The sequence below is a fragment of the Pseudomonas sp. G11 genome, from assembly GCF_029457515.1.
In the GTDB taxonomy this organism is placed as follows: domain Bacteria; phylum Pseudomonadota; class Gammaproteobacteria; order Pseudomonadales; family Pseudomonadaceae; genus Aquipseudomonas; species Aquipseudomonas gorinensis.
Map to the genome: position 1 here is coordinate 4,742,516 of NZ_CP120377.1, position 56,554 is coordinate 4,799,069.

Below are 56,554 nucleotides of genomic sequence, written 5' to 3' on the forward strand. Positions count from 1 at the left end.
AGAAGGCCATCGCCGGGCTGCCGGTGGCGGCCATCGAGGTGCCGAAGGATTTGGGAATGAAGAACGCACCGAAGGCGCCCATGGCCGAACTGAAGCCGAGTACGGCGGCGGATTCCTTGCCGGCATCTTTGAGCGCTTGCTCGCGTTCGGCGGCGGATTTACCGGCGCTGGCCTTTTCGTGCTGGGTGCGGAAGATCACCGGGATCATGCGGAAGGTGGAGCCATTGCCCACGCCGGTGGTGATGAACAGCAGCATGAACATGCCGAGGAAGCCATAGAAGCTGCCGCCCTGGCCGTTTTCGGGCAGGAAGTGCAACACACCGAACACCATCACGATCATCAGCACGAAGTTCCACAAGGTCACCCGTGCACCGCCCAACTTGTCCGCCAGCCAGCCGCCCAATGGGCGTACCAGTGCGCCGACCAGAGGCCCGAGGAAGGCGAATTTCAGCGCTACCACATCGGGGAACGAAGTCTTGATCAGCAGGGGGAACGCCGCCGAAAAGCCGATGAACGAACCGAAGGTGGCCAGGTACAACCAGCACATCAGCCAGTTGTGCTTGCGCTTGAAGATCACCGCCTGCTCGCTGAACGAGGCACGGGCGCTGGACAGGTCATTCATGCCGAACCAGGCCGCCACGGTGACGGTGAGGATAAACGGCACCCAGATAAAACCGGCGTTCTGCAGCCAGAGTTGACTGCCATCCGGCAAGGTTTGCGGTTGCCCGCCGACCAGGCCGAACACGCCGAAAGTGATCACCAGCGGCACGCAGAACTGCATCACCGACACCCCAAGGTTGCCGAGGCCGGCGTTCAGGCCCAGGGCCGTGCCCTGCTGCGACTTGGGGTAGAAGAAGCTGATGTTGGACATGCTCGAGGCGAAGTTGCCGCCGCCGAAACCGCACAGCAACGCGATCAGTACAAACACGCTGTAGGGGGTGTTGGGGTCTTGCACCGCAAAGCCCATCCAAAGCGATGGCAGCAGCAGCGATGCGGTGCTCAGGGCGGTCCAGCGGCGGCCGCCAAAGATCGGCACCATGAACGAGTAGAACACCCGCAAGGTCGCGCCGGACAGGCCCGGCAACGCCGCCAGCCAGAACAGCTGGTCAGTGGTGAACGTAAAGCCGATGGCGTTCAGGCGCACGATCACCGTGCTCCACACCATCCACACGGCGAAGGCCAGCAACAGCGCAGGGATCGAGATCCACAGGTTGCGGGTGGCGGTCTTCTTGCCGCTGGCGCCCCAGAACGCGGGGTCCTCAGGGCGCCAGTCGTGGATCACCGGCCCCGAGCCGGGCTTTTGCGCGATGGACATGTTCATTCTCCTTGGAGACGTTGGGCGGTTTTGCCCAAAAGCGGTTGCTTGCGCATTTCGCTGAAGTACATCCAGGTCAGGGACACCCAGACCACGCCGTACATCAACATGAAGCAGGACGAGCGCACGCCGGTGAGGTCCACCAGGGCGCCAAACAGAATCGGCAGTACAAAGCCCCCCAGCCCACCGGCCAGGCCGACGATGCCGGACACCGCGCCCATGTTCTGCGGGTAGTCATTGGCGATGTACTTGAATACGGAGGCCTTGCCGAACGCGAAGGCGATGCCCATCACGAACAGCAGCACGGTGAACAGGGTGGCGTTGAGGCCGATATGGAAATCCAGGGGGCCGTTGACGGTCTGCACCTGCAATTGGGTCTGCGGGTAGCTGAGCAGGAACAGGCAGATCCAGCTCACCCACAACACCCACCAGGTCACGCTTTGCGCGCCCCAGCGATCCGACATCCAACCGCCCACCGCACGCAGCACGCCACCCGGCAGCGAGAAACACGCGGCCAGCAGTGCGGCGCTTTGCAGGCTGAAACCGTATTCCTGCACGTAGTACTTGGTCATCCATAGCGCCAGGGCCACGTAGCCGCCGAACACAATCGAGTAGTACTGGCAGTAGCGCCACACGGCCGGGTCTTTCAGGCACAGCAACTGCTGGCGCAGGGTCGCGCCGCCGGCACTGCGGTGCGCCTTGTTTTCGCTGGTGAGAAACCAGAACAGCAGCGCGGTGATAAACAGGATTGCGCCGAACACCTTGGGCACCAGGTGCCAGGTGCCGAGGGCGATCAGCGCCGGGGCCAGAAACTTGGTGACAGCGGCGCCCGCGTTGCCGGCGCCAAACACCCCCATGGCGAAGCCCTGGTTGTCCTTGTCGAACCATTTGGCAACGTAGGCGATGCCCACCGAGAACGAGCCACCGGCCAGGCCGACGAACAGGCCCAGGACCAGGAACTGCCAATAGGCGGTGGCGTAAGTGATCAGGTACAGCGGCAACACACACGCGAGCATCAGCAGGAAGAACACGATGCGCCCGCCGAAACGGTCAGTCAGCAGGCCCAGCGGCAGGCGCACCAGGGAACCGGTCAACACCGGCGTGGCGGCCAACAGGCCGAACTGGGTTTCGTTGAGTTGCAACAGCTCTTTGATGGGGACGCCCAACACGGCGAACATCATCCACACCATAAAGCAGACGGTGAAAGCCAGTGTGCTCATGCCCAGCACCAGGCCTTGTCTTATACGGGGTTGAGTCACGGTACGCGCTCCAGAAAGTGATTCCATGAGCGCAGGTTAGGGGCGACCCCCCCTTGGAACTTGACGCAGATCAACGTCCGCCTGGGGGGTATCGGGCTATGCTGGCCCCACCTACCTCTAAGGAGGTAGTTCGAACAACAAGAGAAAGTCTTTATTTATCAATGGATTGGTCTCTTGTGCCGGTGTTTTCCCGTGGGAGGGTTTGCCGGCAATTCTTTAGAGGTAGTGCGCCAGGGATTGCGGTGTTCCAGCCCTTTTTGCCCTTTTTGGTGCCGCCATGCAGACGCCCCCCCTCCTTCGATTACGCCGCCGTGTTTAGCTGGCTGCGCAGTTCCCTGCCCGCCCGCGCCGGCCTGGCCGTGATCCTGATCGCGATCCTCGCGCTCGCCAGTTCCTTGAGTGCCGGCTTGATCGCCTGGTTCAGCCAGGGCGACGCCGCCGCGATCAATACCGCAGGCTCGGTGCGCATGGAGACCTACCACCTGAGCTGGAAGCTCGCCGCCGGCGCACCGGCCGACGAGATCGACAGCATCACCCAAAGCCTGCAAGGGCGTCTCGATAGCCAGTCGCTCAAGGCCGTGCTCGAAGACGGCCCGCGCAGTGCGTTGTTGCAAAGCTACCAACAGATCCAGCAACGCTGGCACGACGACCTGCGCCCGGCCCTGGCACGGGGTGACGCCGCCCTGTTCCAGGCCAGCGCACCGGGGTTCGTCGAGCAATTGAATCAATTCGTCAGCCTGTTGCAGCAACAGAGCGAACACAAACAAGGCTGGCAACAAGGCATCCAGGGCCTGGCGCTGTTCAGCACCCTGATCATCCTGTTGATCGGCCTGTATGAACTGCAATACGGCGTGGTCAACCCCTTGCAGGAGCTGGTGCAGGCCACCCGGCGCTTTCGCGACGGCGACTTCAAGACCCGGGTCAACCACCGTTCCGAGGATGAACTGGGGCAACTGGCCCTGAGCTTCAACACCATGGCCGAAACCATCGAAGCCTCCCACCGCACCCTGGAAAGCCAGGTGCGCCTCAAGACCCTCAACCTGCAACAGGCCAACGCCGCCCTCGAGTTGCTCTACCAGAGCAGCCGCAGCCTGGCCACGCGCCTGGCGAATGCCGAGGGCCTGGATGAACTGATCCGACGCTTCCAGAAGCGCCTGCCAGGGCTGCGCCTGTCGCTGTGCCTGCAAGGCCACTTCCTCGCACCGGCCCAGCAGATGCTCGCCCTGCATGGCGGCGACAGCCGCAACGTCTGCGCCATCGGCGACTGCGCGACCTGCCAGAAACACAAGGTCGCGCCGCCCCAGGTGTTCAGCATCAGCAACCAGGGCTCGGAACTGGGCGAACTCAAGGCCCACTTCATCGACGGCCATGCGCCCCAGGACTGGGAGAAACAACTGATCCAGGCCCTGGCCAACCTGATCGGCACCTCACTGTCCCTCAAGCGCCAGCGCGAGCAGGACCACCGCTTGCTGCTGCTCGACGAACGCACCATCATCGCCCGCGAACTGCACGACTCCCTGGCCCAGGCGCTGTCGTACATGAAGCTGCAAGTCAGCCGCATGCAAACCCTGATCCGCCGCGGCGAACCGGTGGAGACCCTGGCCACCGTCACCGCCGAGCTGCGCGACGGCCTGAACAATGCCTACCGGCAACTGCGTGAGTTGCTCACCACCTTTCGCCTGCAAATCCACGATGCCGGGCTGGTGCAGGAACTGCAGGACACCGCTGAAGAGTTTTCCCGGCGCGGCGAATTCCAGGTCCACCTGCACGTCGACGCCCTGGCCTTCCAGCTATCGGCCAGTGAGCAGATCCACTTGCTGCAAATCACCCGCGAAGCCCTGTCCAATTGCCTGCGCCACGCCCATGCGCAAAACGCCTGGCTGCAACTGCGCCAGGAGGGCGAGACCGTCAGCCTGTGCATCGAAGACGACGGCCGTGGCTTTTGCGGCGACGTCGATCAACGTGAACACCACGGCCTGACCATCATGGACGAGCGCGCACGCAGCCTGCACGGCCAACTCGACATCGGCCCACGCGAGCCCCAGGGCACGCGCGTGCAATTGCGTTTTCACCCGGAATTCCTCGGGCAACCTCTACAAGGCACCCACGCATGAACACACCCACTCGCCACCGCATCCTGCTAGTCGACGACCACCCGATGATGCGCCACGGCATGCGCCAGATGCTGGAACTGGAAGACGACTTGCAGGTAGTCGGCGAGGCCGGTAATGGCCAGGAAGCCCTGGACCAGATCGACACGCTGCAACCGGACCTGGTGCTGCTGGACAACAACATGCCGCAAATGAACGGCCTGGAAACCCTGCGCCGCCTGCGGGCCATGAACTATGCGGGCAAGGTGTTGCTGTTTACGGTGTCCGACGCTGAAGACGATATTCGCGATGCCCTGCGCCTGGATGCCAACGGGTACCTGCTCAAGGACATGGAGCCGGAGTTGGTCGTCCAGTTCATCCGCGATGCCTTGCAGGGTGCCTTGGTGATCAGCCCTGGGTTGACGCGGGTCCTGGCCCAGGCCCTGCGCTCGCCGCAACCCCATGCGGCGGTGGAGTTGACCGAACGGGAGCGGCAGGTGTTGAAGACGATTGCCAGTGGGCATAGCAACAAGGTGATCGGGCATAAGTTGGGGATTACCGAGGGGACGGTGAAGGTGCATGTGAAGAATTTGCTGCATAAGTTGGGGTTGCGGTCGCGGGTGGAGGCGGCGGTTTGGGCGATGGAGCATTTGCGGCAGGCGGGGTGAGGTTTTTTTTCGGGGGGGTTGAGTACATATCCGTTGCTGCGGTAACGGCGGCTGGCGGTTCCGCCCTTACGGCGGGTCACTTTGGAAAAGAGCCCTGTATGGACCGGACACATGGTGGACACATGTGCGGGGACATGGTTGACACATTATGGACCATAGTCAGGTTTGCTCACGTCGATCGTTCGTAGGAAGTGATGGCAGAAAAACACGTCAAACAGTCCATCACCTTCAGTGTTGGGCCGTATTGCGATGTGATGCCCAGCCAAACCTTTGGCGATGCTGAAGTAGCGTTTCTGAAAACGAAAACGGCTGTGATAAGCCTTGGCTAATACGTCGTCCGGTCCGTACTCAAAGGTTGGTAACTGTTGCGGATAAGCCCATGGGCTGGCTCTATACCGGTCCATAGGCACCTTGTAGTCCAGTGCCTGATGGGGCCGTTGCAGGTTATAAACATCACGCCACCGATCAAATGCTGCTTGAGCTTCCTTGAGCGTGGAAAACTGACGCCCTTCAAGTACTTCGGCCTTGAGTGAGCGATGGAAACGCTCAATCTTTCCATTGGTTTGTGGGTGGTAAGGGCGGCTGAAACTGATCCGAATACCCAGACGAATCAACCAGATACTCAGCTCTGTGATTTCACCAGGGTTACGTGGAGAGCCCCAAGGCGGTCCGTTATCAACGTTGATGCGAGCCGGTAATCCGAAGCGCTGGAATACCTCGGTCAACCTTTCTTTCACCGTGGCTCCACGCTCGTTATCACAAGCTTGAATAGCCAAACTGAAACGTGAATGGTCGTCCAGTAAAGTCAGGGGATGGCATCTGCCTTCTTGCGTCGGGAAATGCCCTTTGAAATCCATCTGCCAAAGATTGTTGGGCGCCTCGTGTTCAAACCTCAGCTTTGCCTCTTGCTCCTTCGTAGTCGGCTGAATCAGCCCGTGCCGGTGCAGGACATTGGTAACGGTGCTGGGAGCAATCTGCTTTTTCAAGAGGCTGCTGATCGTGCGCCCACCCCATGCTGGATGGTCTTGTCTGAGCGCTATGACCTGCGCTTCCAGGGCCGGCGTGGTCAGCTTGGGGCTGGTAGCCGGTTTTCGGGATTTATCTTGCAGCCCTGAATGGCCGAGCGTCGCGTAGCGGTTAAGCCACTTGTAAGCCGTCTGCGGACTGATACCGAACCGTCGGCATAGTTCTCGTTTGTTGCTGCCGGGTTGCCCTGCTAAGGCAACAAACTCTTCTTTCAGGCTCATGGCATCTCTCGTGTCCCAGGGCATGATGGCTTTCCGGCGAAATTGGCTCGCCGAAAAGTGTCCACCATGTCCCCGCACACCCGTCAACCATGTGTCCGGTCCATACAAAAAGAGCCCCAAAAGTAACCAAAAGGGCTCTTGCCCCACCACTCGGTGCCTCGCCTAGGCTCGGCATGCCCGAACGAAGGCTTGAATCCGTGGGCCGCCGTCATGGGCCATCCCTGGCCCAGGACGGCTAACCCGGCGTCCTGCCGGGTTACCCACGGATTCAAGCCTGCGTTCGGCCAGCGTGGTTTAACGGGGCGCCTAAGATCAAGATCAAAAGCCAGAGCAAAGCCAGAGCAAAGCCAGAGCAAAGCCAGAGCAAAGCCAGAGCAAAAGCAGAATGAGGTCTACCTGACCTATGGAGATCTCTGACCTGTGGAGAACCAAATGTGGGAGGGGGCTTGCCCCCGATAGCGCCGGGTCAGTTAACAAATAAGTGGCTGACACGCCCTCATCGGGGGCAAGCCCCCTCCCACATTTTTTACCGAGTACACCAGGCACAACACCGGTCGGGTCTAAGGCAGCAAAAGACAGCGCAAAACCAGGCCGAGGTCTACCTGACCTATGGAGATCTCTGACCTGTGGAGAACCAAATGTGGGAGGGGGCTTGCCCCCGATAGCGCCGGGTCAGCTAACAAATAAGTGGCTGACACTCCCTCATCGGGGGCAAGCCCCCTCCCACATTCCCAACCGAGTACACCAGCCACAACTCCGGTCGGCTCTAAGGCCGCCGCGCTTTGGCTTTTGATCTTCGGCGCCCCGTTAAACCACGCTGGCCGAACGCAGGCTTTGGAGCGTGGGTAACCCGGCAGGACGCCGGGTTAGCCGTCCTGGGCCAGGGATGGCCCATGACGGCGGCCCACGCTCCAAAGCCGGAGTGAGGGCACACCGAGCCTAAGCGAGGTGCCGAGTGGTGGGGCACAGACCTTTTGGTTACTTTTGGGGCGTTTGCCAAAAGTGACCCGCTGTAAGAGCGGAACCATAGGTGGCCGTTACCGCAGCAACGGATATGTACCCGGTCTAATCCAAAAAAATGGTCGGCCCAAAGGCCGCCATCGGGGGCAAGCCCCCTCCCACACTTAACCGAGTACACCAGCCACAACTCCGGTCGGTTCCAGGACCGCAAAAGCCAGAACAAAACCAAACCGAAATTTACCTGATGGATGCAGATCCAAATGTGGGAGGGGGCTTGCCCCGATACAGTGGGTCAGCCACAGATGCATCAACTGACACGCCCACATAGGCTCACAACCCCCGCAAGAGGTACCCCCACAGAGGCATATCAACCCCGCGCCAAGCCCCCTACGCTACCCCATTGCGGAGGCCCAAACATGCTCACCCATCCCCACATTGTCCTCACCCTGCGTCGCCATCACCTGTTCAGCCAGCTCCCGGAAAAAACCTTCCAGGACGTCTGTACCCTGGCCAGCCTGAAGCGCCTGCCCAACCACACGCCACTCATGCACCAGGGCGATGCCGCAGACCGTTTTTTCCTGCTGGTCAGCGGTCAAATCAAGCTGCACCGTGTCACGGGTGAAGGCCAGGAACACCTGGTGGAAGTCATCCAGCCCGGCCAGACCTTTGCCGAAGCCCTGCTGTTCACCCAGGCCAAGGCCTATCCGGTGAGCGCCACCGCGCTCAAGGACAGCGTGCTGGTCAGCATCGAAGGCCAGCATTACCGCCGCGCCCTGGAGGACCAGCCAAAAATCTGCCTGGCGATCCTGGCGAGCATGAGCATCCACCTGCACCAACGCCTCAAGGACATCGACACCCTGACCCTGGCCAATGCCAGTCGCCGGGTGATCAATTTCCTGTTCCAGGAGCGCGATGCCGTCAGCGGCGAGGTGGTCTTGCAAGTGCCTAAGCGCTTGGTGGCGTCGAAGCTGGGTATCCAGCCGGAGACCTTTTCAAGGATCCTGCACCGGCTGGTGGAAGGCGGGATGATCGAGGTGCAGCGGCGTACCATTCGGATCGTGTGTGAAGAGCAACTGATGAGCTACCAGGCCGGCTGACTCAATGGCCGCTGTGGGCCATGCCCGCTGGCTGTTGCAATAGTGCCAGGTCGATCTCGGCAAAGCGCAACACGTGCCCGCCGGTGTCCGTCGCGACCTTCTGCGCCTTGGCCTCATCGGCAAACGAGGCCAGCACCACGCCCATTGCCCCCTTGAGACCGGTGCCGATCACGTAAAAGGCGCTGCGGGCGTCGATCAGGTGCATATCATTGGGCGAGTCCCACGGGCTGCGGCCCATGTCGTGCACATACAGCTTGGCGTCGTCATGGTGGTTCTCCGGTTGCAGCCACCAGCCGAGCATTTCGGCGGTGGAGCAGAATTTCTTCACCGCGCCCTGCTCCACCACCTGCCCCTTGGGCCCGGGGAATTCGTTGATAACCATGCCGCACACGTGGCACTCATCGTTGGGATGAAATGCCACCGGCGCGTCACTGAAACTCGACGCCTGTTCCTTATCGCACGCCGTCAGCAGCAAACCGACCAGCAAGGCCGTCAGTACCCGTGTCTTGAAACCCATATCACTTACTCCAGCCGTCAAAAAAATCGTCAAGCGCCGCGGCGCAGAAACATCCCATAGGCCAGCGCCAACGGCCCGGCCACCCAGGCCAACAAACACGCCCACAGGGCCTGCGGCGGTACGTCGAGGTCCGTGCCCAGGGCCATGACCCCGATGGACTGTGTGCCCGTGCCGAAGCCGGACAGGTTGATCAGCCGATACACGTCGGTAGGGTTGAGCAGCAACAGCCAGGGCAACCCCTGCGGGTTGAACTGGCCCTTGCCGACCACCAGCAGGGCCAGCAGCGCCAGGTCGAACACCAGCACAAAGAAAAACCACACGCCCAGGGCCAGGCCGGCAGCCGTGGATTTTTCCGCGCAACGGCTGCTCAGGGCATAGGCCAGGCCGAGAAACACCCAGCCCAATAACGTCGAGGTCAGCATGAAACGGCCAAACGCCCAGAGCAGCACGCCGAGTTCGACGTCATCCACCAGCAGCGCGATGGCAAGCATCGCGCAGCCAAACCCGAGCACCGTGGCCAATGCCAGGATCAGGCCGTGGCCGACAAACTTGCCCAGCAGGATTTGCCCGCGTCCCAGGGGATAGGTGAGCAACAGCAACAAGGTGCCGCTTTCGTCCTCGCCGACGATGGCGTCATAAGCCAGCAACAACGCAATCAGCGGCATCAAGAAGGTCGCCAGGCTGGCCAGGCTCGCGATGGTCGCGGCAATCGAGGTGAAGCCCAGTTGCCCGGCGGCGGCGGCCCCCAGCCACGCAATACCGATGGCCAGCACCGCGAACAACAGGCTGATCGCCAACAGCCAACGGTTGCGCAGGCCGTCGCAGAACTCTTTGCGCGCCATGTTCCAGACCGGGCTCATAACGCCGCCTCCTGTGCCGTGATCTGGTGGCTGTTCATGTAATGGCGGTAAAGGTCTTCGAGGGAAGGCGCGAGGATTTCCACATCGCTGGGGCTGTCCTCGGCCAGCAACTGGCGCAGCAGTTCCACCTTGCTGCCGTTGCACGCCGCCACTTGCAGCCCTTCGTCGCCCCAGGGCCGGGTCACATGGCCGGCGGCGCTCCAGCGTTGTTGCAGCACCTCGACACGCTGCAAACCGCTGCCGCGGATCAACGTCGGCAAGCCGGCCTCGGCACGCAGTTGTGCCAGGCTGCCCAGCGCCAGCAGGCGGCCCTGGGTGAGGATCGCGGCGCGGTTGATATGCGCTTCGACCCCCGGCAGCACGTGGGAACACAGAATGATGCTGGTCCCCGCGGCGCGCAGGCGGTCGAGCAGGCGATACAGGTCTTGGGTCGCGAACGGATCGAGACCCACGGTAGGCTCGTCGAGCAGCAACAGGCGCGGCTCGCCGAGCAGGGCCTGGGCCAACCCCAGGCGCTGGCGCATGCCTTTGGAATAGGTCTTGACCCGTCGCGTGGCGGCCGCTGTCAGGCCGACGTCCTCCAGCAGGCTGTCGACCTGATGCATCGGCGCGCCCTTGAGCCGGGCAAAGTGGCGCAGGGTCTCCACGCCACTGAGCTGCGGGTAGAACGTGACGTTTTCCGGCAGGTAACCGAGCCAGCGGCGCACGTGGGGATCACTCGGTGCACGGCCGAACACCCGCACCTGGCCGGCACTGGCGCGCAGCAGGCCGAGGACCAGTTTCATCGCAGTGGTCTTGCCCGCGCCGTTATGCCCGAACAGCCCCAGCACTTCGCCGGGGGCCAGGTTCAGGTTCAGGCCGTGCAGCACCGTGGCACGTCCATAGCGTTGGCTGACGCCGTCGATCTCGACCACGTTCATCAGACAGGTTCCTTATGTGAGGGGGCTTGCATCAGGGGGTGGCTGTCCATCACCCCCGGCGACTTCATCACCGGGAACGCGCGTTGCACCCAACGCAGCAACTCGATGCCGGGGCTGTTGAGCAACAGGCGCACCTGGGGGTAGAGCCACAGCAGGCGGTCGACGTTGTCGTTGGGCTCGTAGGCCACGTCACCCAGGCCATCGCCGTTGCGGTCCCAGCCCAGGTAGTCGCTCCAGTAGTTGCCCCGCCCGTCCGCCGACCATTCCTGCAAGCGGCTGGCGACGTACTTGACCTGACGCTGGTTGTCGACAAACGCGTTGCCGGCAATGCGGTTGTCTTCTGAGCCGGCGGTGAGGTGAATGCCCACTGCGCTGCGCGCGAAGCGGTTGCCTTCGATGCGGTTGAACAGCGAGTTATAGATAAACAGCGCCTTGCCTTCGCCGCCGGCAATCATGGTGTCGCCGGTGGAGCCGTCGCGCACATCGGTAACGACGTTGTCCTGCAAGGTGGAATAAGTGATGTAGTTCATCAGGATGCCGTAGTTCTGGTCCTGTTCGGAGCGGTTGCCGGTCACCGTCAGTTGGCGGCTTTGCATCAAGGCATAGCCGGTGCGTGTGCGGCGGGTGGTGTTGCCCAGTACCCGGTTGTCGTTGGAGAACATGTAGTGGATGCCGTAGCGCAGGTCTTGCAAGGTGTTGCCTTGCAGCAGGTTGCCGTTGGAGGTGTCGATGTAGATGCCATCGCGGGTCTCGCGCACCTGGTTATCAATGACCCGAGCGCCGTGCACGGCATACAGGTGGATGCCGTTGCCACGGTCCTGGGAGCGGATCGAGGGGTCACCCTGGATGCGGTTGTCGAGCAGGCTGACGTCCGCGGTGCCGTCGACCCAGATGCCAAAGCCCGGGCCCTGCAGGCGGTTGCCGCGCACCTTGGCGCGTTGGGCGTCGGCCTGGATGAAGATGCCGGCGTTCATGGCGGTGAGGTCACGGCCCCAGTCGAGGAAGGTGCAGCCCTCGACGCTGACATCCGGCGCGCCGATGAGCAGGCCGTTGCCCTGCCCTTCAGCCTGGAACACGGCGCCGGGCGCGCAGGTCAATTGCAGCGGTTGGTCGATGCGGAACGCGCCCCGGTATTCGCCGGCAGGCAGGCGCCAGCGGTCGGGGCCGTCGGCTTGCAGGGGCAAGTCGGTGATGGGACGTACGGCAGCGTTCACCCCGAACGAGAGCAGTGCGAGCCCTATCAAGGTGATGAGTGATCGAGCCACAGTGATGTCCTTAAACTGAATGCAGTCCAATGTGGGAGGGGCGGTGCGACGATTCGACTTGCTCCCGATGGCGGTGAATCAGCCACGGATGCATCAACGGATACACCCCCATCGGAGCAAGCCCACCTCCCACCTTTGTCCTGCGGTGTGCCTTGGTCAGGCGTGCTCGACCTTCATCCGCCCCACCATCTCCATATGCAGGGCATGGCAGAACCAACTGCAGTAGTACCAATGCAGCCCCGGCTTATCGGCGATGAAGGTGATGGAGGAAGTCTGCTGTGGGCTGATCTCCATGCTCACGCCGTGGTTGACCATGACAAAGCCATGGGTCACGTCCTCGATCATGTCGATATTGGTGATGGTCACGGTGACTTCATTGCCCTGCTTAACGGTGAATTCCCCCAGGCCGTAGGCCGGGGCCATCGAGGTCATGTACACGCGCACCTTGTTGCCGTCGCGAATCACCTTGTTATCGGTTTCCAGCTTGATCCCGTCCTTGGCGGCGATGGCCACGGTTTCGGCGAAGAATGGATCGTTGCGGTCCCAGATGGTCCTGGTCTTGATCTGGTCGCGGCGCGCCATCACGCAGTCATGGGGTTCGGCAAAGGCCGGGCCATCGTGGACCAGTTTCATCTCGTCGCCGGAGATGTCGATCAACTGGTCGTTCTCCGGGTGCAACGGGCCGGTGGGCAGGAAGCGGTCCTTGGAGAACTTGCTCAGCACCACCAGCCACTGGCCGTCGGCGTCGCGGGTTTCGGTCAGCGACGCATGGTTGTGGCCCGGCTGGTACTGCACATCGAGCTTCTGCTTGATGTAGTTGACCTTCTCGCCGCCGTAGGCGCGGATGGCTTCGGCGATGTTCCACTTGACCACCTGGCTGTCGATAAACAGCGTGGTGTAGGCAAAGCCGCGCCCATCGTAGGTGGTGTGCAGCGGGCCCAGGCCCAGTTCCGGCTCACCGACCACCACGCCGCGCGGGTCGGCGATCTTGCCGCTGAACAGGTCGTCGAGCTTGTCGATGGCAATGATGGTGCAGGTGGGCGATAGCTTGCCGTTGGCGATGAAGTACTTGCCATCCGGCGAGGTGTTGCAGCCGTGGGGGTTCTTTGGCACCGGGATGTAACGGGTGAACTCGCTGTCCTTGCCGTCCTCGGATTTGCGCCCGTCCACCACCGGCACCTTGGCGCCGTCCACACTGATGAACTTGCCGGCCTTGATCGCCGCTTCGATGCGCGGAATGTTGAACACCACCACCCAGTCGCGCTCGTTGCGCATCATGCCGGCGAGGTCGGTGGCCTTTTCCGAGTTGTAGCAGGTGGCGGCTGCGTACTTGCCGGTGTAGTCCATATCGGCATTATCGAGGTTGCCGTCGACGATCACCTGGAAGGCCATTTCCATTTTCTCGGCGTCGATGGCGTTGAACATGGTGAAGGCGTTGCGGTCTTTCAGGTCGAAATTCTTGCCGTCATTGGGGTGCGGAATGATGAACTCGGCGTTGCAGAACACGTACTTGGTGTAGGGCACTTTTTGCAGGCGCAGGCCGTGGATGGCCTGGGCATTCGGTACGGTGAGGATCTTGTCGCACTTCATGATGTCCAGGCGGATACGCGCCACCCGGGTGTTGGCCTTGTCGTTGATGAACAGGTACTTGCCGTCGTACTTGCCGTCGGTGGTGGACAGGTGCGGGTGGTGGCAATCGCCGTTGGCGTACCTGGCGCCCTCCCCCAGGATGCGCTTGCTCTCGTTGGTCAGGCCCCAACCGGTGGCCGAGTCGATATTGAACACCGGGATACGCATCAGCTCGCGCATCGATGGAATGCCCAACACCCGCACTTCGCCCTGGTGGCCGCCACTCCAGAAGCCGTAGTAGTCGTCCAACTGACCGGGCTCCACATGGATTTTCGACTTGGCATCCTTGGCCGCCGCGGCAAAGGATTCACGCGTGAACACCGCGCTGCCAAGGGCCGAAGCCCCGGCCAATACTGCCCCGGTCACCGCCCCCGTACCGAGGAAACTGCGCCGGGTCAGGCCGTCATGGTTGTCGTCTGTATCGTTCATGGGTCGCTCCTTCAAGGGTTGGGATTTATCTGCACTACGGGAATCTGTACGGGGGCCGCCTTGTTGCGCTTCTTGCGCTTGTTGATCAGCGGCGGGCACTTGTTTTCGTTGTGCCAGGTCATCTGGCAGTCGAGGCAGTAGTGGCATTCATTGGCGTTGATATGGCCGTCCGGGTGGATGGCCTGGATCTCACATTCCTTGGCGCACAGCTGGCAGGGGTTGCCGCATTCCTGGCGGCGCTTGAGCCAGTCGAACAGGCGGAATTTGCTCGGGATCGCCAGGGCGGCGCCGAGGGGGCACAGGTAACGGCAGTAGACTTTGCGCGTGAACAGGTTGATCACCAGCAATGCCACGGCGTAGAGCACGAACCACCACTGGCGGTCGAACTTGAGGGTGATGGCGGTCTTGAACGGCTCCACTTCGGCAAAACGTTCGGCGGTGGCCATGGACTCCAGCGACAGGCCGAACAGCACCAGCAGGATCAGGTACTTGATCGCCCATAGCCGCTCATGCACCGCGAAGGGCAATTCGAACTGGCGGATCTTCAGGCGGCGGGCGGCTTCGTTGAGCAGTTCTTGCAAGGCGCCGAATGGGCACAACCAGCCACAGAACACGCCGCGTCCCCACAGCAGGATACTGGCGGCGGTGAACACCCAGAGCATGAAGATCAGCGGGTCGGTGAGGAACAGTTCCCAGCGAAAGTCCTGGGCCAGTGCATGCACGAAGGTCAGCACATTGACCACCGACAGCTGCCCCAACGCGTACCAACCGATAAACCCCACGGTAAATACCAGGTAGCCGCGACGCAGCCAGTGCAATAGACGCGGGCGACGCGCCAGGCTGTCTTGCAGGAACAGGATCACTGTGAGCAGCACCAACGCAATACCGAGCACCAGCACCTGGGTTTGTTTCTGGTACCAGATGCTCAGCCACAACGGGCGGTTGGCTTCATCGATCGCCGCTTGTTCCTCGGCGGTGGGCGGTAGCCGTTCCAGGTACTGTTCCGGCAGCTGGTAAGGCAATTCGAAGCTGCTGAAAGTGCCACTGACCGGCCCGGTCTGGCGCCGCACCAGCAACTCCAGGGTCCAGGGCGAACCGGGGTCGAACGCCGCCTGTGCCCGCACAATAAACACCGACATCTCGGTGAAGTCCGGCATGCCCGCGGCGTAGGCATCGTCGATGCGCCGGTGGTCGAGGTCGCGAAAGCTGATCACATTGCCGAACTGGCGCAACTGCACCCGATCGAAAATGCCGCCACGCACATAACCCGAGCCCTTGAACGAAAACAGCCCACGGCCCAGCACGGCGATGGCCTGTTCACCCGGCTTGAGCGCCTGCATCAACGTGGCGTAGTGCGCATCCCCCAACAGGTTGCGGCCGATACTCGGCGGGTTGATGTCGGCCACATAGAGATCGATGAAAGTCTCATCGCCAGCCTCCCCCGCTTCGGCGGCGGTGTCCTTGAAGGCGGCGTCAACCTGGCCACGGGTCAAGAGCAGGCGGCGAATCGCGCCATTGCCGGTCAACTGCTCCCAGGTGGCGGGGGCAAATTGATCGGTGCGGATCAGCGCGGCTTTCTGTGGGGTCGCGGCCTTGCCGTCGATCAACTTGAGCGAGACCGCCACTTCATGGGCCGCGCGCATGACCACTTCGTTGACCACCATCGCGGTGACCGTGGCGCCGGCAATCGCATCCACCGTCACGGCCTTGGGGTCACTGGAGCGCCCCACCACGACGCGTTGGCGCACGTCGACGCCGGCATAGTGGCCGGTGAAGTCGTGGAGTTTGACCTCGGGGATGCCGATCAACAGGATGGGTTCGTGGTGTTCCAGTACGTAGGCGTCACGGATGATGCCGGCGGTGTCGAGGATCACCTGGGTATTGATGGGTTTGCCTGAGTAGGCGGGGATCGCCATCACGTCCAGGCTCTGGAATACGTAGCCGATGGGGGTGTTGGCTTGGGTGATGGTGCGGACGTTGAACTTGCCTTCGGGGGCGGAGACGGCGTCGTGCTGGGGGAAGGTTTTGTCGATGCGTTGCTGTTCGATCGCGCCGTAGGGTTGGGCGTGGGCGCTGGTGAAGAGGATGAGCAGCACCGACATGACCAGCCAGTGGAGTGTCAGGTGCGAGGAGCGGGCCATGGGATCCCTTTGTTGACGACGCTGAAGATGGGACCGATGGTAGGTGCGGTGATGGCGGGTAGCCCTTGATTGAAATCAAGTTGGTCAGAGGGGGGTGATTGGGGGTTCCGTGTACATATCCGTTTCTGCGGTAACGGCCACTGGCGGGTTGGGGTACATATCCGTTGCTGCGGGAATGGCCACTGGCGGGTTGGGGTACATATCCGTTGCTGCGGGAATGGGCCACTGGCGGTTCCGCTCTTACAGCGGGTCACTTTTGGAAAAGAGCCCCAAAAGTAACCAAAAGGGCTCTTGCCCCACCACTCGGCACCTCGCTTAGGCTCGGTGTGCCCGAACGCAGGCTTGAATCCGTGGGCCGCCGTCATGGGCCATCCCTGGCCCAGGACGGCTAACCCGGCGTCCTGCCGGGTTACCCACGGATTCAAGCCTGCGTTCGGCCAGCGTGGTTTAACGGGGCGCCTAAGATCAAAAGCCAGAGCAAAAGCAGAGCAAAAGCAGAGCAAAAGCAGAATGAGGTCTACCTGACTTATGGAGATATCTGACCTGTGGAGATCCAAATGTGGGAGGGGGCTTGCCCCCGATGGCGCTGGGTCAGTTAACAAATAAGTGACTGACACTCCCTCATCGGGGGCAAGCCCCCTCCCACATTTCCAACCGAGTACACCAGCCACAACACCGGTCGGCTCTAAGGCCGCCGCGCTTTGGCTTTTGATCTTCGGCGCCCCGTTAAACCACGCTGGCCGAACGCAGGCTTTGGAGCGTGGGTAACCCGGCAGGACGCCGGGTTAGCCGTCCTGGGCCAGGGATGGCCCATGACGGCGGCCCACGCTCCAAAGCCGGAGTGAGGGCACACCGAGCCTAAGCGAGGTGCCGAGTGGTGGGGCAGGAGCCCTTTTGGTTACTTTTGGGGCTCTTTTCCAAAAGTGACCCGCCGTAAGGGCGGAACCGCCAGTGGCCGTTACCGCAGCAACGGATATGTCCCCAAACCCCACCCCCCTCAAACCACAACCCCCCGCCCCGCCCGCTCAAGATTCCGCCACAACCAAGGCGGCAACACATCCGGATCCAGGCTGTCGATCAAATTCTTCAACCCCAACCCCAACTCCGTATCCCCCTCAATCACCAACCTGCGCCGAAAAAACAACGTATCCGGATCTTCCTGCCGGCTGGCGAGCAACAAGAACTCGCGCCAGTTACCGCTGATGCTCACCTGCGCCTCGGCCTTTTGCGCAATACGCAATCCATCGCGCCCCAAGGTCAGGTACCAGCACAACCCCAGGTCAGGAATACGCAGACACATCCAGCGTCCGCGCAGCAGGTCAAACCCACCGTCGCGCAAAGGCTCGGCCAGGCAGCGGTTAAGGGCTTGCTGCAAGACCAGGCGCTGCACGCCAAACGGTACGCGACGGATCAATGGAAACAATTGGTCGGCGCCTTTGAGCAGCCATTGTTTACGACTCAGCACAGCCCCACCTCCTCAACCCGCAACATTCCCGCCTGGCCGTGCCAGTAGCCGTTGCAACCATCGACATACAGCGGCGGCGTAGCGCCCTGGCGCACCTGGTCGAAGGCTCGCACCACCTCGACCATGCCCTCGGCTCGCGGGCTCAGGCGCAACAGATCGGCACCACTGGTCACCAGGCCGGGGTAATCGGCCAGCAGGTTGGTCACGTCGGCCGACATGGTCTGGATACCGTTCAAGGTGAACAGCGCCTGCCCTTCCTGGCTGGTCAGCGCCATGCCGTCGGGGTAGTTGATGCAGCAGAATTGGCAGTCATCCTTGGGCCGGTTTTCGGCACGGGCGGTGAAGCAGCGCGCCGAATACGCCAGGGGCAAGTGGCCGTAGGCGAAGATTTCCACTTCGGGCAACGGCCGGCCCAATTCGCGTACCTGCTCCAGCACATCGGCGATCAAGCCCTGGGAGCATTCCACCGGCGGCACCCAGCGTTGCATGCCCGCATCGAGCAGTTGCACCAGGGCGTGGCCGTTGTAGAGGTTGAGCGCCGGGCCGCCGACAAAGGGCAATTTGCGCTCGATCAACATCTGCACCGCCCCCATGTCGTTGGCTTCCACCAACAGTTCGCCGTTGTCGCACAGGCGGCGCAGGCTCGACAGTTCGGAGGCGGCTTCGATCAAGGTCAGGCTCGATAATACGATCTGCGCCGAGCTGTACGTTTGCAGTTCCCGGCCCAGGCCCAACCAATGATCCAGGGTGAACGCGCGGCGTTTGGCGCACACGGTTTCGCCCAGGTAAATCACGTCCAGGGGCAAGCCGGCCATGTCTGAATAGAAGCGCCCCAGGTGTTCCTTATCCCAATAAAACAGCACCGGTCCCAGGCTGAGTTTCATCTGTGTCTCCTCACTGCCACGCACGATGGTAGGCGCCGAGCGTGGTCTGGCTGCCTTCGGATAACCCGGCCAGCACCTGGCGCCACTGGTCCTTGACCACAAAACTGGCAGGCGCATTGCGGTGGGCGTCCAGCGCGGCGCGCCAGACCCGGGTGACTTGTTCCACATAGGCCGGGCTGCGTTGCCGGCCTTCGATCTTGACCGCTTCGACGCCGATGGCGGTGAGCTCCGGTACCAGGTCTAGGGTGTCGAGGCTGGTGGGTTCTTCGAGGGCATGGAAGCGCTTGCCGCCCACCAGGAAGCGGCCCTTGCACAGGGTCGGGTAGCCGGCGGGTTCGTCCCGGGTGTAGCGGTCGATCAGCACTTCGCTCAGGCGCGCGCTCAAGCCGTCGGCGTCCTCGCTCCAGCGCACGGCCTTGGCCGGCGAACACACGCCGCAGAGGTTGGGCGACTCGCCGGTGATGTAGGACGACAGGTGGCAACGCCCCTCGGCCATGATGCACAGGCTGCCGAAACCGAACACTTCGATCGGCACCGGGCTGCTCGCCGCCACTTGCTTGACCTGGGCCAGGGACAGCACGCGGGGCAACACCGCGCGACGAATGCCGTAGCGTTCGGCATAGAATTTCAGCGCCGCCGCATGGGTGGCCGAGCCCTGTACCGACAGGTGCAAGGCCATCTGCGGATGGTGCCGGCTGGCGTAGTCGAGTACCCCGGGGTCGGCGGCGATCAGCGCATCCACGCCGTGGTCTGCCGCGCGGTCGACAGCGCGCTGCCAACGCGCCCAGATCTTCGGTTGTGGGTACGTATTGACCGCCACGTACAGCTTGCGCTGGTGCTGGCGAATAAAGGCGACGGCACCGTCGAATTGTTTGTCGTCCATGTTCAGCCCGGCGAAGTGCCGGGCATTGGTGTCATCGCGAAAACCGACATACACCGCATCGGCGCCTTGGCGCACCGCGGCTTTGAGCGCAGGCAGGTTGCCTGCGGGGCAGACCAGTTGCATGGGGGTTCCTCACAAAAATTCAGCGAAAGACAGAAATGGCACCGGTGCATCCCTGGGCACCTGATGCTCGCGCTCGATGATCACCAGGCCATCGGCCCAACAGGCGGCGGTGAGCATCGCCGAGCTTTGCTGGGGGTGCAGCACCGCGCGCAATTGCCCATCCTCGCCGGGGCTCAGGCGCGCGCGCAGGTATTGGCGGCGCTTGTTGGGCTGGAGCCATTCAAAATCGGCCGGCACCTGGATCGGTACCGGCAGCACCCGCGCCACACCTTGGGCGCGCAACAGGAACGGACGCACCACCACCAACGCGGTGATCAACGCCGCCGACGGGTTGCCGGGCAAACCCAGCCATGGCTTGCCCGCCACCTCGCCAAACGCCAGGGGCTTGCCGGGCTGGATCGCCAGGCGCCAGAAGTCCACGCGGCCGAGTTCTTCGATGGCCTGCTTGAGGTGGTCCTCCTCCCCTACCGATACACCGGCTGACGTCAACAGCACGTCGCATTCGGAGGACGCCAGGGCCAGTGCATCGCGGCTGGCGGCCAGTTCGTCGGCCATCACGCCGTAGTCGAGCACGTCCACGCCCCAGCCGCGCAGCAGCGCGGCCAGGGCATATCGGTTGCTGTTGTAGATCTGCCCAGGCACCAGTGCCTCACCCGGCTCGCGCAGTTCATTGCCGCTACTGAGCAGGCACACCCGCAGCGGGCGGTAGACTTTCAGGCGCGGGATGCCGGCCGATGCGAGCAAGCCGATGTCCTGGGCACGCAGGCGCTTGCCCACGGCGACCAGGGTCTGGCCGCGTCGCAACTCTTCGCCCTGCTTGCGCACATGCTCACCCAGGCGCACCGGTGGGCACCAGATACGCTGGCCGTAAAGGCGGCAGCGTTCCTGGGGCACCACCGTGTCGGCACCGGCCGGTACCGGCGCACCGGTAAAGATGCGCACCGCCTGCCCGGCCAGCACCTTCGCCGTGCTGTGCTGGCCAGCGGCAATGCGCCCGGCGAGCATCAGGTAGCCCCCCTCTGCCGGTACGTCCTCGGCGCGCACGGCGTAGCCATCCATGGCGCTGTTGTCGAACCCCGGCAGGTCCAGGGGCGAGAACAGTTCCTCGGCGACCACCCGCCCCAGGGCGTGCTCCAGGTCGATTACCTGAGTGCCCGGCGGCGGCGGTGCCTGGGCCAGCAGCGTGGCGATAGCCTCGTCCACCGGCATCAGGTGGCCGCTGTCGCACACCGAGACGCTCACGAACGCGACTCGCAGGCTTGCAGGATCTGCTCGGGCTGGGGCTTGAGGTGCGGCACGAAGTTGCACGGGCCGGTACGGCTGTCCAACTGGCCCGCGAGGATCTGATCCCAGGCGGTACGGCACGCGCCCGGCGAACCCGGCATGCAGCACACCAGCACGCCGTTGCTGATGCCGGCCAACGCACGGGATTGCAAGGTGGAGGTGCCGATTTCGACCAGGGACACCTGGCGGAACAACTCGCCGAAGCCCTCCACGTGTTTGTCCAGCAGCGGCAGCACCGCTTGGGGCGTGTTGTCACGGGCGGTGAAGCCGGTGCCGCCGGTCATCAGCACCACTTGCACATCAGGGTCGGCGATCCACAGGGAGACCTGCGCACGAATCTGATAGATATCGTCGATCACCAGGCCACGGTCGACCAGCACATGCCCGGCACCTTGCAGGCGGTCCACCAGGGTCTGCCCGGAGGTGTCGGTGTCGAGGGTGCGGGTGTCGCTGATGGTCAGCACGGCGATGTTCAGGGGGATGAAATGACGTTGTTTCAAATGGGCCATGATCAAGGCTCCAGGCGTAAAGAAAGTGGCTGTCAGCCTGCGCCGCAATGGGCGCAGGGCCTATTCCTCCAAGGAGGTATCTCGTTCAGGGGGCCAGGCGCGTGCGCTGCCACGTCCCGGCGTGCAAGCGGTAATCGAGGCGGTCGTGCAGGCGGTCAGGGCGGCCTTGCCAGAACTCGATGCGCTGCGGTTGCAGGCGGTAGCCGCCCCAATGCTCAGGGCGCGGCGGTTGCTGCCCGGCGAAACGCTCGGTGACGTCACGCAAGCGGCTTTCCAGCTCGCTGCGATGGCTAAGGGGCTGGCTTTGCGGCGAAGCCCAGGCCCCCAACTGACTGGCGGCCGGACGCGCGTCAAAATAATCGTCCGACAGCTGCGCATCCGCCCGCACCACCGGGCCTTCGATACGCACCTGCCGCTCCAGCCCCGGCCAGAAAAACGTCATGGCCGCATGGGGATTACTCGCCAACTCCTCCCCCTTGGCACTCTGGTAATGGCCGAAAAAGAAAAAACCCTCAGCGCTGAAACCCTTGAGCAACAGAATGCGGCAATGGGCATGGCCCTGACTGTCCACGGTGGCCAACGCCATACTATTGGCCTCGACCGGAGGCACTTCGGTTTTACGCGCCTGATCCAACCACTGGCCAAACAGCACCAAGGGATCGTCCTGCGCCAAGTCATCACGCAAGCCATAAAGGGTGTAGTTGCGGCGCAATTGCGCAAGAGACAAAGGCATGGCGCAGTCCTCCAGAAAGTTCGCCACAGTGTGAGAACTACCGCGCATTTATCCCTTGATCACGATCAACATTCACCCGTGGCATGACGCCGCATGCGGTTACTTGGGCATGGGGTTCTACAACTGATCGTATTGTTGCGGTTACTCTGGCTCTGCCTTTCCTTTACTTTGCTTTTGCTCTGGCTTTGCTCTGGCTTTTGATCTTGATCTTAGACGCCCCGTTAAACCACGCTGGCCGAACGCAGGCTTGAATCCGTGGGTAACCCGGCAGGACGCCGGGTTAGCCGTCCTGGGCCAGGGATGGCCCATGACGGCGGCCCACGGATTCAAGCCTGGGTTCGGGCACACCGAGCCTAGGCGAGGTGCCGAGTGGTGGGGCAAGAGCCCTTTTGGTTACTTTTGGGGCTCTTTTCCAAAAGTGACCCGCTGTAAGAGCGGAACCCTAAGTGGCCGTTACCGCAGCAATGGATATGTACCCATTCCAACCCAACATCCTGGTCGGCCCAGAGGCCGCCATCGGGGGCAAGTCGAATCGTCGCACCGCCCCTCCCACATTTGATCTCCATACATGAGGTAGATATCAGTCTGCTCTGGCTCTGGTTCTTGATCTCAGGCACCGCCCCTCCCCCATACCCCCAAACTACTTGAGCCCCAACCGCCGCGCCAACTTATGCAAATTACTCGAATCCACCCCCAACAAACGCGCCGCACTCGCCCAATTACCACCGCAATGCTCCAGAGCCTGACGAATCTTATGACGCTGACACTCATCCACCGCCACCGCCAACGGCTGGAACACCTCACCGCCCAACACCGGCGATTCAAGCACCGGCATGGCATCGCCCAGCCCCAGCCACTGCGGCTCCAGGCTCATGAACGGACGACTGCCGCCCCGACACAACAGCTTTAACGCCGCACGGCTGATCACATGTTCCAACTCACGCACATTGCCCGGCCAGGCATAGCCCAGCAGGGCCTGGCGCGCCGCCGGGGGCAGGCACAAACCGCGCAGCCCCAGGCGCGCACGGTTGAGCTCAACGAAGTGCTCGGCCAGCAACAGAATGTCATCGCCACGTTCGCGCAGCGGTGGGATCGCCACCGGATACACCGAAAGCCGGTGATACAGATCGGCGCGAAACAGGCCGTCGCGCACGCGGTCCGGCAGATGGCGGTTGGTGGCGGCGATGATCCGCACATCCACATGCAAAGGCCGGTCGGCCCCCAGGCGCTGGATCTCGCCGTTTTGCAGGGTACGCAGCAACTTGGCCTGAATGTTCAAGGGCAACTCGCCCACCTCGTCGAGAAACAGCGTGCCGCCATTGGCGACATCGAAACGCCCGGCGCGGTCGTGGCTGGCGCCGGAGAACGCGCCCTTGACGTGACCGAACAACTCACTCTCGGCCAACGCCTCCGGCAGCGCCGCGCAGTTGACCTGCACCAGCGGCCGGTGGCAGCGCCGCGATTGGTGATGCAGGCGCTGGGCAAACAGCTCCTTGCCGACGCCCGTCTCACCGAGCAACAGCACCGGCAACTCGGTCTGCGCCAGTACCGCCAACTCATCGAGCAATTGCCGCAGCACCTGACTGTGCCCAAGGATGGCGTCGGGCGGCAGGGTCGCATCGACCCTGATGGGGTTCGCATTACCCTGGCATAGGGTGGTCATGATCACCTCACCTCACAATAAAGCCTTATTTATCAATGGTTTTTCAGTTGGCACGGCGCCTGCAACCACTGGCACATACCGCTATCCCAATGAGGAAACCCGATGAGCCTGAGCGACTGGAACACCCAACCCCAGGATCAATTGATCGACCATCTACTGGCCCGCTACCACGCCCGGCATCGTGAACAACTGCCGGAGCTGATTCGCCTGGCCAGTCGTGTCGAACAGGTCCATGGCCACCATCTGCAATGCCCCAACGGCCTCGCGGACCTGCTGCGCGATATCCAGCAGGAACTGGAAAACCACATGCTCAAGGAGGAACAGGTGCTGTTCCCGATGCTGCAGATGGGCATGGGCGCGCAGGCGGCCATGCCGATCCAGGTGATGCGGCATGAGCATGACCAGCACGGCGAGGCGCTGGAACAGCTGTTGAGCCTCACCGATCGCATCACCGCACCGCCGAGCGCCTGTGGGACCTGGCGCAGTTTGTACAGCCAGTTGACGACCTTTCATGACGACCTGCGCGAGCATATCCACCTGGAGAACGAGGTGTTGTTTGCCCGGGCACTGAGCCCCGTGGCCTGATCAGCGCAGCATCAGCTTGGCCAGGATCACGATCACCACCATATGCACCAGGATGCTGCGACGAATCCACGTCGCACGCCTGGGGCTCAGGCGCTGATGGCTCAGCAGGTACGCCAGCCACAGGTAATGGCCGATGATGCTCAGGGCCAGCACGATTTTCAGGCTCAGCAGTGCGGCAAAATGGCTGCCCCAGGGCACGCTCAACACCCCTCGGTAGTGCCAGGCCAGGCCGACGCCAGCGCCGTACAGCAGCACCACCACGCCATGCAGCACCTGGCGTGAGCGCCGCGCGATAGCATGATCGGAGGTGAACTGGGCCGACCAGGCCAGTTCCTCACGGGCGCTGTGCCAGATCACGACTTCGAAAAACAGCGTGCCGATAAAGGCAATCGCCGCCAACAGATGCACGATCAACAAGGTGGAATAGAGCACGACGTTCTCCTAGCCTGGATGCCCATCGACCCGTGCTTGCCACAGCATCGGCCCGTAACGCCACAGATACAGGCCGAGCCCGACGCTCCAGCACAGGCCGGCGAGCCACAGCGCAGCCAGGGGCCAGAGCAGCACCAGCGCCACTCGGCTCACGCAGGCCAGGTTGAGCAGCACAAACGCCAGGGTCATCCCGGCCGGCGGCTGCAAGGCGCGGCCGGTGTGGCCGAGGCTGACGCGAGCGATCATGGCCAGGATCAAGCCGGCCATGGCGCCAATGGTCAATGCATGCACCGCCAGGCTGGGGTTGAATGGCGCACCGAAGTGCCACAGCGCCATGCCCAGGCAGGCCACGGCGAGCCAGGCATACGCCAGGTGCAACGACCAGAGCAGCGGCACGCGCCACAGGCCCCGGTCATGCCAGCGCACCAGGCGCAGCAGGTGCCCAAGCCCGAGGCCGGCGAACAGCAGGCCGATCCACAGGTTGGCCGATAGCGCTGGCCCTGCCCCATAGAGCACCGCGACCAGCATCGAGCCGCCCAGCAACACGCGGTCCAGCCACGGCCAGGGCTTGACCGCCTCGACCCGGCCCAGGCCGCGCTGGGTGAAGAACGGAATCACCCGCCCGCCGATCAGGCCCATCATCGCCGCCACCAGCCACAGCCCAGTCAACACCGCCTGGCGTTGCAGGCCCAGGTCATTGCGCAACAAGCCATACAGCGACAGCGCATCGGCCACGGTCAGCAGCGCCAGCACCAGCACAATCGGGTAATTGCGTTTCTGGCGGACCTGCCACAGGGTCCAGCCCATCACCGCCGCCACTGCCAGGGGGAACGTCAGCTCCAGCACCGCCAGCAGCGGCCAATGCAGGTTGAACAACCAGCCCAGGCGGGCCGCCAGCCATAGCCCGGCGAGCAGCGCCAAGGCATTGCCACTGATGCCCGGGCGACCGGTCCAGGTCTGCACTGCCGTCAGCAGGAACCCGGCGATGATCGCCAGGCCGAAGCCAAACAACAGTTCATGCCGGTGCCAGGCCAGCCAGCCACCGGCCGGTTGCCAACTGCCGAACTGGCCGCCGAGGGCCAGCAGCCACACAGGGATCGCCAGCACCGCCAACACGCAGGCACCGAGGAAAAATGGCCGGAACGCCAAGCGGAACAACGGGGTAATCGACATAGACTTGCGCCGATCGAGCACTTGCATAACACGGTCTCCCTTCAGGACTGCGGCAATGTTGCGCCGATGGGCGTGCGTTGCCCTTGTCGTAGATCAAGTCGCAACGGCAGCTCAACGCTTACGCTTGCGCTCACTGTAGGAGCGAGCTTGCTCGCGAAGAACGTTAACGATGACACGGGCATCCTGATTAAACGCGGTGTCTGTGGGTTTTTCGCGAGCAAGCTCGCTCCTACAACACCTTTAGCGTGCTTTGGAGCCATGATGAAAAACGCCTATGTCCCCCTCGCCTGGTTTGTGATCCTCGGTTCCATGCTGGCGGCGGCCAGCAGCCTTTCGCTGGTGCTGGTGTGAACGCCCCGCTGACGCTCAAGGAGCCGGGCATGGTGCTGCATCGCGTGCATCACCAGATCCTGCGCAGCCACCACCTGTTCGAGCCGTTGAACGAGGAAGAACTCGACGTGTTGATGGGCAGCAGCCAGTTGCTCAGTGTCGACAAGGGTGAGCCGCTGTTCCGCCAGGGCGAACCGGCCGATGCGTTTTACTTTGTGATTGCCGGCGCGGTGAAGATCTACCGCCTGACCCCGGACGGCCAGGAGAAGGTCTTCGAAGTCATCGGCGAGCGCCAGACCTTCGCCGAAGCCATGATGCTGATGGACACCCCCAACTATGTGGCCTGTGCCGAAGCCGTGTGCCCCACCCAGTTGTATCGCTTGTCCAACGCCACCTACATGCGCCTGCTGCAGAGCAACAGCCGCCTGACCTTCGCCCTGCTCGGCAAGTTGTGCGTGCGCCTGCACCAGCGCGTCAACGAGATCGAAACCCTCTCGCTGAAAAACGCCACCCACCGCGTGGTGCGTTACCTGCTGACCCAGCTGATGCACTTGCACAGCACTGACAGCCGCTTCGAATTGCCCATGGCCAAGCAATTGATCGCCGGGCATTTGTCGATCCAGCCGGAGACGTTTTCGCGGATTATCCGCCGCCTGATCGACGAAAAGATCATCACCCAGGACGGTCGCCAGATCGCCATCCTCGATCGCCTGCGCCTGGAGCAGTTCGAGTGAAAACCTGCCTGTACTGCCAGCAGCGCCATGCCGACGCACGCCAGGAGTGCGCGCACTGCGGCATGGCACTGCCCGCTTCCAACACTCATGTACAAGCACGCCGGTTGCGGCGTTTCCAGTGGTTCTGCCTGGGCCTGGCGCTGTTTTGCATCGCAATGTTCTTCTGGTTGCCGCGCACCTTCTACTGACCTTCAGTCAACTGCCGATACAGCTGCGGCAGGCGCAACGGCAGTTGTTGCGGCTGGCGGATCAGGGTGTAGCCATGGGCGCCGAACATGTAGGGCAAGTAATCGCCGGCCTGTTTGTCGATCGTGATGCAGAACGGCACCAGGCCCTGGCGCCGCGCCTCTACCACGGCCTGGCGCGTGTCTTCGACGCCATAGCGCCCCTCATACAGGTCCAGGTCATTGGGTTTGCCATCGGTGAGCAGCAACAATAACTTGCGCCGCTGCTTGCAAGCGCCCAACAGTTGGGTGGCCTGGCGAATCGCGGCGCCCATGCGCGTGTAATAACCCGGCTTGAGCGCCTGGATGCAGCCACGGGTACGATCGTCATAGGCTTGCGCGAACGTCTTGAGCGGGTGCAGGCGCACATGCTGGCGGCGCAGGGACGAGAAACCATACAGCGCAAACGCATCCCCCAGCCCGGCCAGGCTCTCGCCAAACAGCAACAGGCTGTCGCGGATGACGTCGATGACCTTTTGCTCGTCGTTCAAATGCGCATCGGTGGACATCGACAGGTCCGCCAGCAACAGGCACGCCAGGTCGCGTCGGGTGCGCCGCTGCTCCTGGTACAAGCCCCGCTCGACGCAGTCGCCATGCTGGCGCTGCACATGGAAGTCCACCCAAGCCTGCAGGTCGAGTTCCGCGCCCTGGGGTTGCTGGCGCAGCCATTGGCGCTCGGTACGCAGCTGCTGGAACTGGCGACGCAAGCGCTGGGCCGGGCCACGCAGCCGCGCGGGCAAGGGTTGCGGCGCATCGGCACGCGGCTGCATCAGTTGCAGGTTGACGAAGCCCTCCTGCAAGCGTTGCTGACGGTAGTCCCACTCGGGCAACTTGATGCCTTCGCCGAGGGGGATGTCATCCACGTCGGCCGGCGGCAAATCGAGGTGCAACTTGAGGCCGCCACTTTTGCGCACGCGCTGGCGCGACAAGCTCAGTTGATCCAAGTCTTCGGCGACACGGGCGGCGTCGGGGTCCTCGCTCTCGTCGGCCCAGCGATCGAGGTCGACGTGTTCGCTCCAACTGAACAGGTTTTCCAGGCGCACCACCAGCAGGCCGCCGTCGCGGCTGTGGTCATCCACGCGGCTGGCGCGTTTGGGTGCGCCCTGTTGCTCGCCGGCCGGGGTGGCCAGGTCGTCGCCCTCGTCATCCAGGCCCACGGTCTGGGGCGCGTCCAGGTGCAACGGCGGGTACAGCCATAAGGGCAACGGCCAGGCGGCGCGCTCACTGCGCGGTAACTGGCGCACGCTGCCGGGTTCGCGCAGGGCCTTGCGCAGGGCTTTTTCCAGGGCGGCCTCGCCGGGCGTGAGGCTGGCGGGGTCGGGGCGCAATACCAGATGGGCCTCCACCAGGCGCTGATAGCTGGCCAGCATCGCCGGGTAGCGTTGCAGCACCAGCCAGGTCCAGCGTTGGTTGTCACGGGCCCAGTGGGTCATCGGCCCTGCATGCGCGGCCAGCAAGGCCAGCCAGCGGTACAACTCCAGGTTCAGCGCAACCGTGGGATACACCGCCAGGCTCGACGGCAGGCGCAGGCGGTTGCCATCGCAGGAGGCCAGTGGCGCCTGCTTGCAGGTACCGGCGATGCGCATCAGCAGGTTGCGGCGCAGCAGCAAGTCACGCTCGCTGGCGGCTTCCAGGGCGATCCCGCTGGCCCCGCCCAGGGCGCGAAACAGCATCGCCAGGCTCCGCTGGCGGTCGACCAGCTCGACCCGTGCCGCCGGGAAATCGGCACTGGCGCGGCGGGTGATAAAGCGATGCCAGGCACTGCCGACCCACTCTTCCAGCTCAAGGGTAAAGGCCATGGGGTTGGCTCCAACTAGTGGGGATGGGACGGGCACACCGCGATCCAAATGAGGGAGAGGGCATTGCCTCAATGCCAGTCAGTCAGGCTTTTTGTAGGAGCGAGCTTGCTCGCGAAGAACCTCAACGATAACGCGTGTTTCCTGAATCAACGCGGCGCCTGTGAGTTTTTCGCGAGCAAGCTCGCTCCTACAAAAAAGCCTTGACTGACTGGCGTTAGGGCAATGCCCCCTCCCACATCTGGACCGCGTTACCTTCAGTAGACGATCGGCACCGGTGCGCCCGCCATGCGGGCGCGTTGCCGGAAACTGAACAGGTAGCAAAGCAACCCGATCAGGAAGCCCACCCCACTGACCAACCGCGCCCAGAACAGCCCCTGCAAGTGCTCCACCGTGGCCATGAACGGCAAGGCCACTCCGTCCACCTGCCAGCGTTGCAACCAGACCTGCACGGCCCCGGCGGCGGTGAGGAACAGCGTGATCATCACCATGGACAACACCATCAGCCAGAACCCCCAGATCTCAAGCGTCTGCGAACGTGCGTCCGGCGCTTCACCGATACCCCGCAGGCGTGGCATGGCGTAGCTGATCAGCGTCATCACGATCATCGCGTAGGCCCCGAAGAACGCCAGGTGCCCGTGGGCCGCGGTGAGTTGAGTGCCGTGGGTGTAGAAGTTGACCGGTGCCAGGGTGTGCAGGAAACCCCATACCCCCGCGCCGAAGAACGCCGTGACCGTGGTGCCCTTGGCCCACAACGTGGCCGCGCGGTTGGGATGCTGGCGCCGACGCTGCTTGACCATGGTGAAGGCGAACATCACCATCGCCAGGAACGGCAGCGGCTCCAGGGCCGAGAAGATCGAACCGACCCACAACCACACCTCGGGCGCACCGATCCAGAAGAAGTGGTGACCGGTACCGATAATCCCGGTGATCAGGGCCATGGCGATGATCACATACAGCCATTTCTCCACCACTTCGCGGTCGACGCCGGTGACCTTGATCAGCACGAAAGCCAGCATCGAGCCCATGATCAGCTCCCACACGCCTTCGACCCAAAGATGCACCACCCACCACCAGTAGAACTTGTCTCGCGCCAGGTTGCCGGGGTTGTAGAACGAGAACAGGAAGAACACCGCCAGGCCGATCAGCCCGGTCATCATCACCATGCTGACGGTGGTCTTGCGCCCCTTGAGCAGGGTCATGCCGATGTTGTACAGGAAGCCCAGGCACACCACGACGATGCCCATCTTGGTAATGGTCGGTTGCTCCAGGAACTCACGGCCCATGGTCGGCAACAGCTCGTTATGGGTGAGCTTGGCCAACGCCGCGTACGGCACCAGCAGGTAGCCGAGAATGGTCAACACCCCGGCGGCGGCAAACACCCAGAACAGCACGATCGCCAGTTTCGGGCTGTGCAGCTCACGGTCAGCCTCCTCGGGCACCAGGTAATACGCCGCGCCCATAAAGCCGAACAGCAGCCAGACGATCAGCAGGTTGGTGTGGACCATCCGCGCCACGTTGAAGGGGATCAAAGGGAACAGAAAGTCACCGACCACGTATTGCAGGCCCATGATCAAACCGAACAGCACCTGGCCGAGAAACAGGATCAGGGCGAACACAAAGTACGGTTTGGCCACGGCCTGGGATTGGAATTTCAGGTATGGATTGGCACTGCGCATGGCTCAGCCCTCCTTGTTCGGTGGCCAGTTATTGGTATTGATCTTCGAGCTCCATTTGAGGAACTCGGCCATATCGTCCACCTCCTGGTCACTGAGATTGAATTGCGGCATGGCCCGCCGCCCCGGTACACCCAGGGGTTGCATCTTCATCCAGGCATGCAGGAACGGCTTGAACCCCTCCTCCCCGCCCCGGCGCTTGAACACATTGCCCAGCTCCGGCGCGAAATAAGCGCCCTCGCCCAACAGGGTGTGGCAGCCGACGCAGTTGTTGCGCTCCCAGACGCTCTTGCCACGTACGACGGAATCGGTGAGCAGGTCCTGATTGCTGCGGGAGGGAAAGGTTTGTTCGGTGTGGTAGGTCAGGGCCAGGAAAATCAGGAAGAAGAACACGCTTCCTCCGAAGTAGATATTCCTGGCCATGCCCTTGGTGAAGGTCTCTGACATGGTCGCTTCCTCATTGCTTGGCCAGGGGATGATAGGGAGGCGTGGGGGGAAAACCGCTTGATGGCGATCAAGAAATGTTGATGGTTTTGGTCGGGTATAGGGTTTGGGGGATAGTTGTTGCTGTGGTCGTGGCGGCTGGGGGGGGCGTGTACATATCCGTTTCTGCGGTAATGGCGGCTGGGGGGGCCGTGTACATATCCGTTTCTGTGGTAACGGCGGCTGGGGGGCCGTGTACATATCCGTTTCTGTGGTAACGGCGGCTGGCGGTTCCGCCCTTACGGCGGGTCACTTTTGGAAAAGAGAAAAGAGCCCCAAAAGTAACCAAAAAGGCTCTTGCCCCACCACTCGGCACCTCGCCTAGGCTCGGTGTGCCCTCACTCCGGCTTGAATCCGTGGGCCGCCGTCATGGGCCATCCCTGGCCCAGGACGGCTAACCCGGCGTCCTGCCGGGTTACCCACGGATTCAAGCCTGCGTTCGGCCAGCGTGGTTTAACGGGGCGCCTAAGATCAAGATCAAAAGCCAGAGCAAAGCCAGAGCAAAAGCAGAATGAGGTCTACCTGACCTATGGAGATCTCTGACCTGTGGAGATCCAAATGTGGGAGGGGGCTTGCCCTAATGCCGTTCAGTTAAGGCTTTTTTGTAGGAGCGAGCTTGCTCGCGAAAAACTCACAGGCGCCGCGTTCATTCAGGAGACACGCGTTATCGTTGACGTTTTTCGCGAGCAAGCTCGCTCCTACAAAAGGCGATGTACGCTTAACTGAACGGCATTAGGGCTTGCCCCCGATAGCGCCGGGTCAGTCAACAAATAAGTGACTGACACTCCCTCATCGGGGGCAAGCCCCCTCCCACATTCCCAACCGAGTACACCAGCTACAAATCCGGTCGGCTCGAAGGCCGCCGCGCTTTGGCTTTTGATCTTCGGCGCCCCGTTAAACCACGCTGGCCGAACGCAGGCTTTGGAGCGTGGGTAACCCGGCAGGACGCCGGGTTAGCCGTCCTGGGCCAGGGATGGCCCATGACGGCGGCCCACGCTCCAAAGCCTGCGTTCGGGCACACCGAGCCTAGGCGAGGTGCCGAGTGGTGGGGCACAGACCTTTTGGTTACTTTTGGCTGGGCCGGCATCCCGGGCGTTTGCCAAAAGTGACCCGCTGTAAGAGCGGAACCGCCAGTCGCCGTTACCGCAGAAATGGATATGTACTCAGTCAACCAGCCCATGTACTCATCACCACAGCAACCAATATCCCCCCCACTATCACCACCCCCCACCCCACCATCGCCAAACGCCACCCCCAAGGCCCATGCCGCAATTCCATAAACCCATCCACAATCACCCAGCCCTTCACCACCGCCAACCCCAGCACCACTCCCCACAGCCCAGACGCGCCAGTCAAGACCGTACCAACACTCAGCGCCACCAGCACCGCCCAACACACCACCACTCCCAGGGAACCTCCCATCCGCACCTCACCCAATCACATAGACCAACGGAAACAACACCACCCACACCAAATCCACCATGTGCCAATACAGCACCCCAGACTCCACCCCACTCAAGCCAGTGCCCGGATAAGCCCGCCGCCAACAACCCACCGCCACCCACCCGAGAATCACCATCCCCAGCAGCACATGCAGAAAATGAAACCCGGTCAGAATCCAATACAAAGTGAAGAAGGTGCTGTGCTCCAGCCCCAGCCCGGCGGCGGCCAGGTGGGCGTACTCGCCGAGTTTGATCCCCACGTACACCAGTGCCACCAGCAACGCGCCCACCAACAACGCGCCGCCCTCGCGCGAGCGCCCCAGACGTACGCGCTGCACAGCCAACGCCGCGAGCAAGCCCGTGGTCAGCAGGCTCAAGGTCATCGCCAATCCCGTCGAGGTATCCAGCTGCGCGCGCCCGTCAGCAAACACCTCGGGCTTGAGTACCTGGGTCACGGCGAATGCCAGGATCAGAATCGCAAACACCGACAGCTCAGCGAGGATAAAAAACCACATCGCCAGGTCACCTGGCAGCCGGCGCGGTTCAGGCGAAGTGCACATCCACCACGTCCATCAGCGCAGCCACGGTGAGGGGATCATCGCTCAGCGGTTCCGCCAGGCAGGCCAGGCACGCCTCGCGCGGGTTCATGCCGGCGCCGATCAGGCGTGCGGTGAAGATCAACAGGCGTGTGGACGCGACTTCTTCCAGGTCGTGCTGATCGAGGCGACGCAATGCCTGGCCAAGACGCACGATCTGGGCGGCGAGCGCTGCGTCCACGCCTGCCTCACGGGCGACGATGCGTTCCTCGTCGGCCACTGGCGGGTAGCCGAAACGCAAAGCGACGAAGCGCTGGCGCGTGCTGGGTTTCATGCCCTTGAGCAGGTTCTGGTAACCAGGGTTGTACGACACCACCAGCATGAACGACGACGGCGCCTTGAGCACTTCGCCGGTGCGTTCCAGGTAGAGCTCGCGACGCTCGTCGGCAATCGGGTGCAGCACCACGGCGGTGTCCTGGCGCGCCTCGACCACTTCGTCAAGGTAGCAAATACCGCCTTCGCGTACGGCGCGGGTCAGCGGGCCGTCCTGCCACCAGGTGCCATTGGCGCCGATCAGGTGGCGGCCGAGCAAGTCGGCGGCGCTCAGGTCGTCGTGGCAGGCCACGGTGTACAGCGGCAGGTTCAGGCGGTGCGCCATGTGCTGTACGAAACGGGTCTTGCCACAGCCGGTCGGGCCTTTGATCAGCACCGGCATGCGGTGGCGCCAGGCGTGTTCGAACAGCGGCTGTTCGTTATGCAGCGGTTGGTAGAAGGGCTCGGTCATCACGCGTACTCACAACGGGTTCGACTGCCACGCTAAGGGCCCCTGCGACAACCTGGCAAGCACGCGCACCGGCAAACTTGATCGCCGTCAAGCGAACATTGCGACGCGACACCCTAGTCTTGCCGGGCACTAAGAACCTGCGCTCTACCCTGCCTTCGCCGGGCATCGCAAAGGTCTTGCCTGAGGAGAAATGGAATGCTGACTCGCAACAGAAAAACCTGGGTATTGAGCCTCGCCAGCTTGAGCTGCGCCCTGGCCCTGGCCCTGCCGATCACGGCCCATGGCGACGCGGCGGCAGGCGTGGTGAAAACCACCGGCGCCCCCGATATGAGCCAGGCTGACTTCGACGCCTCCAAGCAGATTTACTTCGAGCGCTGCGCCGGTTGCCATGGGGTATTGCGCAAAGGCGCCACCGGCAAGCCGCTGACACCGGATATCACCCAGGCCCGTGGCCAGGCGTACCTGGAAGCGCTGATCACCTACGGCTCCCCCGCCGGCATGCCGAACTGGGGCACCTCCAACGCGCTGACCAAAGCGCAGATCAGCACCATGGCCACCTTCATCCAGCACACTGCGCCCACTCCGCCGGAATGGGGCATGGCCGAAACCCTCAAGACCTGGAAAGTGCTGATCAAACCGGAAGACCGTCCGAAAAAACAACTGAATAAACTCAACCTGCAAAACCTGTTTTCGGTGACCTTGCGCGACGACGGCAAGATCGCCCTGGTGGACGGTGACACCAAGCAGATCATCAAGCTGATCGACACCGGCTACGCCGTACATATCTCGCGTATCTCGGCTTCCGGTCGCTACCTGCTGGTGATCGGCCGCGACGCCAAGATCGACATGATCGACCTGTGGCCGCTGGAACCCACCAAAGTCGCCGAGATCAAGGTGGGCATCGAGGCCCGCTCGGTGGAGACCTCCAAGTTCAAGGGCTATGAGGACAAGTACGCGATTGCCGGTTCCTACTGGCCGCCGCAGTTCACCATCATGGACGGTGAAACCCTGGAGCCCAAGCAGATCGTGTCCACCCGCGGCATGACCGTGGACAAGCAGGAATATCACCCCGAGCCGCGCGTGGCGGCGATCATTGCCTCCCACGAATGGCCGGAATTCATCGTCAACATCAAGGAAACCGGCAAGGTGATGCTGGTCAATTACCAGGACATCAAGAACCTCACCATCACCACCATCGACGCCGCGCCGTTCCTGCATGACGGCGGCTGGGACAGCACGCACCGCTACTTCATGACGGCGGCGAACAACTCCAACAAGGTCGCGGTGATCGACTCCAAGGAGCGCAAGCTCACCGCCCTGGTGGACGTCGGCAAGACCCCGCACCCCGGCCGTGGCGCCAACTTCAACCACCCCAAATTCGGGCCGGTATGGGCCACCAGCCACTTGGGCGACGGCGGTATTTCGGTGATCGGCACCGACCCGGTCAAGCACCCGCAATATGCCTGGAAACAGGTGGAATCCCTCAAGGGCCAGGGCGGCGGTTCGCTGTTTATCAAGACCCACCCCAACTCCCATCACCTGTACGTCGACACCACCCTCAACCCTGACGCCAAGCTCAGCCAATCGGTCGCCGTGTTCGATATCAACCAGCTGGACAAAGGCTACACCGTGCTGCCGATTGCCGAGTATTCCGGGATCAAGCAAGGCGCCCTGCGCGTTGTGCAACCGGAATACAACAAGGCGGGCGATGAGGTGTGGTTCTCGGTATGGAACGGCCAGACCGAAGAGTCGGCGCTGGTGGTGATCGATGACAAGACCCTCAAGCTCAAGCAGGTGATCAAGGACAAGCGCCTGATCACCCCGACCGGAAAATTCAATGTCTACAACACCCAACACGACATTTATTGAGCCCCATCAACACGAGATCATCCAATGAAAAATACTCTCCTCGCACTGCTGGCGTGCACGGCGGCCATCGGCCTGCAACCGGCGCTGGCGCAAGACGGCCACGACCTGTTCAACAGCAAGCCCTGTGTGGGTTGCCACACCATCGACAGCAAACTGGTGGGGCCGGCCTTGAAGGATGTCGCGGCCAAGAATGCCGGGGTGAAAGACGCCGCCGCGACCCTGGCCAGCCACATCAAGAACGGCACCCAGGGCAACTGGGGGCCGATTCCGATGCCGCCGAACCAGGTCACCGATGACGAAGCCAAGGTGTTGGCCGATTGGGTCCTGACCTTGAAATAACCACAAGGAGCACGTCATGCACGCATCGATAATCGGTACCGCCATGGCGTTGTTCCTGCTGATGCCCGCGCGGGCAGCGGCCACCCCGGACGCTGCCCGCCTTGAACACCTGCTGACCCAGGACTGCGGCGCCTGCCATGGCCTGCACCTGACCGGTGGCCTGGGCCCGCCCCTCACCCCCCAGGCCCTCGCCGACCACAGTCGCGACAGCCTGATCGCCATTGTCACCTACGGCCGCCCTGCCCGCGCCATGCCCGGCTGGGGCCCACTGCTCAGTGCCGGCGATATCGCCTGGCTGGTCGACCGCCTCTTGCAAGGAAGCCCCGCACCATGATGCGTCCCGCCCTGTTATCCCTGTACCTGTTGCTCGGCGCCTGCACTCAGCCCACGTTGCGCGGCAGTGGCGACCTGGGCCTGGTGATCGAACGTGCCAGCGGCAGCGTGCAGATCATCGAAAGCACCGGCATGACCGAACTGGCGCGCATCGAGGGGCTGGGCGACCTGTCCCATGCCTCGGCGGTGTTTTCCCGCGACCAGCGTTTCGCCTATGTGTTTGCCCGCGACGGCGGTTTGACCAAGGTCGACCTGCTGACCCAGCGCATCGAGCGGCGCATCGTCCAGGGCGGCAACAGCATTGGTGGCGCCATCAGCCAGGATGGCCGCCTGATCGCCGTGTCCAACTATGTGCCGGGCGGGGTCAAGGTGTTCGACGCCGACACCTTGCAACAGGTCGCGGATATCCCCGCCACCGCCCTGCCCGACGGCAAGCGCTCACGGGTGGTGGGCCTGGTGGATGCGCCCGGCCAACGCTTCGTGTTCAGCCTGTTCGACACGGGCGAAATCTGGAGCGCTGACTTCAGCCACGGCAACAAGCCGCGCATCACCCGCTTCAAGGACATCGGCGAGCAACCCTATGACGCGCTGATCACCGCCGATGGCCGCTACTACATGGCCGGGCTGTTCGGTGAAGACGGCATGGCCCAGCTCGACCTGTGGCACCCCGAGCGCGGTGTACAGCGCGTGCTCAAGGACTACGGACGCGGCCAAGCCAAACTGCCGGTCTACAAGATGCCCCACCTGGAAGGCTGGGCCGTCGCCGACAACCAGGCCTTCGTACCCGCCGTGGGTCGCCACCAGGTGCTGGTGATGGACGCGCGCACCTGGCAGCAAACCGCCGCGATCGCGGTGGCCGGCCAACCGATTTTTGTCACCGCGCGCCCCGACGGGCGCCAGCTGTGGGTCAACTTCGCCTACCCGGATAACGACCGGGTGCAGGTGCTCGACAGCGAGACCCACCAGGTGGTCGCCGACCTGCGCCCTGGCCCCGGTGTGCTGCATATGGAATTCAGCGGGCGTGGCGAGCAACTGTGGCTGTCGGTGCGCGACGGCGAACAGGTGCAAGTGTGGGACCCGTACCGCCTGAACCTGCTGAAGACATTGCCGGCCCTGAGTCCCAGCGGCATTTTCTTCAGCCTCCGTGCGCAAAAAATGGGGTATTGAGATGGACCTTGATCGGCTCAGCCAACAATTGATCGAACGCTTCCAACACGGCATGCCTCTGTGTGCCGAGCCCTACCGGGAAATGGCCCAGGTGTTGGGTTGCCGCGAGGCCGAGGTGATGGCGTGCCTGCAACGCCTGGAACTGGCCGGCGCCCTGTCGCGCATCGGCCCGGTGTTCGAGCACACCCGCGCGGGGGCCAGCACCCTGGCGGCGCTGGCGGTACCCGTCGAACGCCTGGAGCAGGTGGCCCTGCGGATCAACCAATATCCGGAGGTCAACCACAACTATGCCCGCGACCATCACTACAACCTGTGGTTCGTGCTGACCGGGCCGCACCGCCAGCACCTGGAGCAAATCCTTGATGAGCTGGAGAAAGACACCGGCCTCACCCCGCTGGATTTGCCGATGCTCACCGCCTACCGCATCGACCTCGGGTTTTCCCTGGGAGAACACCCGTGATCACGCCGCTGACCCAGGAACAAATGCTCGACCTGCGCCAGTGCCTGGAGCGCGGTTTGCCTATCGTCACGCGGCCTTATGAAGACCTCGCCGAACAGATCGGCGCCCATCACGACCAGGTGCTGCAACAGATGCAGCAATGGCGCGACCAGGGCTTGTTTCGCCGCGTCGGCCTGGTGCTCAACCACCGCGCCCTGGGGTATGTGGCCAACGCGATGCTGGTGCTGGATGTGCCGGATGCGCTGGTCGATGAAGTCGGCCAGCGCCTGGGCCGCGCGCCGGGGGTGAACCTGTGTTACCAGCGCCCCCGGCGCCTGCCGCAGTGGCGCTACAACCTGTTCTGCATGGTCCACGGCCGCGAGCACCGCGCGGTCGAGGCGCAGATTCACGCGCTGCTGGAGCAGCAGCTGCTCAGCGACCTGCCCTATCAACTGCTGTTCAGCACGCGCGCCTTCAAGCAATGCGGCGGACGTTTTGCCCCACCCCCTTCGCAGGTATGGGCCCATGGATGATCTTGACCGACGCCTGATCAATCGCCTGCAACTCGGCTTGCCGCTGGTGCGCGAACCTTGGCAGCAGGTGGCCGCCGAACTGCACAGCCGCCCCGGTGAAGTGCTCGACCGCCTGCATGATTTGCTCGAAGACGGCGTGCTTACGCGCTTCGGCCCTATGTTCGATATCGAGCGCCTCGGCGGCGCCTTCACCCTGGCCGCGCTGGCCGTACCCGAGGCGCGCTTTGACGCCGTCGCCGAGCAGCTCAACGCCCTGCCCCAGGTCGCCCACAACTACCGCCGCGAGCACCGCTGGAACATGTGGTTCGTGCTCGCCTGCGCCACCGAGACGGAGTTGGCCGCCACCCTGTCGCGCATCGAGGCCCTGACCGGGTTGTCGGTGCTCAACCTGCCGAAGGAGCACACCTACCATGTCGGTCTGTATTTCCCGGTCTGACACCCCCCTGGCCCTGCGCCTGGTCGCCCTCACCCAAGGCGGCCTGCCGCTGGTGGAAGACCCGTGGGCCTGGCTCGCCGAGCAGTTGGGCATCAGCGTCGAATCGACCCTCGACCTGCTCAAGCGCCTGCAGGCCGAAGGCGCGATCCGACGTATCGCGGCGGTGCCCAACCACTATCGCCTGGGCTATCGGCATAACGGCATGACGGTCTGGGACGTACTCGACACGCAACTGCCGCGCCTGGGTCAACTGCTCGGTGCGCAGCCGTTTGTCAGCCATTGCTACCGGCGTCCGCGCCGCCCCGGCTGGCCCTACAACCTGTTCGCCATGGTGCATGGGCGCAGCCGTGAGGAAATCGACAGCTACCGCGAACACCTGCGGTTCCTGCTGGGGGATGCCTGCCGCGCCGACGAGATGCTGGTGAGCAGCCGCATCCTGAAAAAAACCGGCCTGCGCCTGCCGCCGGCCCACTCGTAGGAGCGCCCCATGCTGCGGATCAGTCAGTACTTGCGTACCCTCGCCGGCCAATGCCCGCCACCCCGTACATCGCCGCCCGGCAGCGATCGGCCGCCGGTGGTGATCTGGAACCTGCTGCGGCGCTGTAACCTCACCTGCAAACACTGTTACGCCACCAGCGCCGACAGTGTGTTCCGCAATGAACTGGACACCCCGGCGGCCCTTCAGGTCATCGATGATCTGCAGGCCGCCGGGGTGCGTGTGTTGATCCTGTCCGGCGGCGAACCCATGCTGCGCGAGGACCTGTTCCAGCTCAGCGCCTATGCCCGCGACAAAGGTTTTTTCGTGGCGCTGTCGACGAACGGCACGTTGATCGATGAGCACACTATCCAGCAGGTTGCCGACGCGCAGTTCGACTATGTGGGCATCAGCATCGATGGCCTGGAGGCGACCCACGACGCCTTTCGCCAATTGCACGGCAGTTTCCAGCGCTCGATGCACGCCATCCGCCTGTGCCGCGAGGCCGGGATTCGCGTGGGCCTGCGCACCACCCTGACCCAGGACAACCACGCGCAGTTGCCGCAGCTGCTGGCGCTGATGCGCACGTACGATGTGCAGAAGTTCTACCTGTCGCACCTCAACTACAGCGGGCGTGGCAAGCGCAGCCGCCAGTTGGACGCGCACCGGCAGATGAGCCGCGAGGCCATGCGGTTGATTTTCCAACAGGCCTGGAGCGATATCGAAAACGGTATCGACAGTGACTTCGTCAGCGGCAACAACGACGCCGACGCCGTGCTGTTGCTGCAATGGGTCCACCAGCATCTGCCCCAACACTACCCCCAGCTGGAGCACCTGCTGCACAACTGGGGCGGCAATGCCTCCGGCAGCGGCATCGCCAATATCGACAACACGGGCGAGGTGCACCCCGACACCTACTGGTGGCAGCACTCGGTGGGCAATGTGCGCAACACCACCTTCCGCCAACTCTGGCTGGACCAGCCCGATCCGTTGCTGCTGCGCCTGCGCGAACACCCGCGTGCCATCGGTGGGCGTTGTGCCAAGTGCCATTGGTTGCCGATCTGCAACGGCAATACGCGCACCCGCGCCTGGGCCGACGGCGACCTCTGGGGCCCGGACCCCGGCTGCCACCTCAGTGACGCCGAGATCGCCCAGCGGCCCTCCCCCTGATCCCTGGCGCGACCACCCGGTGACACAACCGGGGGCGCTGCCTACCTGATGAAGAACCAAGGACGTCTCATGCACACTTCAACCGCCCTACCTGCCAGTTTGCACAGCCCCTTCCACCCCGGCGAAGTCGCGTTGGTGGGCGCCGGCCCCGGTGACCCGCGCCTGTTGACCCTGCGTGCCTGGAGCTTGTTGATGCAGGCCGATGCCGTGGTGTTCGACCGCCTGGTCAGCGCCGAGCTGCTGAGCCTGATCCCGCTGACCTGCGCGCGCCACTATGTGGGCAAGGCCAGCGGCTGTCACAGCCTGCCCCAGGACCAGCTCAACGAACTGCTCGCCGACCTGGCCGACCAGGGGCAACGGGTCGTGCGCCTCAAGGGCGGCGACCCCTTTATCTTCGGGCGCGGTGCCGAAGAGCTGGAATACCTGCTGGCGCGGGGCATTCCTTGCCAGGTGGTGCCGGGTATTACCGCGGCGTCCGGGTGCAGCGCCTATGCCGGCATCCCGTTGACCCACCGCGACCTGGTCAACTCCTGCCGCTTCGTCACCGGGCACCTGCAACGCGACGGTGCCTTGAAATTGCCCTGGGCCAGCCTGGCAGAGCCGAGCCAGACGCTGGTGTTCTACATGGGCCTGTCCAATCTGGCGCTGATCGCCGAACACCTGGTTGCGGCGGGTTTACCGGGGGACACACCCGCGGCGCTGATCAGCAATGGTGCCCGCGCCGACCAGCACGTGGCCCGTGGCACCCTGCGCCAGTTACCGACCCTGGCCGCCGACTGCGAGCCCGGGGTGCCGACCCTGACCGTGATTGGCCATGTGGTCAACCTGTTCGCCGACACCGCCCTGCACTTCCCCGCCAGCCTGACCCCGGCCCGTGAAGCGGTGGCGGTATGAAACGCCTGCTGCTGGTGCCGCTGCTCTGGGCCTCGGCCGCCCACGGAACGCCGGCCGAGGACTACCAACGCCTCTGCGCAGGCTGCCACGGCCTCAACCGCATCGGCGCCAGCGGCCCGGCGTTGCTCCCGGAAAGCCTGGGGCGGATCAAGCCGGAGGAAGTGCGCAAGGTCATCGAACAAGGCCGCCCCGCCAGCCAGATGGCCGCGTTCGCGCCACAGCTGAGTGCGGCACAGATCGACGGCCTGGCGAGCTTGCTGCAACAGCCGCCCGATTCGCCGGTGAGCTGGGATGAGCAGGCTATCCGTAGCAGCCACACGGTATTGGCGGATGTGAGCCGCTTGCCCACCACACCGCAACATCACGCCGACCCGCTCAACCTGTTCGTGGTGGTGGAGTCGGGCGACCATCACATCGACATTCTCGACGGTGACACCTTTACCGTGCTGGACCGCTTCCCCACCCATTTTGCGGTGCACGGCGGGCCAAAATTCTCCCCCGACGGGCGTTTTGTGTACTTCGCCTCGCGCGACGGCTGGATCAGCCAATATGACCTGCACAACCTCAAGCTGATCGCCGAAATCCGCGTCGGGCTCAATACCCGCAACCTGGCGGTGAGCAAGGACGGGCGCTGGGTGCTGGCGGGCAACTACCTGCCGGGCAACCTGGTGCTGCTGGATGCGCGCGACCTGTCCCTGGTCAAGACGCTGGACACAGCCTCCCGCGTCAGCGCGGTCTACACCGCGCCGCCGCGCAACAGCTTTATCGTGGCGCTCAAGGACGTGAACGAAGTCTGGGAGTTGTCCTATGCCGCCGCCCAGCCCAGCTTCGAACCCCGGCGCATCCAGGCCCAGGACGTGCTCGATGACTTTTCCTTCTCCCCGGATTACCGCCAACTGGTGGCCACCTCACGCAAAGCCGGGGGCGGCCAGGTGATTGACCTGGACAGCGGTCGGGTGGTCACCGATATCCCGCTGTCCGGCATGCCGCACCTGGGTTCCGGGACGTATTGGCAACGCAATGGCCAGTGGGTATTTGCCACGCCGAATATCAGCAAGGGGCAAATCTCGGTGATCGACCTCAAGACCTGGACACTGATCAAACAGATCCCCACCCTCGGGCCAGGCTTTTTCATGCGCAGCCACGTGAACTCGCGCTATGTGTGGAGCGACGTGTTCTTCGGGCCGGACAACGATGCGATCCACCTGATCGACAAGCAGACCCTGGAGATCGCCCACACCCTGCGGCCGATGCCAGGCAAGACCGCGGCCCACGTGGAATTCACCCGGGATGGCCGCTACCTGCTGCTGAGTATCTGGGCCACCGACGGCGCGTTGATCGTGTATGACAGCCAGACGCTGAAGGAGATCAAGCGCATCCCGATGAACAAACCTTCGGGCAAGTACAACGTGGGGAACAAGGTGGAGTTTGCCGAAGGCACATCACATTGAGCCATGGTGTTCAAAGACTGCCTCCTCCCACACTTAACCGAGTACAGCAGGCACAACTTCGGTCGGTTCCAGGGCGGCAAAAGACAGAGCAAAAGCAGACTCAGGTCTACCTGATAGATACAGATCCAAATGTGGGAGGGGCGGTGCGACGATTCGACTTGCCCCCGATAGCGCCGGGTCAGTTAACAACTAAGTGACTGACACTCACTCATCGGGGGCAAGCCCCCTCCCACATTTTTTACCGAGTACACCAGGCACAACTCCGGTCGGTTCCAAGGCCGCAAAAGACAGAGCAAAAGCAGACTCAGGTCTACCTGATGGATGCAGATCCAAATGTGGGAGGGGCGGTGCGACGATTCGACTTGCCCCCGATGGCGCCGGGTCAGTTAACCAATAAGTGGCTGACACTCCCTCATCGGGGGCAAGCCCCCTCCCACATTTTTTATCGAGTACACCAGGCACAACTCCGATCGCCGCGACAGCACTTAGCTCAAACCGTGCGGGAGAACTGGCCTTTGTGTGCGCCGCCGAGGTAGGCGTCGAAGGCCATGGCTACGCTGCGCACCATCAATTGGCCCTTGGGCAACAGTTGCAGTGCATCGTGCTGGATCAGCAACAGCCCATCTTCCACCTGCTCATCCAGTTGTGTCATGGCCTCGGCAAAATACTCGTTGAACCGAATGCCATGGGCGGCTTCGACCCGGGCGAAATCGACGCGGCCGTCACACATCAGGCCATTGATCACCTCGCGGCGCAGCACGTCATCGGGGTTGAGCCGATAACCGCGCTGTACCGGGAGCATGCCCGCATCGATTCGCGCGTAGTACTGGGACAGTTCCTTGACGCTCTGGCTGTAGCTGTCACCCACCTTGCCGATGGCGGATACACCCAGGCCGATCAGGTCGCAATCGGCATGGGTGGAGTAGCCCTGGAAGTTGCGTTGCAGGCTGCCATTGGCGCGGGCCAATGCCAGCTCATCGTCGGGCAAGGCAAAATGGTCCATGCCGATGTAGACGTAACCGGCCTCGGTAAGGCGGCGGATGGTCAGTTCCAACAGTTCCAGCTTGCGCGTCGGGGGTGGCATGTCTTCGGGGCGGATCATGCGCTGGGCGCGGATCTGGCTGGGCAGGTGCGCGTAGCTGTAGGCCGCCACCCGGTCAGGGCGCAGGGCGATCAGTTTGCTCAGGGTCACATCGAAACTGGCCACGGTTTGCAGGGGCAAGCCGTAGATCAGGTCGACACTCACGGACTTGAAGCGCGCCTCGCGGGCCGCCGCCACCAGTTGCACGATCTGCGCTTCGCTTTGCTGGCGATTGACCGCTGCCTGCACGTCGGGGTCGAAGTCCTGAACGCCGAAGCTCAGGCGATTGAAACCCAGGCGACGCAGGGTGTCGATCCGTTCGACGCTGATGGTGCGTGGGTCCACCTCTATGGAGAACTCATGGGCGTCACTGTCATCCAGGGTGAAATGTTGCCCCAGGCAGTCCATCAGCTCAGCCAGTTGCGCGTCGTCCAGGTAGGTCGGCGTACCGCCCCCCAGGTGCAACTGGGTCAAGCGCCGGGAGCGCTCGAACAACGCGCCTTGCATCTGGATCTCGCGCTTGAGGTAGCCCAGGTACTCCACGGCGCGGTGGGTCTTGCGCGTGATGATCTTGTGGCAGCCGCAGTAGTAGCAAAGGCTCTGGCAGAACGGGATATGGATATACACCGATAACGCCTTGGGCGCGGCCACCCGGTGGCTGGCGCGCACCGCCTGGTGATAGTCATCCAGGGCAAAGGCACTGTTGAATTGCGGTGCGGTGGGGTACGAGGTGTAGCGCGGCCCGGGTCGGTCGTATTTGTGTACCAGGGCGCGGTCGAATTCAAAGGCTGTCATGGTCGATCACCTCGTCATTGGCACTGACCGGGGTAGCGAGCACGGCGCGTTCGAACAACGCGCAGATGCCATCCACGTGCGGCAGGCCGGCCGGCAGCAGCCAAATGAATGTCGGCGACAGCTCGATCAGGCCGTCGCGGTGCAAGGCTTCCAGCAACGGCCACAGGTTGGCGAAATAGCGCGCGAACACCAGGCCGTAGCGATGCTCCACCGCGCGGATATCCAACTCAAGGTCACAGGCCAGGCGTTCGGCGACGTGCAGGCGCACCGGGTCGGCGGTCTCGCGAAACCAGCCGCGGCTCGTGGCGAGCTGGCCATTACCCAACTGTTCGCGGTACTGGCGAGGATCGGTGGTGTTCTGCGCACACAAGGTGTCGATCTGGCTGATGGCGCCCAGGCCGAAACCAACATGGTCGCAATAACCGTGCAGGGTAAAACCTTCGCAGTTACGGCTCAGGCGCCCGCGCTCCTGGGCCTGCTTGAGGTCATCGTCGGCGCGGGCGAACTGGCCCAGGCCGATGTAGTGATAGCCCGCGGCGGCCAGGTGCTCAAAGCTGCTGCGGCGCATGGCGCTCTTGTCTGCTTCGCTGCAGAACGGCTGGAGGCGCTGGGCTTGATAGCGTGAAGGCGCGTGGGCGTAATCGAACACCTGCAAGCGGTCCGGCTCCAGGGTGATCAGGCTGGCGAGTTTCTGCTCGAAACTCGCCGGGGTCTGCCAGGCATGCCCATAACCGAGGTCGATGTTGACCGAGCGAAAACCGAAGGTGCGCGCCGCATCGACCAACGATTCGATGGGCGCCGGGTCCTGGTACCGCGCCTGGGGCAAAGGCCCTTCGCGATTGGCGTCCGGCACGCCGATGCTGGCGTGGTTGAAGCCCAGCTCGCGCAGCAGGCCCATGGTGGCCCAGTCCATGTGCCAAGGGTCGAGGTCGATGCGGTAGTCACCCCGGTCGTGGTCGAGGAAGTTGAAGCGCTCATGCAACTGCGCCATCAACGCTTGCAACTGCGCCAGCGCCGGGGTGGTGCCGCGCAGGTGAAAGTGATCAACCGGCTGGCGCGCGCCGAGCTGGCAACCCATCAGTTGGATTTCCTGGGTCAGGCTGTGCAGGTAGTCATCGCCTGGGTCGCTCGCCGGCCAGTGCAGGTTCAACGCCAGCGGCCGTTGGCGCTGGCGGCTGTCACGCAAGGCGCGCAACAGGTCCAGGGAGCCGACACCGGCATGGAAGCGCCGGGTGTCCGTCTGGCAGGCCAGGTCCAACACGCCTTGATCGTGACGAAAGCGGGAGGGATGAAGGTGGGTGCGCATGACAGACTCCGGTACGGGCGACGGTGAGCCATTGTCCGGTGCGACCTGGTTGCGCACCTTGATATGCATCAAGGTCGCAGGCCCGTACGTCTACCAGCTCAGGTAAAACATACTCTTGGCCAGCAGCACGATCGCGACCATGTGCGCGAACAGGCTCAGATGCACCCAGCGGCTATAGCGCGCACTGACGGTGCCCAGGCGCATCCGCGCCATCGTCACCAGAAAGTGCAGGAGCACACTGGCGGCCAGGATCAGCTTGAGGGTCAGCAATGTGCCAAAGGCAGACGCCAACGGTGCCGACAGCACCGGCAGATAACGCAGCCAGACCATGCCGAGCCCGGCACCGAACAGCACCAAGAGCACCCACGGCATCAACACCCGGGCGCGCCGGGCGACACCCTGCTCCACCAGCACCATCACCCGAATCGGCAGGTGCCGGTGCAGGTGCCCCAGGATCAGCACCTCGAAAAACACCGTGCCGATAAAGATCAGCGCGGCGAACAGGTGGGCCAATAGCAACAGGAGGTAAAGCATGGAGGCCTCGCAGAGGGACCGGCCGTGGGGAGCCCAGTGTGCGCGAGGGTGAATGACACGGCCTTGATACCGATCAAGCGTTGCGCCTGGGTGCCCTACATCAGCGGGATGCTGTAGCTGACGATCAGGCGCGTCTCATCCTTGTCGGGTGTGTCATTGCCGCGCAATACCGCGCTGCGCCAGGTCAGGCCCAGGCCTTTGAACGTCCCCACGGGGATCACGTAGTCGACGCGCAAATCGCGCTCCCACTCACTGTTGTCGCGACGCGCCGCGCGGATGTTGCTGCCGTGGATATAGGTCACGCTCGACTTCAGCCCCGGAATGCCCAGGCCGGTAAAGTCGTAGGTGTAGTTGCCCACCGTGGCCTGTTCGCCGGCATTGACGAACTTCAGCGACTGGGCGTTGGTGATCAGGTACAGCGAACGGCCCTGGCCCTGGTTGATGTGGGGAAAATCACTTTCGCCAGTGGTCTTTTGATAGCCCAGGCCCACGGAGTGCCCGTGCAAGCCATAGGTCAACATTGCGCTCCACAGGCGGTTGTCGACCTTGCCGGAATTGACGCCCGCCCCGTAGTACCCCGAACTGACATAGCCTTCGCCACGCCCGGCGGCGCTGGCATTCTTGCCGTCGGCCGTGCTGTAGAAATAGCGCAGGTCGGTCTTGAGCTGCCCCACCGGCAACTGCCAGTTATGGATCAGGCCCAGGAAGTGCTGCTGGTAAAAGTTCTCCAGGCTGGCGTAGTAGTACTGCACTTGCAGTTGTTTGCTGACGGCGTAATCCGCCCCGCCGTAGTAGAACTGGTTGCTGAACTTGCCCTTGGCCGGGTCATTGGCCCCGGCGATGGACATGCCCTGGCCGTTGCTGGAGTTGCGGTCCAGCACCTGCTCCATTTTACCGGCGACCAGGTTGAAGTCCTTGAGGTCCTTGGAGTCGACCTGATAGCCACGGAAGGTCTGCGGCAACAGCCGGCCGTCTTCGGTCGTCAGCACGGGCAACTTGGGCAGCAGCGTGCCGGCCTTGAACTGGGTCTGTGAGATACGCATCTTGCCGGTGGCGCCGGTCTTGCTGAAGTCGTTGGCGGCCTTGCCATCGGACAGTGGGAATACGCTGCCGGGGGTGTTGTCTTCACCGGCCTTGCCGGCGCGGCCCGAGGCATCCAGGCGCAGGCCGTACATGGCTTGCAGGTCAAGGCCCAAGCCTACTGGCCCGTCGGTAAAACCGGACTGGTAGTTGAACATGAACGCCTGGCCCCACTCCTTATCGGAGGGCGCCTTGGCGTTACGGGTGTCCTGGTTGTAATAGAAGTTGCGCAGGTCGAGGGTGGCTTTGCTGTCATCGATAAAACCCGATGCAGCAGCCTGTTGCGCCGCGCCGAGGGAAACGGCGAGCGCCAGGCAAGTGGTGTGTTTCATGAAGGCTCCGGGAAGTCATTGAGGCAACCCCGTCACAGCCCAACCCTGTTCTTTGTCGCTCGGGCGGTGCTGCATCCAACGGGTGCGCGCACGGTATAGCGTTGGGCGGCGGGGAAATAGCCGCTAAAACCGTCAATCACTTTTTCCGTTTACGTAACAATCCAACCCTCCCGCATTGATCGAGCCCCCGCCTGAAGCCAGTGGCGCCCTGGCAGGCCGGGCCCGCTCCTCAGGGCACCGGCAACCACGCGCTGAAACCCTTCGGCGACATCAGCGGGCACCAGGCAAAGTCCCACGGCAGGGGCGCCAGCGCGGGCGCTTCGCAGCCGGCGTGCGCGGAGCCTTTGCAGTCGAACACGCGCACGCCTTGCCAGCCCAGGACCACGCCCTGGGCCTGGCTGTCATCCGTGTTGATCCAGCACGCCGCAGCCGCCGCCATGAAGGTTTCGATGGGCTCTTCGTCAATCTGCCCGCGGTACGCCGAACCCAGCAGCCAGCGGCAGACATTCAGGTGCCACGTCCAGTCCTGGGGAGGCTGGTTGTGATACGCCCAGGTCATGAAGCTGCGAAACAGGTTCAGCCCCTCCGGCGGGTCGAGCTTGAGCAGCGCCGGGCAGATGTCGAACACGGTGTGCCAATACGGCAACAGGCGTGCATCCAGGTGCACGAAACAGCGGGCATTGCTTGGGTATTCAGGCCGCAAGGGTTCAGCACGCAGGCGACGCGATGCCTTGCTGACCAGGCGGCTGGCGCCTGCAGGCAGGTGATGATTCATGAAACGCACTCACAGTCGTGACGATCGAACGCCCCCTGTTCACAGGAGGCCCAAGGCATACGTCAGAAGGCGGGAGAGGCGCGGGGGTTGGCCGAGGGCCAGGAATAACGCGGCGGCGCCTTGTTGCGCCGCTCATGGGCCGGGCGCGGGGCTTGCCCGAGGCCCAGTAGCCAGGCGAGGCCGATCAGGAACACCAGGGCGACGGTGACAGCGTTGCACACCGGGCAGGCAAAGTAGTTCGAGATGTTGCTGGAAGACGGCGCGCCCAGCCCTTTGTCGGAAAGTGGCGCCGGTTTGCCGTCCACCCCACAGAACGCGCCACCGATCCCATTGAGCTGCTGGCCCATCATCTGGCCATGGCCCAAACCGCACGCGAACAGGTTCATCAGCACGCAGAAGTACAGGGTCCAGACAATCAGGGAACGGTCGGGGCGGCTCAATTTCATGGCGGCGACTCTACCACCAGAGCCGCAAAAGGATGAAGCGCGGCATGCCCCTGTGGCAGAACGTCGCAGATTACGCGGGCTGGCCAGGGTTGGTAGACTTGGCGCCCTCCTCGTTTACTCCTATTCAAAGCCTGCCGAGTTGACTTAGCGCAATGCGGGCGTTTCACAGGATGCACCGTTGATGAGTACGTTATTCACCCGCCGCAAGGTCCTGACCGGCATGGGCCTGTTGGGTCTGGGCCTGCTGGCCGGTTGTGACAACAGCCCCAAGTTGAACTTCAAGTACGGCAAGGACTTGAGCGACAAGATCATGGGCCGCACCTTCAAGCTCAAGAACACCGAGGGCGACACCGTCACCCTCAGTTCCTACCGTGGCCTGATGCCGGTGGTGTTCTTCGGTTTCACCCAGTGCCCGGCCGTGTGCCCGACCACCCTCGCCCGCGCCGCCCAGGCCAAGAAGCTGATGGGCCGCGACGGCGAGATCATGCAGGTGATCTTCATCACCCTCGACCCGGAACGCGACACGCCCGAGATTCTCGACAAATACGTCAAGGCCTTCGACCCCAGCTTCGAAGCGCTCTACGGCACCCCGGAAGAAATCGCCGTGGCCGCCAAGGAGTTCGGGATTTTTTATGAAAAGATCCCGGCCGGCGACACCTACACCCTGTCCCACACGGCCACCAGTTTCGTGTTCGACACCCGTGGCAACCTGCGCCTGGGCCTGCAGGCATCCCTTACCGCTAAAGAGTGCGCAGAAGACCTGCTCACCGTCATGGAGGTCTGCTAATGACTGCCGTTCAACACCTCAAGCGCTTCACCTTTGGCCTGACCCTGCTGGGTCTCGCCGCCCACGCCAGCGCCCAGGTGCAGGTCACCGACGCCTGGGTACGCGCCACCGTGCCGGGCCAGCCGGCCAGCGGCGCGTTCATGACCGTGACCGCCGACAGCGACAGCAAGCTGCTCAGCGTGGCCTCGCCGGTGGCCAAGGACGTGCAGATCCATGAGATGAGCATGAAGGACGACGTGATGCGCATGGGCCCGGTGGACTCGGTGGCCCTGCCGGCGGGCCAGGCGGTCAAGCTCGACCCGGACGGTTACCACGTGATGCTGATGGGCCTGACCGGGCAGATCAAGGAAGGCGACCAGGTGCCGCTGACCTTGACGGTGCAGAATGCCAAGGGCGAGAAGCAGACCGTCGAGGTCCAGGCCAAGGCGCGTGGGCTGGATGGCATGGACCATAGCAAGATGCATTGATGGGTTAAGCGGGGTCCATCCGGCTTAGCGCACCTCGCAATCAACGTTATTCGATTTGCTGGCGTTGGCCGTGGAGCCCTGCGACCCCGTGGATTGGTTGAATGCGGGCGGTAGGGTGAACGAAATACCGGGGTTATTCGGCAAGACCGCAGGAGGTTCCCTAAAGCTCGACGTGAACCCGAACTGGCCAGCCTTGAAACCCTGCGTACCGCCCTCGTTAGTCAAATTGATCAGACCGTCGAGCACGTGCACGTATAAACCGGGTGGCAGCACTGACGTAGCCTTTTGCACCACTGCCGCAAGCGATGCCTTTCCTTGCGCCGCCCATGACTCGACCGATGCCAGCACATTGGCCAGGCGATAAACATAGCGTGCCGAAACCGCAGCGACGACGGCGCTGTAAGAGTCGTCAGCGTGTCCGGCCGACGCGGCCAACCCCATGGCCAGGCTTTTCACCCGCGACGAAGCTCGCGTCGCCACCCCTGCCGTCGGCTGGTAATACACCTCCACGCTGGCCGATTGCAGGTTGATACGGCCTCGGGGCGTCATCAACGTCGAGCGATCCTGGCTGCGCTTACCGAGCAACCCACTGTCCGAGCGTAACCCGCCCTGTTTCAGGGTGAACACCGCCGCATCGGCGCCAGGCACATTCACGTCGTAGGCAAACGCGTCCACGCTGAGCACGGTACCCGGTTGCAGGGTCAACAGGCTGTCATCGCGCAGGCGCACTTGCGCATAGCCCTTGCCCTGGGTCGACAAGGTATCGCCGACTTCCACCAACGACTGCTCACCCAGTACGCGCAGGCTGCCGTCGAGCTTCTTGACGAACAACGGCCCGCTCAGATGCGTCACCACACCGGCCTGCGGGGCGGCCTGAACCCAGGTCGCTGCACTCAGCAGCGCCAGCAACAGCCACGCGTTAATTGCAGTACAGCTTTTTAACGGGTTCATGTTTATTGCCCTGATCAGTGGAAGCGTCTGTATTGCCTTCCGCCTTGTTAGCGGGTACTGAGGGGCCCCGGCTTTTTTCAGCCGGAATACCGGAGGAGGCAGTGTCCATAACGCTGGAGGACGACCGGTTCACGGTCTTGATGACCTCATTCGTTGCCATTTGCACCGGGTTGTTCGGCTCTCTCGCCGTGGGTGGCGACAGCACCTGGCACAACGCCGAGTTCGGCGCCAACGTACAAATATCGGCGCTGGGCGGCACTGTGACAGGCTTCGGGGGCTCGACAGGCGGCCGGTCGACGTCAGTGATCGTCAAGCGCCCGCCAGCGGTGGGCACGCCCTCGGTAAACACCCGCCCGCTGCCGCTGGCCGTGCCGGCGCCGTCATGGTTGGCGGCCAGGGTGATATCCCCGCTGAACCGGATCAGCGAATTGACATGAATGTCGTTACCCGCCTGCGCCGTGAGGCCGACACCGCTGTTGGTGTTGTTGACCCCCGTGTAGAACGTGATGTCGTGGGTGGCTTGCAACAACACATTGGAGGTCGCGTTGGACAGCAGGTCGGCATCGATTTCACTGTCGGCGCCCGGTGCATTGGCGAAAGCCGACACATCGCCCAGTGAAGCCGAAGGGCCGGACAGGAACGAGGTAACCAGGATATTCGCCGGGTCCAGCTGCCAGAAGCCCGCCGTGCCGAGGGCCGCACGTGTGTCGACCCGCGCGCCGGCCACATCCAGGAAATGCCCGGACGTCTCGACAAGGCCGCCGTTGCCCGAGGCCGCGCCGCCGCGAGCCGACAGCGTGCCATGGACCCGCGTCGTGTCATTGCCCCATACGATGATCTTGCCGCCATCGCCGCTGGCCAGGGCGTCGGCGGAAATCCGCGCGTCCTGGCTCACATAACTGTGTTTGGCGTTCAGGATGGCCGGATTCTTGCCTTGGTAGTCACCGCCAATCAGCACACGGCCACCGCCGCGCTGGCCGCTGGCATCGATGCGCGCATTGCCCATCACACCGACCTGCTCGCCCAGCACGTGTATGTCACCGCCCCCCCCGACGCCCGTGGCGGTGGTGCTGCTACCGGCTTCGAGCAAGGTGGTACGGCTGGACTTGAGCACCACCTTGCCGTTGGCGCCGACCACGGCACTGTTGGCGTTCAGCGTGCCGCGCTGGTTGACCAGTGCACCGTAGATACCGATGGTGCCGCCTTGGGCAATCACGGTGCCCAGGTTCAGCGCCTGGTCCTTATCCGCCGACACCACCACGTGCATGCCCGGATTAGTGGAGTCCACCAACTGCACCGAGTGCCCCGCCGCCAGCACCGTCTCGCCCTGGGGCGTGGTGATGATGCCGGTGTTGTTCACATCCGGCGCGATCAGGTACACCTGGCCCCCCGACGGCGTGGTAATCGCGCCCTGGTTGCTGACCTGGCCAGCCGGCCCGTCAGCGGAGAAACGCCGGTTGCCCGAGAGGAAGTCCGCGTTGGAAATCGCCAGGCTCGACGCCACCAGGCCGCCGACATCGATCTGCGCCCCGGCACCGAACACGATGCCGTTGGGGTTGATCAGAAACACCCGCCCGTTGGACTGCAAGGTACCGAGGATCACGCTGGGGTCCTGGCCGGTGATACGGTTGAGCACGCTGCTGTTGCTGCTCTGTTGTACAAACCGCACCAGCTCGCCCTGGGCGATGGAGAAGCTCGACCAGTTGATGATTGCATTGGGGCTGTTGGTGACGGTCAGGGTGTTGCCATCCTGGGTAAACGTCACCTGGCCGTTGACGATCACCGGGTTGACCGGGGCCGCCATCGCACTGGTGGCCATCGCCATCGCCAGGGACAGCGCCATCAAGGTAGGTTTGATTGTCATGGCACCCTCAAAAGGCCAGGCTGAGACGGACGTGCAGGCGATCATCGCCGCGCTGGGTATCACTGGCTTCGGCGTGCAAGGCATGGCCGTAATCCATTTGCAGATTGAGGTTGCGTCGGTAGATCAGGCGCACACCCAGGCCTGCGCTGCTCAGGCTGATGTGTTCGAACTCACCGGGCAGCGCGTTGTTACGCGTCAGGTAGCCGGCGTCGTAGAACGCCAGGGCGCGGCACTGCCAACTACCCCCCAGGCACAACGGCGGCGTGTAGGCTTCGAGATTGCCGACCACACCCGAGTCGTTGCTCACCTCGCGCTCACGGAAGCCACGCACCGACGCCGCGCCGCCGGCGCCAAACTGCTCGCCGGGCACCAGGGCATCCTTGGTGTACTGGCCGTTCAACGCCGCGCGCAACTGCCAGGCGGCCGGCAGGATCTGCGTGATGCTCGTGGCAAAGCGCAATGCCGTGTAGTCATCCCGTGCATGGGCACGCGCCAGGTCGAAATCACTCTGTTGGCCCTTGGACCCGCCGGGGATGTTGTGCAACAGCGACAGGCCGATATTCGCGTCGCCATCCAGGCGCACCCAGGTGCCTTGGTAACCCAGGCTGAGGGGGTGCACGGTGATGTCGTTGCCCAGTTGCACATCGAACAGCTCCAGGCTGCTTTTATAGGCCTTGTAGTCGATGCCATAGACCAGCTTGGATTGGTAATTACCCACCGTCGCCAGGTTGTGGTTGTAGCGCGTGCCGAAGATCGTGCCGCGGCCGCTGACGGCCAGGTCGAAGATACCCGCCGTCACCGTACCGCTGTCGACATCCGAGTAACTGGTGAAAAAGTCCAGGGAGTCGCCCAGCGCATACAGCGGCAGGTGGTAGCCCAGGCCGTAGACACTGACACGCTCGGGCTTCTCCACGGTGGTGGTGTATTGCAGGCTCATCACCTGGTCGCGCCCGAACATATTGGCGTTCTGCAACACGGCACCGACGTAGGTGCGCCCGGTTTCCTTGGAGCCACTGTTGTCCAGGTTCAGCGCAGCGCTCCATGGCGACTCATCGCTGACTTGCACGTCGGCGTCCACCGTATCGGCGGCCGCGCCAGTCTTGAGTTTCATCACGGTCTGCTTGGCCGGGTTTTCGTTGGCCAGCTTGAGGCTCTTGGACACCGCCGCCAGGTCAGGCGAGGTGCCCTCTTGCAGCGCCGACAGCGACTGGCGCACGTTGGCCGTGCTGAAATGCTGGTTGCCGGCGACCGTCACCTGGCCAATCCGCACTTGCACCACGTCCAGCACCACCACACCACCGTTCAACTCCTGCTCAGGCAGGTCGATGCGCACCAGTGGATAGCCTTGTCGGTGGAAGACGTCTTCAAGCGCCTCCTGGGCCTTGGCCACATCGCTGAAATCGCGCTGGGCCCCCACGAACGGCGCCACACTCTGCGCCAGTGCGTCGGCGGGCAGCAGCGTATTACCGCGCACCTCAAAGCGGGTGATATCGAAGCGTGGCGACAACGGCTCGCTATCAGCGGCCACTGCGAACGAGGTGCACACCGCCAATGAGGCGGGCACCAGCAACAGCATGAAACGGTCAATCATGGGTTGGCCCTTAGGCAGCGTGAGGTTTAAACGTCTTACGCTGCGTTAAGTGCCAGCAGGGGGTGGGCCCCGGTGCAGAGTGTAGCCACTACATTGCCACTGCGATAGAGAGTCCCCATGTTTTCGAGGGGTTTGCAGGCTTAATCCACAATAAACAGCTTGGCCCCAGTGGCGGTGGATGAACGATGCCCTTCCATGTCATTGCCCACCTGGTAACTCATCCCGGCCGTCAGCGTGAACTGGCGGCCGTCTTCCAACTCCGTGTGCAACTCGCCTTCGAGGCACAGCAGCACATGCCCGCGCCAGCACCAGTGATCGGCCAGGTAGCCGGGGCTGTATTCGACCCAGCGCACGCGGGTGGTGCCGAAGTGGCGGGTGCGCCATACCGCATTGCCGGTAACACCGGGGTGAAGTTCGGGTTCGACAGTGGACCAGTCGGTGGTGCCAAACGGGACAGCAGTGAGTTCCATGGTGGGCTCGGTCGTCAGTTAACGTGGCTCGACCCTATCCAACTGACACCCGGCGCGATAGACACAGATCGCGGGCTTTTGTGGGATACAGGCGCGGGTACTTGTCATCCCGCCGCGCCGGTTTGCTTGGATGCGCGCCAACTGCAACCCCGATGGCGAGTGGTAGACCGCCTGGTCCTGCCCCCACGTAACTTCATGCATTTTCATTGCCCGACCGGGTGAATGAGTAACGGTCGATATCGGTACGCAATTGCCAGCCCTGGCCTTGCCAATACTGGGCCGCAGGGGTGTTGGTCTTGAATACATCCAGGTGGCATTTGTAGATGCCCAGTGCCTCCAGTGCGTTGAGGCAGCGCTGGGTCAACGCCTGCGCGATGCCCTGGCGTCGATAGGCCGGCAGCACGAGCAGATGTTGCAGGTAACCGCGACGCCCATCATGGCCGCACATCACACAGCCGATCAACCGGCCTTCATGTTCAGCGACAAAGCTCAGCCCGGGGTTGCGCGCCAGATAGCGCTCGGTGGCCTCGCGGGAGTCGGCCTCACGCAGGGAGATGCCGGGCGTGTCTTGCATCAGCGCAAGGACGGCGGCGTAGTCGGAGGGCGTCATGGTGCGGATCGTGTGCATGGTGCAAAACCTTTTGGGATCGGGCGCGCTCATGATGGCGACAGGTGAGATAGGACGCTACCGGCTGGAATGAACCCTTTCGAGCGGATACCGCCCTCCCCGGACAACAATACCGATGGCCGGGCACGGTGCTGAAAGGTCGGCTTTCGGCCTTTTCAGCTCAGGCAGTCATGGCTCAGCATCAACCCGCACAAATCTTCTAAAC

General features: G+C 63.1%; 53 protein-coding genes and 2 pseudogenes (1 of these 55 only partly in view). 20 read left to right on the top strand and 35 right to left on the bottom strand.

The window, feature by feature from the left end; all coding sequences use genetic code 11:
- Both P2T68_RS21720 and P2T68_RS21725 read right to left on the bottom strand, forming a co-directional pair.
- Nucleotides 1-1,315, bottom strand: the 5' portion of a protein-coding gene (locus tag P2T68_RS21720) for a NarK family nitrate/nitrite MFS transporter (protein ID WP_024075029.1). The gene continues 83 nt to the left of window position 1, outside the view; only the first 1,315 of its 1,398 coding nucleotides appear in the window; the start codon lies at nt 1,313-1,315; its stop codon lies beyond the left edge, outside the window.
- Between the two features lie 2 nt (nt 1,316-1,317).
- Nucleotides 1,318-2,574 carry a nitrate/nitrite transporter gene (locus P2T68_RS21725; protein WP_024075028.1) on the bottom strand — a complete coding sequence of 419 codons (1,257 nt, stop codon included), beginning with the start codon at nt 2,572-2,574 and terminating at the stop codon, nt 1,318-1,320.
- Between the two features lie 311 nt (nt 2,575-2,885).
- Here P2T68_RS21725 and P2T68_RS21730 point away from each other — a divergent pair, with 311 nt between their 5' ends.
- Both P2T68_RS21730 and narL read left to right on the top strand, forming a co-directional pair.
- Entirely contained in the window at nt 2,886-4,688 is a 1,803-nt protein-coding gene (locus P2T68_RS21730; RefSeq protein WP_102625549.1) for a HAMP domain-containing protein, read from the top strand.
- Complete coding sequence (narL, locus tag P2T68_RS21735; protein WP_024075026.1) at nt 4,685-5,332, top strand: two-component system response regulator NarL; 648 nt, start codon at nt 4,685-4,687, stop codon at nt 5,330-5,332. The genes P2T68_RS21730 and narL overlap by 4 nt, the downstream gene beginning before the upstream one ends.
- A 146-nt stretch (nt 5,333-5,478) precedes the next feature.
- Here narL and P2T68_RS21740 read toward each other — a convergent pair whose 3' ends face one another.
- Complete coding sequence (locus P2T68_RS21740; RefSeq protein WP_024073683.1) at nt 5,479-6,603, bottom strand: IS481 family transposase; 1,125 nt, start codon at nt 6,601-6,603, stop codon at nt 5,479-5,481.
- A 1,352-nt stretch (nt 6,604-7,955) separates the two neighbouring features.
- Here P2T68_RS21740 and P2T68_RS21745 point away from each other — a divergent pair.
- Nucleotides 7,956-8,636 carry a Crp/Fnr family transcriptional regulator gene (locus P2T68_RS21745; protein ID WP_024075025.1) on the top strand — a complete coding sequence of 227 codons (681 nt, stop codon included), beginning with the start codon at nt 7,956-7,958 and terminating at the stop codon, nt 8,634-8,636.
- Nucleotide 8,637: 1 nt separating this feature from the next.
- Here the strand turns inward: P2T68_RS21745 and P2T68_RS21750 are convergent, their stop codons facing one another.
- The 13 genes and pseudogenes from P2T68_RS21750 to P2T68_RS21810 all read right to left on the bottom strand — a co-directional run.
- Entirely contained in the window at nt 8,638-9,153 is a 516-nt protein-coding gene (locus P2T68_RS21750) for a nitrous oxide reductase accessory protein NosL (protein ID WP_277378262.1), read from the bottom strand.
- A gap of 29 nt (nt 9,154-9,182) precedes the next feature.
- Complete coding sequence (locus P2T68_RS21755) at nt 9,183-10,013, bottom strand: ABC transporter permease subunit (RefSeq protein WP_024075023.1); 831 nt, start codon at nt 10,011-10,013, stop codon at nt 9,183-9,185.
- A complete protein-coding gene (locus P2T68_RS21760) occupies nt 10,010-10,933 on the bottom strand; it encodes an ABC transporter ATP-binding protein (RefSeq protein WP_150293719.1) in 924 nt (307 codons plus the stop codon). Before P2T68_RS21760 ends, P2T68_RS21755 begins: the two co-directional genes overlap by 4 nt.
- On the bottom strand, nt 10,933-12,204 hold the full coding sequence (locus tag P2T68_RS21765) for a nitrous oxide reductase family maturation protein NosD (RefSeq protein WP_277379768.1): 1,272 nt from the start codon (nt 12,202-12,204) through the stop codon (nt 10,933-10,935). Before P2T68_RS21765 ends, P2T68_RS21760 begins: the two co-directional genes overlap by 1 nt.
- A 150-nt stretch (nt 12,205-12,354) precedes the next feature.
- Nucleotides 12,355-14,256: a TAT-dependent nitrous-oxide reductase gene (gene nosZ / locus P2T68_RS21770; RefSeq protein ID WP_024075020.1), complete on the bottom strand. Its 1,902-nt coding sequence runs from the start codon at nt 14,254-14,256 to the stop codon at nt 12,355-12,357.
- Between the two features lie 11 nt (nt 14,257-14,267).
- Nucleotides 14,268-16,397 carry a NosR/NirI family protein gene (locus P2T68_RS21775; RefSeq protein WP_168233665.1) on the bottom strand — a complete coding sequence of 710 codons (2,130 nt, stop codon included), beginning with the start codon at nt 16,395-16,397 and terminating at the stop codon, nt 14,268-14,270.
- A gap of 997 nt (nt 16,398-17,394) precedes the next feature.
- Nucleotides 17,395-17,862 carry an SCP2 sterol-binding domain-containing protein gene (locus tag P2T68_RS21780; RefSeq protein ID WP_024075018.1) on the bottom strand — a complete coding sequence of 156 codons (468 nt, stop codon included), beginning with the start codon at nt 17,860-17,862 and terminating at the stop codon, nt 17,395-17,397.
- On the bottom strand, nt 17,856-18,746 hold the full coding sequence (locus P2T68_RS21785) for a U32 family peptidase (protein ID WP_150293713.1): 891 nt from the start codon (nt 18,744-18,746) through the stop codon (nt 17,856-17,858). The genes P2T68_RS21780 and P2T68_RS21785 overlap by 7 nt, the downstream gene beginning before the upstream one ends.
- A 10-nt stretch (nt 18,747-18,756) precedes the next feature.
- Nucleotides 18,757-19,752, bottom strand: a complete 996-nt coding sequence (locus P2T68_RS21790; RefSeq protein WP_069076596.1) for a peptidase U32 family protein — start codon at nt 19,750-19,752, stop codon at nt 18,757-18,759.
- A gap of 9 nt (nt 19,753-19,761) precedes the next feature.
- Nucleotides 19,762-20,994 carry a gephyrin-like molybdotransferase Glp gene (gene glp, locus P2T68_RS21795; RefSeq protein ID WP_277378264.1) on the bottom strand — a complete coding sequence of 411 codons (1,233 nt, stop codon included), beginning with the start codon at nt 20,992-20,994 and terminating at the stop codon, nt 19,762-19,764.
- Complete coding sequence (gene moaB / locus P2T68_RS21800) at nt 20,991-21,545, bottom strand: molybdenum cofactor biosynthesis protein B (protein WP_069076594.1); 555 nt, start codon at nt 21,543-21,545, stop codon at nt 20,991-20,993. The genes glp and moaB overlap by 4 nt, the downstream gene beginning before the upstream one ends.
- 85 nt (nt 21,546-21,630) lie before the next feature.
- Nucleotides 21,631-22,278 (bottom strand): pyridoxamine 5'-phosphate oxidase, encoded by a 648-nt coding sequence (gene pdxH, locus P2T68_RS21805; RefSeq protein ID WP_024075013.1) that lies wholly within the window; start codon nt 22,276-22,278, stop codon nt 21,631-21,633.
- Nucleotides 22,279-22,918: 640 nt separating this feature from the next.
- Nucleotides 22,919-23,875: pseudogene (locus P2T68_RS21810) on the bottom strand (sigma 54-interacting transcriptional regulator); the annotation flags it as partial.
- Between the two features lie 180 nt (nt 23,876-24,055).
- On the opposite strand from P2T68_RS21810, the pseudogene P2T68_RS21815 reads away from it, so the two are divergent.
- Nucleotides 24,056-24,526, top strand: a pseudogene (locus tag P2T68_RS21815) (hemerythrin domain-containing protein); the annotation flags it as partial.
- Here the strand turns inward: P2T68_RS21815 and P2T68_RS21820 are convergent.
- Both P2T68_RS21820 and P2T68_RS21825 read right to left on the bottom strand, forming a co-directional pair.
- A complete protein-coding gene (locus P2T68_RS21820; protein ID WP_277378265.1) occupies nt 24,527-24,958 on the bottom strand; it encodes a hypothetical protein in 432 nt (143 codons plus the stop codon).
- A gap of 9 nt (nt 24,959-24,967) precedes the next feature.
- Entirely contained in the window at nt 24,968-26,158 is a 1,191-nt protein-coding gene (locus tag P2T68_RS21825; RefSeq protein ID WP_277378266.1) for an NnrS family protein, read from the bottom strand.
- A gap of 120 nt (nt 26,159-26,278) precedes the next feature.
- Between P2T68_RS21825 and P2T68_RS21830 the strand changes: the two genes are divergently transcribed.
- Genes P2T68_RS21830 through P2T68_RS21840 form a run of 3 tightly spaced genes read left to right on the top strand, consistent with a single transcriptional unit; the run spans nt 26,279 to nt 27,383 of the window.
- Nucleotides 26,279-26,482, top strand: coding sequence for a hypothetical protein (locus P2T68_RS21830; RefSeq protein ID WP_024075007.1), 204 nt, complete (start codon nt 26,279-26,281; stop codon nt 26,480-26,482).
- 29 nt (nt 26,483-26,511) lie between these two features.
- Nucleotides 26,512-27,195, top strand: coding sequence for a Crp/Fnr family transcriptional regulator (locus P2T68_RS21835; RefSeq protein WP_041160915.1), 684 nt, complete (start codon nt 26,512-26,514; stop codon nt 27,193-27,195).
- On the top strand, nt 27,192-27,383 hold the full coding sequence (locus P2T68_RS21840; RefSeq protein ID WP_150054808.1) for a protein DnrP: 192 nt from the start codon (nt 27,192-27,194) through the stop codon (nt 27,381-27,383). Before P2T68_RS21835 ends, P2T68_RS21840 begins: the two co-directional genes overlap by 4 nt.
- On the opposite strand, the gene P2T68_RS21845 is transcribed toward P2T68_RS21840, so the two are convergent.
- The 6 genes from P2T68_RS21845 to P2T68_RS21870 form a co-directional block, all read right to left on the bottom strand.
- Complete coding sequence (locus P2T68_RS21845) at nt 27,377-29,218, bottom strand: VWA domain-containing protein (RefSeq protein WP_277378267.1); 1,842 nt, start codon at nt 29,216-29,218, stop codon at nt 27,377-27,379. The two genes, P2T68_RS21840 and P2T68_RS21845, sit on opposite strands and share 7 nt — an antisense overlap.
- Before the next feature lie 254 nt (nt 29,219-29,472).
- Nucleotides 29,473-30,894, bottom strand: a complete 1,422-nt coding sequence (locus P2T68_RS21850) for a cbb3-type cytochrome c oxidase subunit I (RefSeq protein ID WP_024075003.1) — start codon at nt 30,892-30,894, stop codon at nt 29,473-29,475.
- A 3-nt stretch (nt 30,895-30,897) separates the two neighbouring features.
- A complete protein-coding gene (locus tag P2T68_RS21855) occupies nt 30,898-31,338 on the bottom strand; it encodes a cytochrome c (protein ID WP_024075002.1) in 441 nt (146 codons plus the stop codon).
- A 1,203-nt stretch (nt 31,339-32,541) separates the two neighbouring features.
- The gene (locus P2T68_RS21860; protein WP_024075001.1) at nt 32,542-32,796 is read right to left on the bottom strand and encodes a cytochrome C oxidase subunit IV family protein; all 255 of its coding nucleotides are present in this window, start codon (nt 32,794-32,796) and stop codon (nt 32,542-32,544) included.
- 7 nt (nt 32,797-32,803) lie between these two features.
- On the bottom strand, nt 32,804-33,376 hold the full coding sequence (locus P2T68_RS21865) for a cytochrome c oxidase subunit 3 (RefSeq protein ID WP_069076381.1): 573 nt from the start codon (nt 33,374-33,376) through the stop codon (nt 32,804-32,806).
- On the bottom strand, nt 33,360-34,136 hold the full coding sequence (locus P2T68_RS21870; protein ID WP_069076382.1) for a CbbQ/NirQ/NorQ/GpvN family protein: 777 nt from the start codon (nt 34,134-34,136) through the stop codon (nt 33,360-33,362). Before P2T68_RS21870 ends, P2T68_RS21865 begins: the two co-directional genes overlap by 17 nt.
- A gap of 327 nt (nt 34,137-34,463) precedes the next feature.
- Between P2T68_RS21870 and nirS the strand changes: the two genes are divergently transcribed.
- The 11 genes from nirS to P2T68_RS21925 all read left to right on the top strand — a co-directional run bounded on the left by nirS (nt 34,464) and on the right by P2T68_RS21925 (nt 43,242).
- A complete protein-coding gene (gene nirS, locus P2T68_RS21875; protein WP_277379769.1) occupies nt 34,464-36,005 on the top strand; it encodes a nitrite reductase in 1,542 nt (513 codons plus the stop codon).
- A gap of 24 nt (nt 36,006-36,029) precedes the next feature.
- Nucleotides 36,030-36,344 (top strand): c-type cytochrome, encoded by a 315-nt coding sequence (locus P2T68_RS21880; RefSeq protein WP_024074997.1) that lies wholly within the window; start codon nt 36,030-36,032, stop codon nt 36,342-36,344.
- A gap of 16 nt (nt 36,345-36,360) precedes the next feature.
- Nucleotides 36,361-36,678 carry a cytochrome c gene (locus P2T68_RS21885; protein ID WP_277378268.1) on the top strand — a complete coding sequence of 106 codons (318 nt, stop codon included), beginning with the start codon at nt 36,361-36,363 and terminating at the stop codon, nt 36,676-36,678.
- Nucleotides 36,675-37,844 carry a cytochrome D1 domain-containing protein gene (locus P2T68_RS21890; protein WP_277378269.1) on the top strand — a complete coding sequence of 390 codons (1,170 nt, stop codon included), beginning with the start codon at nt 36,675-36,677 and terminating at the stop codon, nt 37,842-37,844. The genes P2T68_RS21885 and P2T68_RS21890 overlap by 4 nt, the downstream gene beginning before the upstream one ends.
- A gap of 1 nt (nt 37,845) precedes the next feature.
- Nucleotides 37,846-38,304: an Lrp/AsnC family transcriptional regulator gene (locus P2T68_RS21895; RefSeq protein WP_024074994.1), complete on the top strand. Its 459-nt coding sequence runs from the start codon at nt 37,846-37,848 to the stop codon at nt 38,302-38,304.
- On the top strand, nt 38,301-38,816 hold the full coding sequence (locus tag P2T68_RS21900; protein ID WP_150055272.1) for an Lrp/AsnC family transcriptional regulator: 516 nt from the start codon (nt 38,301-38,303) through the stop codon (nt 38,814-38,816). Before P2T68_RS21895 ends, P2T68_RS21900 begins: the two co-directional genes overlap by 4 nt.
- Complete coding sequence (locus tag P2T68_RS21905) at nt 38,809-39,252, top strand: AsnC family transcriptional regulator (RefSeq protein ID WP_024074992.1); 444 nt, start codon at nt 38,809-38,811, stop codon at nt 39,250-39,252. The genes P2T68_RS21900 and P2T68_RS21905 overlap by 8 nt, the downstream gene beginning before the upstream one ends.
- Nucleotides 39,227-39,730, top strand: a complete 504-nt coding sequence (locus tag P2T68_RS21910; protein ID WP_150055271.1) for an Lrp/AsnC family transcriptional regulator — start codon at nt 39,227-39,229, stop codon at nt 39,728-39,730. Before P2T68_RS21905 ends, P2T68_RS21910 begins: the two co-directional genes overlap by 26 nt.
- A gap of 9 nt (nt 39,731-39,739) precedes the next feature.
- Complete coding sequence (gene nirJ / locus P2T68_RS21915) at nt 39,740-40,897, top strand: heme d1 biosynthesis radical SAM protein NirJ (protein ID WP_024074990.1); 1,158 nt, start codon at nt 39,740-39,742, stop codon at nt 40,895-40,897.
- 69 nt (nt 40,898-40,966) lie between these two features.
- Nucleotides 40,967-41,791: a uroporphyrinogen-III C-methyltransferase gene (gene cobA / locus P2T68_RS21920; protein WP_024074989.1), complete on the top strand. Its 825-nt coding sequence runs from the start codon at nt 40,967-40,969 to the stop codon at nt 41,789-41,791.
- The gene (locus P2T68_RS21925; protein ID WP_102625672.1) at nt 41,788-43,242 is read left to right on the top strand and encodes a nitrite reductase; all 1,455 of its coding nucleotides are present in this window, start codon (nt 41,788-41,790) and stop codon (nt 43,240-43,242) included. Before cobA ends, P2T68_RS21925 begins: the two co-directional genes overlap by 4 nt.
- Before the next feature lie 490 nt (nt 43,243-43,732).
- Here the strand turns inward: P2T68_RS21925 and hemN are convergent, their stop codons facing one another.
- From hemN to P2T68_RS21955, 6 genes are all read right to left on the bottom strand, one after another.
- Nucleotides 43,733-45,118, bottom strand: coding sequence for an oxygen-independent coproporphyrinogen III oxidase (gene hemN, locus P2T68_RS21930; protein ID WP_024074987.1), 1,386 nt, complete (start codon nt 45,116-45,118; stop codon nt 43,733-43,735).
- On the bottom strand, nt 45,105-46,424 hold the full coding sequence (locus P2T68_RS21935) for a coproporphyrinogen III oxidase (protein ID WP_150053788.1): 1,320 nt from the start codon (nt 46,422-46,424) through the stop codon (nt 45,105-45,107). The genes hemN and P2T68_RS21935 overlap by 14 nt, the downstream gene beginning before the upstream one ends.
- A gap of 90 nt (nt 46,425-46,514) precedes the next feature.
- Complete coding sequence (locus tag P2T68_RS21940) at nt 46,515-46,958, bottom strand: hypothetical protein (protein ID WP_168233625.1); 444 nt, start codon at nt 46,956-46,958, stop codon at nt 46,515-46,517.
- Between the two features lie 95 nt (nt 46,959-47,053).
- Nucleotides 47,054-48,370 carry an OprD family outer membrane porin gene (locus P2T68_RS21945; protein ID WP_024074984.1) on the bottom strand — a complete coding sequence of 439 codons (1,317 nt, stop codon included), beginning with the start codon at nt 48,368-48,370 and terminating at the stop codon, nt 47,054-47,056.
- Between the two features lie 229 nt (nt 48,371-48,599).
- Nucleotides 48,600-49,145, bottom strand: coding sequence for a putative natural product biosynthesis protein (locus P2T68_RS21950; RefSeq protein WP_024074983.1), 546 nt, complete (start codon nt 49,143-49,145; stop codon nt 48,600-48,602).
- 62 nt (nt 49,146-49,207) lie between these two features.
- Nucleotides 49,208-49,591: a DUF2946 domain-containing protein gene (locus P2T68_RS21955; RefSeq protein WP_024074982.1), complete on the bottom strand. Its 384-nt coding sequence runs from the start codon at nt 49,589-49,591 to the stop codon at nt 49,208-49,210.
- 181 nt (nt 49,592-49,772) lie between these two features.
- Here P2T68_RS21955 and P2T68_RS21960 point away from each other — a divergent pair, with 181 nt between their 5' ends.
- A complete protein-coding gene (locus tag P2T68_RS21960; protein ID WP_024074981.1) occupies nt 49,773-50,378 on the top strand; it encodes an SCO family protein in 606 nt (201 codons plus the stop codon).
- Complete coding sequence (locus P2T68_RS21965; protein ID WP_069076390.1) at nt 50,378-50,845, top strand: copper chaperone PCu(A)C; 468 nt, start codon at nt 50,378-50,380, stop codon at nt 50,843-50,845. The genes P2T68_RS21960 and P2T68_RS21965 overlap by 1 nt, the downstream gene beginning before the upstream one ends.
- 24 nt (nt 50,846-50,869) lie before the next feature.
- Here P2T68_RS21965 and P2T68_RS21970 read toward each other — a convergent pair whose 3' ends face one another.
- From P2T68_RS21970 to P2T68_RS21990, 5 genes are all read right to left on the bottom strand, one after another.
- A complete protein-coding gene (locus P2T68_RS21970) occupies nt 50,870-51,796 on the bottom strand; it encodes a hypothetical protein (protein WP_277378270.1) in 927 nt (308 codons plus the stop codon).
- Complete coding sequence (locus P2T68_RS21975; protein ID WP_277378271.1) at nt 51,765-53,660, bottom strand: filamentous hemagglutinin N-terminal domain-containing protein; 1,896 nt, start codon at nt 53,658-53,660, stop codon at nt 51,765-51,767. The genes P2T68_RS21970 and P2T68_RS21975 overlap by 32 nt, the downstream gene beginning before the upstream one ends.
- A gap of 7 nt (nt 53,661-53,667) precedes the next feature.
- Nucleotides 53,668-55,251 carry a ShlB/FhaC/HecB family hemolysin secretion/activation protein gene (locus P2T68_RS21980; protein WP_277378272.1) on the bottom strand — a complete coding sequence of 528 codons (1,584 nt, stop codon included), beginning with the start codon at nt 55,249-55,251 and terminating at the stop codon, nt 53,668-53,670.
- A gap of 140 nt (nt 55,252-55,391) precedes the next feature.
- On the bottom strand, nt 55,392-55,721 hold the full coding sequence (locus tag P2T68_RS21985; protein WP_069076393.1) for a DHCW motif cupin fold protein: 330 nt from the start codon (nt 55,719-55,721) through the stop codon (nt 55,392-55,394).
- A 193-nt stretch (nt 55,722-55,914) separates the two neighbouring features.
- Nucleotides 55,915-56,349, bottom strand: a complete 435-nt coding sequence (locus P2T68_RS21990) for a GNAT family N-acetyltransferase (protein ID WP_150053795.1) — start codon at nt 56,347-56,349, stop codon at nt 55,915-55,917.
- Between the last annotated feature and the right edge of the window lie 205 nt (nt 56,350-56,554).

What these genes read in the sequence shown, in the direction of transcription:
- narL (WP_024075026.1), top strand. Translation starts at nt 4,685, where the DNA reads ATGAACACACCCACTCGCCACCGCATCCTGCTAGTCGACGACCACCCG.
- P2T68_RS21740 (WP_024073683.1), bottom strand. Translation starts at nt 6,603, where the DNA reads ATGCCCTGGGACACGAGAGATGCCATGAGCCTGAAAGAAGAGTTTGTT.
- P2T68_RS21745 (WP_024075025.1), top strand. Translation starts at nt 7,956, where the DNA reads ATGCTCACCCATCCCCACATTGTCCTCACCCTGCGTCGCCATCACCTG.
- P2T68_RS21750 (WP_277378262.1), bottom strand. Translation starts at nt 9,153, where the DNA reads ATGGGTTTCAAGACACGGGTACTGACGGCCTTGCTGGTCGGTTTGCTG.
- P2T68_RS21755 (WP_024075023.1), bottom strand. Translation starts at nt 10,013, where the DNA reads ATGAGCCCGGTCTGGAACATGGCGCGCAAAGAGTTCTGCGACGGCCTG.
- P2T68_RS21760 (WP_150293719.1), bottom strand. Translation starts at nt 10,933, where the DNA reads ATGAACGTGGTCGAGATCGACGGCGTCAGCCAACGCTATGGACGTGCC.
- nosZ (WP_024075020.1), bottom strand. Translation starts at nt 14,256, where the DNA reads ATGAACGATACAGACGACAACCATGACGGCCTGACCCGGCGCAGTTTC.
- P2T68_RS21775 (WP_168233665.1), bottom strand. Translation starts at nt 16,397, where the DNA reads ATGGCCCGCTCCTCGCACCTGACACTCCACTGGCTGGTCATGTCGGTG.
- P2T68_RS21785 (WP_150293713.1), bottom strand. Translation starts at nt 18,746, where the DNA reads ATGAAACTCAGCCTGGGACCGGTGCTGTTTTATTGGGATAAGGAACAC.
- P2T68_RS21790 (WP_069076596.1), bottom strand. Translation starts at nt 19,752, where the DNA reads ATGCAACTGGTCTGCCCCGCAGGCAACCTGCCTGCGCTCAAAGCCGCG.
- moaB (WP_069076594.1), bottom strand. Translation starts at nt 21,545, where the DNA reads ATGGCCCATTTGAAACAACGTCATTTCATCCCCCTGAACATCGCCGTG.
- pdxH (WP_024075013.1), bottom strand. Translation starts at nt 22,278, where the DNA reads ATGCCTTTGTCTCTTGCGCAATTGCGCCGCAACTACACCCTTTATGGC.
- P2T68_RS21825 (WP_277378266.1), bottom strand. Translation starts at nt 26,158, where the DNA reads ATGCAAGTGCTCGATCGGCGCAAGTCTATGTCGATTACCCCGTTGTTC.
- P2T68_RS21835 (WP_041160915.1), top strand. Translation starts at nt 26,512, where the DNA reads ATGGTGCTGCATCGCGTGCATCACCAGATCCTGCGCAGCCACCACCTG.
- P2T68_RS21845 (WP_277378267.1), bottom strand. Translation starts at nt 29,218, where the DNA reads ATGGCCTTTACCCTTGAGCTGGAAGAGTGGGTCGGCAGTGCCTGGCAT.
- P2T68_RS21850 (WP_024075003.1), bottom strand. Translation starts at nt 30,894, where the DNA reads ATGCGCAGTGCCAATCCATACCTGAAATTCCAATCCCAGGCCGTGGCC.
- P2T68_RS21855 (WP_024075002.1), bottom strand. Translation starts at nt 31,338, where the DNA reads ATGTCAGAGACCTTCACCAAGGGCATGGCCAGGAATATCTACTTCGGA.
- P2T68_RS21860 (WP_024075001.1), bottom strand. Translation starts at nt 32,796, where the DNA reads ATGGGAGGTTCCCTGGGAGTGGTGGTGTGTTGGGCGGTGCTGGTGGCG.
- P2T68_RS21865 (WP_069076381.1), bottom strand. Translation starts at nt 33,376, where the DNA reads ATGTGCACTTCGCCTGAACCGCGCCGGCTGCCAGGTGACCTGGCGATG.
- P2T68_RS21870 (WP_069076382.1), bottom strand. Translation starts at nt 34,136, where the DNA reads ATGACCGAGCCCTTCTACCAACCGCTGCATAACGAACAGCCGCTGTTC.
- nirS (WP_277379769.1), top strand. Translation starts at nt 34,464, where the DNA reads ATGAGCCAGGCTGACTTCGACGCCTCCAAGCAGATTTACTTCGAGCGC.
- P2T68_RS21880 (WP_024074997.1), top strand. Translation starts at nt 36,030, where the DNA reads ATGAAAAATACTCTCCTCGCACTGCTGGCGTGCACGGCGGCCATCGGC.
- P2T68_RS21885 (WP_277378268.1), top strand. Translation starts at nt 36,361, where the DNA reads ATGCACGCATCGATAATCGGTACCGCCATGGCGTTGTTCCTGCTGATG.
- P2T68_RS21890 (WP_277378269.1), top strand. Translation starts at nt 36,675, where the DNA reads ATGATGCGTCCCGCCCTGTTATCCCTGTACCTGTTGCTCGGCGCCTGC.
- P2T68_RS21895 (WP_024074994.1), top strand. Translation starts at nt 37,846, where the DNA reads ATGGACCTTGATCGGCTCAGCCAACAATTGATCGAACGCTTCCAACAC.
- P2T68_RS21905 (WP_024074992.1), top strand. Translation starts at nt 38,809, where the DNA reads ATGGATGATCTTGACCGACGCCTGATCAATCGCCTGCAACTCGGCTTG.
- P2T68_RS21910 (WP_150055271.1), top strand. Translation starts at nt 39,227, where the DNA reads ATGTCGGTCTGTATTTCCCGGTCTGACACCCCCCTGGCCCTGCGCCTG.
- nirJ (WP_024074990.1), top strand. Translation starts at nt 39,740, where the DNA reads ATGCTGCGGATCAGTCAGTACTTGCGTACCCTCGCCGGCCAATGCCCG.
- cobA (WP_024074989.1), top strand. Translation starts at nt 40,967, where the DNA reads ATGCACACTTCAACCGCCCTACCTGCCAGTTTGCACAGCCCCTTCCAC.
- P2T68_RS21925 (WP_102625672.1), top strand. Translation starts at nt 41,788, where the DNA reads ATGAAACGCCTGCTGCTGGTGCCGCTGCTCTGGGCCTCGGCCGCCCAC.
- hemN (WP_024074987.1), bottom strand. Translation starts at nt 45,118, where the DNA reads ATGACAGCCTTTGAATTCGACCGCGCCCTGGTACACAAATACGACCGA.
- P2T68_RS21935 (WP_150053788.1), bottom strand. Translation starts at nt 46,424, where the DNA reads ATGCGCACCCACCTTCATCCCTCCCGCTTTCGTCACGATCAAGGCGTG.
- P2T68_RS21940 (WP_168233625.1), bottom strand. Translation starts at nt 46,958, where the DNA reads ATGCTTTACCTCCTGTTGCTATTGGCCCACCTGTTCGCCGCGCTGATC.
- P2T68_RS21945 (WP_024074984.1), bottom strand. Translation starts at nt 48,370, where the DNA reads ATGAAACACACCACTTGCCTGGCGCTCGCCGTTTCCCTCGGCGCGGCG.
- P2T68_RS21950 (WP_024074983.1), bottom strand. Translation starts at nt 49,145, where the DNA reads ATGAATCATCACCTGCCTGCAGGCGCCAGCCGCCTGGTCAGCAAGGCA.
- P2T68_RS21955 (WP_024074982.1), bottom strand. Translation starts at nt 49,591, where the DNA reads ATGAAATTGAGCCGCCCCGACCGTTCCCTGATTGTCTGGACCCTGTAC.
- P2T68_RS21960 (WP_024074981.1), top strand. Translation starts at nt 49,773, where the DNA reads ATGAGTACGTTATTCACCCGCCGCAAGGTCCTGACCGGCATGGGCCTG.
- P2T68_RS21965 (WP_069076390.1), top strand. Translation starts at nt 50,378, where the DNA reads ATGACTGCCGTTCAACACCTCAAGCGCTTCACCTTTGGCCTGACCCTG.
- P2T68_RS21970 (WP_277378270.1), bottom strand. Translation starts at nt 51,796, where the DNA reads ATGAACCCGTTAAAAAGCTGTACTGCAATTAACGCGTGGCTGTTGCTG.
- P2T68_RS21975 (WP_277378271.1), bottom strand. Translation starts at nt 53,660, where the DNA reads ATGACAATCAAACCTACCTTGATGGCGCTGTCCCTGGCGATGGCGATG.
- P2T68_RS21980 (WP_277378272.1), bottom strand. Translation starts at nt 55,251, where the DNA reads ATGATTGACCGTTTCATGCTGTTGCTGGTGCCCGCCTCATTGGCGGTG.
- P2T68_RS21985 (WP_069076393.1), bottom strand. Translation starts at nt 55,721, where the DNA reads ATGGAACTCACTGCTGTCCCGTTTGGCACCACCGACTGGTCCACTGTC.
- P2T68_RS21990 (WP_150053795.1), bottom strand. Translation starts at nt 56,349, where the DNA reads ATGCACACGATCCGCACCATGACGCCCTCCGACTACGCCGCCGTCCTT.